We start from the raw sequence: 40,872 nt of genomic DNA on the forward strand, positions 1-40,872 counted from the left end.
GAACTTCTACAACAGTCTCTGTAACATAACGGCGCTTGTTTTCTTGATCAATATAATGAACGTGAACTTGGTACTGTCCAACTGAGTTCTTGTGGTCACTTGCCTTAATCGTTGCTCGATAGGAACCGTCAGCTTGACGAGTGGCCTTATGCCAGATTAAATCATCCTGACCTCCTGCTACACTCCATGATGGAATTAAAACTTCTTTCAAGCCAGTCGGTGATACTACATTACGAACTACTGCATCAAAGGTGCCTGTACTTGAGTTGTTGTTCTCAATCGTTACGGTGCCACTTGGTTTTAAATCCTCTGGTCGTTTTCCAATAAAAACATTTGTCACGGTTCCACCAACACCCGTCATCTGTCCATTGTTCTGAACATAGTAAAGGTGGATATTGTAAAGACCGGTTGAGTTTTTATGGTCCGACGCTTTTACATTGACGGTATAGGTCCCATTTGCTTGACGGTTGGCTGTATACCAAACAAGATCATCTTGACCACCTATTTCTGACCAGATTGGTACAGACACTGTTCGAACTCCATTTGGCGCCTTAACATTTGAGACTACAACATTAAAGCGACCCGTCATTGTATCATTATTGACAATGCTGATCTTACCGCTTAAGGTACCTTCTGTCGGATCAGCTGCAGGTTTTGCATTCGCTGTAAAGCGACCGGTATAGTCTACACTGTGGTCAAAGAAGTGCTTTCCTGGAAGCAATTCCGCCTGAGAAGTGAACTGCCATGCGCCAGCTTTTCCATTGTAACGCAAACTTTTCGCATCATTTACAGATAGTTTCGGAGAAGGATATTGGGCAACCCAGAAATTCTGAAGACCAAAGTGAGCAGTGTTGACAGGACCTTTCTTGCGAAGGTTGTTTTCATCCAACCAGCTGGCACTAGTGTAGAACATCAAGTTGGTGTAGCCATTTTTACGCATTTCATCCACCCAAGCTTGAGTATTGCGGTTGATATTTGACTGCATCTTAGCATCTTCAAAGTCATTGACCATAAGAGTATTCTTTGGAAGATTCAAACGTTGTGCTGCCGCAATATAGAATCGTGCTTCTGCACGCGCCGCTTCTTCAGAAGTATAGCGAGAGAAGTGGTAGGTCGATACTTGCAGACCCGCAGCTTGTGCATTGCGAATTTGGTTCTCCGCATTCGGGTTCTTGTACCAAGTGTCTTCTGTCAATTTGACAACGACACCGCCTACGCCCTTATTAGCTAAGGTACGGTAGTCGCCAATACTAATCTCTCCGTTGTGGCTACTCACATCAACGAATGATTTTGGCTGAACTGCCACATCCGTAGAGCGACTAGCTGGAGCGTTTGAACCCGTATTGAAAAAAGTGGTGCTTCCTGCATCAGACTGAAGAGGAGTTTCTTCTGTCTTCTCAGTAGGCGCTACTTCTGTAGATTTTTCTACAGATGATGTACTACTTTCCGAAACAGTAGTAGTACTCGTAGAAGCCACAGACTGTTCGGTCACATTTGCTGGTGCAACGTAGTTGCTTACGATAGGTGCTGCGGTCTTTTCAGAAACGGCTACTTCTGGTGCTTTTTCAGTTTGCACTTGCTTGCCTTCAGTAATAGCAGTTTCTTTTGAAACCAGCTCATCTGCACTTACTCCTTGAGTAGATGCAGCCATCAATATTGCTGCTCCCGCATAAAAAATAAGATCTTTCTTTTTCATTTAACCTTCTCTTGTATATAAATTTTATACTTTTACCATTTTACCATACGGCATCATTGATGAAAAGTTCTATGATGGCTTTTTTAAAATTAGTTTTATTTTTTTGGAGAATATAAAAGAAGTTCAAACGAACTTCTTTTACTCTCATTTTAAATGGGTTAAGGCTGTCTTTAGGTAGTGACCATCTCGAATTTCCTGGCCAACACGCTTGGCATTGTCCACCAAGTCTTGGTAATCAGTATCTGAAAGATTGTCGATTGTCTCCTTCAAATCATGGAGAGACTCTACTGCAATCCCACAGCCATTCTCTAAGACAAAATGTGAGAGAGCAGATTGTTTCCAAACCACCAGAGGAAAACCTGCTGCTAGGTAAAGAGAAGCTTTATGAGAATTGTTAAAACGCAGATAGTTGCCGTAAGTACCCTGACATGTTTCCGAACTATCCCCATCCCACACTAAGCCAAAACTACCTTCTAGAGCTACCGGTAGATCATCAGGCATAAAGGCACCAAAGTAAGTGATGTTATTCAAAGCACGGCTTTCATCATACCCAACTCCATAGAGATTATAGGCAGGACTCTCTGGCAAACTATACAGATAGCCTGATTTTGTTGGGTTTAAATTCCCAGCAACGATGATTGCTTGTTCTTTTTGAGGAAGAGACTTTTCTTGAAAATTTGGAATCAAATAATCAAAAATCTCTAAACTAACCATTTTATCAACTGGAAATCCTTGATTAGCTAAAACTCCCTTCATGATGTCATTATGAACAATAATCCCATCCACAGACATCATAGCTTTCTTCTCTTGGAAATAGTTTCTCAATTTATGTCTCAATTTCACTTCAGAGCCTGCTGCATGGCGCAAGGTTTCAATATCGTGAATCAAGAGATAGAATTTCGCTCCCCTTTTTTGTGCCTGCTTGATGAGCTGTGCAATCAAAAATGTATGATGGATAATTGGAAACTGAATGACCAATTCATCCCCTAAACCTAGTTGATCAAACACAGATTTAGTTGCACTATATTTGTGTTGTTGGGCCTTAAAGAAATTCATCTGATACCAGTTGTCAACCTTAATCTCTAATCCCTTATACCCTTCTGAAATCAGAATGGCTTCCATGTCATTTCGCGCCTTACTCCCTGCATTCTTTTCATGTTGATTATGAAGAAATGAATCTTTCAGATAATATCTCACTTTTCTCCCCTTCACTAGACCTATCTCTATATGCTTCCAAGTTCTTTCTCAACGACTTCTAGAGCACGCTCAATGACCACGTGCATGTCGTAGTATTTATAGTCTGCTAGGCGGCCACAGAAGATGACCTTGTCATTTTTAGCGGCTTCTTCTTGGTATTTGGCAAACATCGCATTATTCTTTTCATCATTGATTGGATAGTAGGGCTCATCGCCTCGTTTCCAATCAGCTGGGTATTCGCGAGTAATCACCGTCTTCGGTTGAGTTCCATACTCGAAATGCTTGTGCTCGATGATCCGAGTATAAGGAATTTCACGCTCGGTGTAGTTGACCACTGCATTTCCTTGATGGTTTTCCTCATCCAAGACTTCATGTTCGAATCGAAGACTGCGGTATTCCAACTCCCCATGTTTGTAATCAAAGTATTGGTCAATCATTCCTGTGAAGACAATTTTTTCAGCTGATGCTTCTAACTCTTCACGATTAGCAAAAAAATCAACCCCAAGCTGCACTTCTACATCTCCCAACATGTTTTCAATGATGACATTATAGCCACCGATTGGAATCCCTTGGTAACGGTCGTTAAAGTAGTTATTATCAAAGGTCAATCGAACTGGAAGACGTTTGATAATGAAAGGAGGCAAGTCTGTGGCAGAACGTCCCCATTGTTTTTCTGTATAGCCCTTGATCAACTTTTCATAGATATTTGGACCAATCAATTTGATGGCTTGTTCTTCCAAGTTTTTAGGCTCAACATCTTTCATGTCAGCCGTTTGCTCGGCAATCTTGTCCTTCACTTCTTGAGGAGTCTTGGTTCCCCACATAGCGTAGAAGGTATTCATGTTGAAGGGAAGATTGTAGAGGCTCCCCTTGTAGTTAGCCACCGGTGAGTTGATATAGTTGTTAAATTCAGCAAACTGATTCACATAGTCCCAAACTTTTTTGTTTGAAGTATGGAAAATGTGAGCACCATACTTGTGGACGTTGATACCTTCCACATTCTCACAGTAGATATTTCCACCGACGTGATCGCGCTTGTCAATCACTTTTACTTTTTTACCACGTTTTGTAGCTTCGTGTGCAAAAATTGCCCCCGATAAACCAGCACCAACAATCAGATAATCGTACATTTTGAGCTCCTATTTATAATTTAACAATTCGATTGAAATAGGGAATTTTTATTAATATTCCAACTACAATGAAACTGACACTTAATGTGAAGATGAGAAAAAGCAAATTTGCCCCTGCAAAACTAAATCCTACTAATTTCTCCCATACTTTCATAGCATATGTATGTATAATAAAAACACCCATAATTTGATTAGAAAGATAAATTATCCATCTGTTCTTATCTGTATTTAAATCAAATGTGAGTACGGTCAAAAAAATTCCTAAACTTACAATTTTCACAAAAATACTATCATAAAAATATTCAGCATAAAGATTATGGTGAATCCCCTTCGCTAGCACATATAAGATAAAAGGTGAAATAAATAGTAAAACTAAAGTTACTACTTTCATCCAATTCTTAAAGCAATTTCTTAGAGTTGCTAAGTTAAATTGCGCTATAAAACCACCTAAAATATAGTAGAAAAACCAGGTCCATAATCTAAATGTCTGTATAACATAAACTTGCACTGGCTTTTGAAGTAAATAATTTGTCAGCTCAAGTACAAAACCGATAATTACTAAGAGAGATAGAGCCAACAAATACCGATTTTTTGATTTTAGAAATTTTTTCAAAATTGGTAGACACAAGTAAATAAGAATTAAAGCACCAAAAAACCAAAACTGGAAAAAATAACCTCTTTGTAATAAAGAACCCAAAACTTTTTTTATTGGGTTTTGTGAAAAATCCCTCTTATAAATCCAAATGATTAATGTCCATATCGATACTGTTACAAAAATCCATTTTATTTTTTGTAGGATGTATGAATAGCTTATTTCATTTTTTCCCAATAATAAATAACCATTTACCATAAAAAATAGAGGAATTGAATAGGTACCTAAGTAATATAAATATGTTAAATAATTCCAAGGTCCAGTTTCTTTAAATCCTGGCATTGTAGTATGGAGTAATACAACTCCTATACAAGCCATAATTTTAAGGAAATCTAGGTTTATATTCCGTATTTTCTTCATTTCGATTATTTTCCTATTATTTGTTTTATTTCACCCATATTTACTACTCTAAGACATATTACTGTGATAAGATAAATCAATCCGCCAAGCACCGCATAGACTAAAACATTTAAAGTTGGTGTCAAATGTAAAATCGGTTTTAAAAGTAACAATAAAGCATACATAACAGCTGAAGCCAAAAAGATCTTCATCATTGGACCCATAATCGGCACTTCTTTAAGATAAGTTCGTGTGAAGTAGAGTTGAATCCCCCATACCAAGGCTTCTGTCAGTACTGATACAATCGCAGCTCCAATAAATCCCAGTTTTGGTAGGAAAAGTAGGTTCAATCCGACACTGACAATGGCAGGAACAGTGGTCGAAATCATAAATTCTTTATTTTTATTGTGAGGGATCAGAATTTGAATCCCCATGATATTGGTCCATCCGATAAAGAACATTCTAAAAATCATGATGGCAATGGCATAACGCGCATCCTGGAAGTCCTTCCCTAGAAAGAATTGAACAAAGTCATCATTGACGATTAACATACCGGCAATGATGGGAAAAATGACCAAATTATAAATCAAAAAGGACATTTGGTGCATCTTATTAACCGCCTTATGGTCCCCTGAGGATAAGAGGCTCGATACCCGAGGCAACATGACGCTGCCCAGCGAGGTCACTAAGGTCAACAAAATATTGACGAGTTTTAAGGCCTGGTCGTAAATCCCCACATCCTTTGTAGAGGCAAGAGCTCCCAGCATGGTCCGGTCAAGGGTGACATAGAGGGAAATGGCAATCTGCGGTAAAAAGAGCAAAATGACTGGTTTTAAGTGCACCAGTGCATAAGCCATATCAAAATGGGCTTTCCCAATAAATTCACGGGCAGGTAGCCACATACTGAGCTGACCTAAGAGCTCAAAGATAGTGAGCAAGAATACATAGAGATAAAGATCATTGGCAGATTTGACAAACAAGAAGATGGAGATGACTCCAACCAGTTTGACCGTGATATTTCGAACCGTAATCTTGCGAAAATCTTCTAATCCCTGAAAAAGCCAGGAAATGTCGAGTCCCTTTGAAACCAAGCTAAGTCCTAGGATATAAGCGACAGGATTTTTCATGGAAGGTAGGGCCGCACATAAAAGAACATAGAGGGTAAGAGATAAAATCGTTGCCCCCAACTGGAGGGTATAAATCCCCCAGAAATTCTTTTGGATATCTTTCCGGTGCCCCGAAATCTCCTTAGTTCCATAATTTGCCACCCCTAGCGTCGCCAACAGAATAAAATAGGTGACAATGGAGTTGAAATAGCCGTAGGTCCCCAAATCATTTGAATTAAAGACCCGTGTTACATAAGGGGTGGTAATAATCGGCAAGATAATCACCAACAACTGGTAGGAGAGATTATAGGCGTAATTTTTAAGAACTTTCATAAGGATGTAACTTGTCTTAATCTTTCTTTTTAACTGTACTTAACTCAGTTTATTCAATTTTATTATCTGGATTCATAATAAACAATCGACTAATAAACAAAATTAATGGAGAGTAGCGAAGAACCAACATCTGAGGATCGAACATCCCATGGATGATCATAATCCCTAAACAGGCAAGTACGATATCTTTTCGAATGGTTACGAAATATTTCATAACTTTAGTAAGAGTCAACAACATGAAGGCACTGACGATTAAACCATCAATAACCAACAACTGCACAAACGAGCTATCTATGAAATTATAATTACTAGTAAAATTCCCGAAAATATCTAAGAGTGTGAATTTAATATGTTGTCCTAACCAAGATACTCCAAAATTGCGGAAGCCCTCTACACTTAACCGTAGCCGATTATGTGTAAATTGATCTACAAAATGGAATAAATTCCCAGATGAATAAAAACAGAAATATAAGGTAATGATTAAAGCCAAAATAAAACCATATTTTGCTATTGTTTTCATCCAGAAGTGTCCAATAATAAAGTCTTTTTTTATGATTTTCAGACTAAACAACGCATATGTAAGTATTAAAATACTTAAGTAAAATGGACTAGTTGTCGAAGTTTGTTGGTACATATAAATCGTGGCCAAAAGCAAGGAAAGTAATTCCATGTAAGAAATTTTTTTCCCACGAAACATCAGATAACTACACAATGCAAAAAATAATCTTTGTGAAGCAAACGAAACATAATTAAACCCTAGACTAAAACGATAGCCACCATCTGCCCTCATGAACATATTCGAAATCACGCCCATGTTGCTAGCAAAAATCGTCAAAACAAGGACTAGAAATGTGGCAAAAGAGAAAGTTCCTAATAACTTTCTGAAATCTATATCTCTAGCAGAAAAAACAAGTAAAAGAACATTTAAATCAAGTAACCCCTCTCGATTTTTTGCAACTATAAACATAGAAATAATGAACAATACTGCTATTAACAGTTGGTCCCAATGAAATCTAAAGTGATACAAGCTTCTTGGAAGATTCAGCAACTCTTTTATCAAAATCATAGCAATTGTGAAATAGAGGACGATCCTATACAATGATAAAGAGCCCTCTAATCTAATAAAATAAGTAGTTGTGACTAATGACGTGACAACAACCCATATAAATAAGGTGATTAAATAAATTTTTTCTGATATAGTACGATTGTTCATCACAATAGTCATCCAACCCTTTCAATCATCTAATTAAAAATATTTAAAACTTTACAACTCTCTATTATCAAATATCAAAGAATTGAACTTACCCATTTGATTAAAATCTGTATTTCTTTAGAAAAATAAACATCAAAGCATTCAGGTTTCCAGTCTTAAAGTAAATCATACATCCTACCAGAAACAAGAGAGGCGCAAAGATGAGAAAAGTCAAAGAGTACTCTTTAACATAAAGAAAACGAACTCCTAAAAAGGGAATAACATTAGGGATACGAAGCAAGAGAGATGCTAACATCGAAGTGTTAAGCATGTCCATAGATACAACTAATATTAGAACCACTGCCACTAACAGTTTATCGCGTTCTATCTTTGACATTTTTTTCCTTTTCTAATCTCAAGCATCTCATATTTTACTGAAACTTTTTTAATTTTTTAAAACGATAATACAAACCCGGAGTCAATGATAACATCATATAAATTGCCTTGTTTTTCATGTTAATTCGTTTATTTCTCAAGACTCTTCCTAGGTATGGGCGAATTTTTCTTTGAATTCGAGTAATTTCCTCTTTGGAAGAATCCGTAATTAAAATGAAAATGTGGAGACTGCCGATGAATAAACGAGCGATGACAGCATCGTCAAGGTTTATATTATCTGAATAGTCCTTCTTGACAACATCCTCCAAATGGTTCATAGAATGATAAAAATCATAGTGCTTACTATTGAAGTTTGATAAGGTAATACTGTTTGGTCTACGATAATAATGATAGATACCTAAATCAATAACGCAAACCGATTCCACTTCTTTCAAGTAGTCACTGATTACATATAAGTCTTCATAGATTTTTCCTTTTGGATAGGGGTGTTTTTCTACGATATCTTTTGGAAAGAGTTTCGCCCAGGCAGAGACAGTAGCTATTGTACCATAGAGCATCTCTATCAATGTTTCTTCAGAAGAAAGAAGGATAGCTCTCGCTAGCATTTCTTCATTTATTTGGTAATTTTGATATGATTCATGATCGTAAGTGTCCTTTCCCTTGCCTGCGACAATACGAGCGCCTGTACGTTTCTGAAGTTTTATCAAAAGCTCAAGGGCACAAGGTTCAAAATAGTCATCTGGATCCAAAAAAACTATCCACTCCCCTTTAGCTTTAGCTACACCATAATTTCTAGCATCAGACAGACCACCATTTTCTTTATGATAGGCCGATACCCAGGTATACTCTCTTGCATATTGATCGCATAGTATCCCGGAATGATCAGTGGAGCCATCGTTAACTAAGATTACTTCAAAATCTTTATAGGTTTGATTGACCAAGCTTTCCATAGCATAGCGAAGATAGGTCTCCACATTGTAAATGGGTACAATTACCGAAATCATATTTTCTTTTCTTTCTCTTACTCAGTTAGATATTTAAAGCTCAAATGAACTTTTTTCTGGGAAAAGTTGATTCATAGCTTTTATAAAGTCCACCATTACTCTCTCTTCATCTTGAATATTGAAACCATCATTGATACACATAATTCTATATTTTCCGGAATGTAACAGTTTCCAAAAATCAGGACCTGCATGATCTAGAGAAAATAACCCCCCCAATTTAGGATCAGCAACTTCATATTTCCCACTGGCAATCTGCCAGTATTTAAAGAGCCAAATATTGGTATCAGATGGATTTCTAAAACGACTAGCAGATGTTTTCTCCAAGATAGCAGTTTCTTTCTCCCATACCAACTCCATGGTCGACTTTAAGAGGGGATGCGTCAAATGATTTTCCCAAAAACCACAGATAAATTTACTATTTCTATAGAGTAGGCTCTTAACGATATTTTTTAAGCCTTGCTTGAAAGATAAAAATTTGCCATTTTTAAGAATCTCGTTCCTACTAAAATAACTGGTTACAATTTCCATATCGTTCACTTGGAAATGCCCCGTACCGTAACGTTCTGGGACAATCGGTGATAAGGCTGTATTATACTTTGGCAAGCCGTCTTCTGAGAAGAAATCCGTTGGTTCAACTGGAGCTGTGAGATAAACATCATCATTAAAAAACACAAACTGTTCAGAGAGTCCAGGAATTCGATGGATATTGCTCTCGATAGGATTCGCAGAAAAAACAGGTAGATATTCCTTACGGATGATATCTGAATGATCGACTAAAATCAATTTTTCGCTAGTAATATTTAACCAAGACGGTTTTTGTTGGTCAGTAACGAGATAGACCTTATTGACCCAAGGAGCAAACTTTTCTACCCCTCTAAACCAGTATTTAAAGGTTCCCCAATCACGATAAGCCTTGACCGAATTCATACTTTTTTTTGAAGTATCTATTGACTTAGAGTATTCAGCCTTTTTAGCTTGCCAAACAGGATCCCCACCGTCTACCCAAATAACAACAAAATCTATTTTATTCATAATCTTAATTTTCTATATCTTATACAAATCTGAGAAATTCTTGATATAACTCTCCAACGAAAATAACTCTTTTTGACGTTGGACAGAGGTCTTACCAAATCGCTCTCTCTTCTCGCTGTTCTCTGCTAATTCTTGGATAGCCTTAGACAATTCTGCAGGCTGATTCGGTGTAGCAAGAAGACCGTTTTCGCCTTCTTTAACCATTTCACAGACACCACCATGACGGTAACCGACTACTGGTTTGCCACAAGCCATGGCTTCTAGCACGACTGTTGGTAATGGATCTGGATTGGTACTTGGCAAGACAAAGATATCAAACATATTATAGAGTTCTGTCGTCTTGCTATAATAGCCAATTCGTTTGATTTGCCCAGCTACTGGTGAGTCTGAAATAGCTTTTTCCAGCTCATCCACGCGCCACTCTTCCCCCTCAAATGCACTACCTGCTAAAAAGGCTACTGATTTGGGATTGGCTTGTAAGATTGGAGTAACAGCTTCCAGGAAGTCCCCTTGCCCTTTCCAGGCATTCACTCGACCAACCATTCCGATGACCAAAGCATCCTGCACGATCCCAAATTGGTCACGGACAGCACTGGCATCCATCATCTGATAGACAGCATTGTCAACACCATTATAGATGACTTGAACTTGATCATCTTTTACAAAACGAGACTGCTTGACGTGGTTGGCTACAGCATTTGAAACTGTCACAATCGTATCGGCATAGCGCCCCATCAAAAAGTTGATAAAGTCTGAAATGGCTTTTGGTTTGACGATAATTTCATGCACATGCCAAATCAAAGGAAGTTTCAACTTCCGCTTGAGGTAAATTCCTTCAAGAACCGCTGTGGTGTTGTTGTGAACAAGGGTAATCCCATTCTCCTTGGCATATTGAGCAATTTGTTTGGAGTAACGGTTATAAGAGCCAAAGTACTCAAGGATTCCTTTTGGATTAAAATATTTTCGGCGTAATATTGGGTAATCAATGACTTTAACCTTAGCACCGACCTCTTCTAAAGCACCCACTAAGACACCGTCATTAGGTAAGATGACATGAGCTTCAAAAGCATCTTTATCCAATCCTTTAATGAGCTCCATCAACACTTTATCAGCACCGTACATTTCGGCACCAGCATGGAGATATAATATTTTCTGCATTTCTAACCTTTAAATACTTTCTCGTAGTCTGTGACAATCTTTTCCCAAGTAAAGGCTTCCGCAATCCGTTGACTTGATTTTTGATTGAGATCTTCGATTGCTTGAGCGTCCAATTGTTCAGTCTGATCAATAACACTTGCCAATTGTTCTTTCTTCCAATAGAGTGCACCGTCTTCACCGACTTCACGGTTAAAGCCAACATCTAACAAGAGGTTGAGTTTAGTAGACTCAAGAGCCTCAAGAAGGGATGGATTAGTACCACCTACCTCATGACCATGGAAGTAAGCGAAGGCGTTCTCACGAATGTATTTGAGCAATTCTTGATCATAGACCGTCCCGACAAACTTTACTCGAGAATCTTGATCAAATCCTGTATCTTTACGCAACTGCTCATAAAACTTGTTTTGCTCTACATTGGTAATCAAGACAAAATCTTTTTTGGAACTAGACTGCATAAAGCCACGAATCATGGCTTCATAGTTATTTTCAGGTACAAAACGTCCCACGACAAGATAGTAATTTCCTTCGGAGACTTGCTTATCTGCAAACCATGTCCGTACTTTCTCGTCCTCTTTGTTCAGGATAGACTTGCTTGTATCCGTTCCATAGGCGATATAGGTCGTCTTAGGCTGATACTTAGCGTAGTCCTTTTGAATATATGCCTCGATATTCTTGCTATCGCAGATCAAAAGATCGGCGTTTTTAACCATGAGTTGTTCAGAAAACTTCCAGTATTTACGGACTGGAAGACTCCATTTCGCACGAAGCCATTCATGTCCATCCGGATTGACCATCAGAGTCCCTCCGATCGCCTTGATTTTCTTCTTGATACCAGCGATAAAAGGGCCGATCCGACATGCCAAAACATAGAAGATAGGGGCTTGATCCTTGTTTTCTTTTGCGATTTCAATAGCTTTATTGAGAGCTGCAATATCATAAGCAATAGCACGTGCAGGACCGATATTAGGGACATCAATGTTGTAGCAAATTGCGCCGTTATGTTCAAAAGTATCTGCAGTAATCCCTGATTTTGCAGAATTCTCCCGCATACATGCCACATAGTACTGAATCTCTCGATCTTGTTGGCACTCTGTCAGCTTTTCGACAAAAGTTTCAAAACCACCATATTTCGCTGGAATTCCCTTAGAACCAACGATATAAACTGACTGTTTCATTTTTCTCCTTACATGGAAAGGACGAAGCAGGAATTTCCTACTTCGCTCCATCTCGTTTAAATACAACTTTGATCGTTTTCAGCAAGATTTTAATATCTGACCAGATGGTCCAGTCATCGATATAGGACACATCTAAGCGAACCACTTCATCAAAGTCTGTAATTTCGCTACGTCCACTCACTTGCCAAAGCCCTGTAATTCCAGGTTTGAAACTCAAACGACGTTTTTGTTCTGGAGTATACTTCTCATACTCATCCACTGTTGGAGGACGGGTTCCAACTAGGCTCATATCACCTTTTAGGACATTAAAGAATTGTGGCAGCTCATCCAGACTGGTCTTGCGGATAAAGCGACCAATCGGCGTAATCCGAGGATCATTATCCATCTTGAACATACCACCGGTCATGGTGTTTTGATCCATCAATTCTTTTTTCCGTTCTTCTGCATCGACATACATGGAACGGAACTTATAAAACTTGAAATAGCGGCCATTTTTCCCGACCCGCTTTTGGGCGAAAATAGCCGGTCCTCCATCCTTGCGAATCAAGGGCACCAATACAATCGCCACCAAGCCGCATAGGAGCAAGCCCACCAAAGAACCACATATATCAATTACACGTTTCGCGGTCACATGGCTAGGTTTGTAGAAGTTGGTCGAGAAGGTGACAACATTGAGGCCAGCTACTTCGCGAATTCGTTTGTTGCCGGCAAAGTTTAAATCAAAAGCATTGAGGTTGACGGTAACGTCGATCCCCATGGTCTCAAATTGTGAAACATACTCCCCAATTTCATACTCTTCACTTGGAAGATTGAGAAATACTTCATCTACCACTTCATAGGTCGCATAGGCCAACAGGTCTTCCTTTGGAACAACCTGAACAAAGGGGTGTTGAAAGTCTGGCCGGTCTAATACTGTCACCGCGACCACTTCCCCACCGCTATCATTTGACGAAAGAAGTCGATCCAGGACTTTATCCAGACGAGAATTCGCTGTAATCAAGAGAATCTTGTGACTTCCTTTGAGACTGTAATAGAAGCGACGCCAATACCGTTTAATGAAGTAATTCATTAAATAAAGGACAAGAGTCAGAAGAAACAGAAAATAAATCATCCCCCGGCGGGAGAGGGAGAACTTCTCCTCCAAAAAGAAGCTCGAAAAACTGATGGCTAACGCGAAGCACAAGCTGTATTTCAAAGTTTGTAAGAATTCAACTAGATGCCCACGTTTAAAATAATCTTGGTTGTAATCGCTGACGTAGAAGGCTACGAAATGCAATAAATACAGATAGAAAATTGTATTAGAGTGGATTTCTGTCTCTGTCACAAAACTAAACAAATAAGCCACAACTAAGACTGGTAAGCTTTGGACAAAGGCCAAAGCAAATTTGTGAAATCCCCTTCCTTCTGTCATAATATCCCGATCCTATTCTTTATCTTTTTCTCCCGTAATTGCCATAGTTCCCGTAATTACCATAGGAACCATATTTTTCTAATTGAATATCAAATTTATTGAGGACCACTCCTAGGAATGGTGTCCCCGTCTGCTCTAGTTGCTCTTTGGCCTTTTGAACGGCCTTGCGACTAACAGCTCCTGCTGCTGTCACAATCAAGCTACCATCACAGCGTTGAGCAATAATCGCCGCATCAATGACCATCCCAATTGGTGGGGTGTCGACAACGATATAGTCATAGTGATTGCGAAGCGCCTCAATGATGACCTCAAAATTTTTGCTTTGCAAGAGACCCGTTGGATTTGGAGAAACCTGCCCTGACAGGAGCACATCCAGTTTTGGATAATCTGTCGTCGCAATTGCTTGCGAAATCTCACTCTTCCCAGAAAGTACTTCTGTCAAACCAGCAACACGACCTTGGCTCTTGAAGACACCTGTCATGACCGAGTTACGGATATCCGCATCGATCAACAAGGTACGATAGCCCGCACGCGCAAAGGCTGTCGCCAAATTCGTAGAAATGGTTGATTTTCCTTCGTTTGGTTGCACAGATGAGATGGCAACGACCTTAATATTGGTCCCACTCAACTGAATATTGGTACTCAAGGCATTAAAATACTCTTCAGCCTGAGTCATCGCTGCTAATTTGCTTTTTACAATTTCTAAGGTTGCCATGAATTCTCCCTCTTACAGTTTCTTCACACTAGGGATCACACCTAATAGAGTGATGCCCATCACTTCTTCGATATCTTCTGGTTTCTTCACACGGTCATCCAATACCTCTGACAAGATCACCAGGATGGAAATCAAGACACCCCCAAGGACAAAGCCAATGACAACATTTCGCTTAATATTTGGTGAAGAAGGGTTTTGCGGTACGACAGCCTCATCCAAAGTCGTCACGTCAGATACCTTGGTTACAGCGATAATTTTTTCGGCCGCTACATCTTTCAATCCATTCGCGATACGAGCTGCTTCTTGTGGATCTGGGTCTGAGGCTGTGATGGACAAAATCCGAGTATCCGCTGGAACTGCCACTGAGACTTTCTTAGCAAGCTCTGCTGGAGTCATTTCCAACTTCAACTCTTCAATAGCCTGGTTCAAGACATTTTGAGAAAGGATAATCTCGCGATAGTCTTTAACCAAGTAGGATCCCGCTTGAAGATCTTGGTTGGTCAAGGCATTGTTTTCTTGGTTCTGACGGCTGACCACGTAGATACGACTGGTACTTTGGTAGATTTTCTTCGCCACAAATGCGCTGTACCCTAGGGCACCAATCGCAAATAGCAAGGCTGTAATCAGAATTGAGAATTTACGACGCCATAAGGTTTTAAAGAGGGAGACCACATCCAATTCGATCTCTTTGCTCTCTTGGTTTTTCATATTCACTTTCTCCTTTTCAATCCCCGTGATGGAACTTGATTGTTAAAATAATTCGTTATCCAGTAATGCTTGTTGATTTTCAATAAAGAGGGCACGCGCTCGGTTACTTCCGTAACGTTTTTCAATCAACTGATAAGCCTTTTCCATGTATGGAGGGCGCTGATCGACATTGTGCATATCGCTCGCAACAAAATGGACCAAATCCTTGTCCAAGAAATATTGGGCACGATGTTTCATGAACTTGTAGCGATCGCCAAACAATTTAGGCTTGAGCACACTCGAACTATTGATTTGGGTATAGCATCCCATTCGGATCAATTCCCGCACCCGTTTTTCATTCTTTTCCAAACAGTGGTACCGTTCAATATGGGCAACTACCGGAGTCACTCCTAAGCGCAAGACCGCACTTAAGGCTTGATGAATCTCCTTGTAGGGCGTTGCCATACTAAACTCGATCAAGGCAAAGCTGGTTTCAGCAAGCGTTGGAATAGTCCCAGCTTCCAGTTTTTCAAGAATATCTCGCGTATAATAGATTTCTGCTCCAAAATGCAAGGTCATTTCCGGTAGATAGGTCGCCACCATCTCTTTTACTGCTAAGTAGTTTTGATAGATCTTTTCTTCTGGGGTTTCAAACATCCCTTTCCGACGATGGGACGTCGAAACGATGGTTCGGACCCCTTGACGGTAGCTTTCCTCGATGAGGAGTTTGCTATCCTCAATCGTCTTTGGTCCATCATCCACATCAAAGACAATGTGTGAATGAATATCAATCATTGTTTTTTCCTTCCATGGTTTGGTTTATCTTTTCTTTGGCTTGTGCCACGCTATCAGCATTCAACTCCATCATGTAAAGAGCAGATCCTGGCATCGCATATGAAGGCAAGTCATTTCGTCCTTGTCCAGTGACAGCTTGTGAAGTCACCTTGTAGCTTCCACCAGTCTCCAACTGTGTATTGACCAAATTCATAATGGTTGGCAAGGGCATATTGGTTTGCAAGGAATCTTGTAAACCAGAAACGATTTCGTTGTAATTGCTCAATGCTTTGGTCGATGTTAATTTATGGATAATGGCTGCGATGACTTTTTCTTGGTTCTTCCCACGGTCGTTGTCTCCACCTTCGAGAGAGTAGCGTTCACGGACAAAGCCAAGAGCTTGTTCCGAATCCAAGTGGACTTTTCCTACAGGGAAGTGGTAGTTCCCGTGTAGACTTGTAAACTCTTGATCATTTTCTACATCAATCCCTCCGACGAGGTCGACAAGCTTTAAGAAAGAAGTGAAATTCAAGCGGACATAGTAGTCAATCTTGATGTCGTACAGATTTTCTAAGGTATGAATAGACGCATCTACTCCGTAAATCCCAGCGTGGGTCAATTTATCCCCTTGGTTGTTCCCACCATCTGCGATCGGTACATAGGCGTCACGCGGAGTCGTGGTCAGCAAGACTTGCTTGGTCTTTCGATTGACCGTCATGATAATATTGACATCAGATCGAGAAACCGAAGTGACTGGGCCATAGGTGTCAATCCCACTGACATAGATGTTAAAGGTATCCGCATTGGCATCCGCCTTTGCCTTGGTTTCCACTTGGCGACGGATCTTGTAAGAATAGATTTTCTTTAATTTTTTCGCGTAGTCAGCATCCACACTGGCAATGGTATCTTCAAAGGTACTATTCAAAGCAATGGCTTGTGTCTTATCTTCTTGTAGGGCCTGGTAGGCTGCCACGTAAGATTCCACATCTTCGATGGTCAAGTCATGCTGGCGCGTTTTCTTCACTTCCTCTACCAAGGCTAGAAGATCATCTGCATTATTATTCCCCGTAGGCGCTGCTACACTGCTGATTTCTTTGATATCTTGGATTGGACTATCTGCTTTGACATAGACAGCCATTTCAAATTCCGTATAGTTGGCATTTCGGTTCACATTTCCAGCGACATCGACCAATTGCTGGGTAACAAATGTCCCCACGGAGGTCCCTAGCAAGCCTAAAACCAATAAAAATAGCGTCGTCTTTTTAGCCTTGCCTGCAAGGATCAAACCCAAGGTTAAAAAAAGTCCGCCAATTAACAATACCGTCACAAGAATATTCAAATAACGGAAAGCTAGGATATTGTAGCTAAAGACATTATAAAGAAAGAGCCCAGCTACAAGTAGCGTTAAAACCCAGAGACCACTATTTACAATGCGTAGCTGATCCCAACCGCTTGTTCTATTTGAATGTTTGTTTTTTCTACTTCGATTCATTTTATCCCCCATACTATTTTCTTAAATATTATAACATAAAATTGGCCTACAGATCAGAATCTATGCCCATTTCTCCACTATTAATTTTATACTATTCCTAACTTTCTGTACAGTAACATAAGAAAAAATGAGCAAATAAAAAAGGTGAGTTTCCTCACCTTTTTTATAGGTTTATACTTTATCTTTTGAGGTTGAACTTGTATCTGAATCCTTGCTAGTCGAAGAATCACTCTTTGAAGAATTGCTTCCTTTACGAGTTTCAGCTCCATCAGCAGAGTATTCGTTTACAAAGATTTCCTTACGTAGTTCAAGGAAGCTTTCATCACTAAGGATATAACGCCCTTCTTTGGTTTTTGTCAATTCCAAAGTGTACTCACGTGGTTCGATGTACCCAAAATCTTCGTTCAAACGATCAAAGGCATAGTAGAACAAGAAGTTGTTCAATAAAGACAAACGTTTTTCCAGATCTGGATCTGTGTTGTCTTCTAATTTTTTAACATCTTCAATTCCGTTTTCAAACAGACTAGATTTTGCGCGGTTGATCAAGTTAGCCAAGTCACGTGTTGCAATTGCACGAGATTTGAAGGTAACCGTCGCAATATCTCCTTCGTCTTCAACCTTGGTGATTTCATAGTCATCACCGATCGTTGCTAACACTTTGAAACGAGCTTGGTCAAACAATTCCAAGATTTTTTCTGGAGTGAATGTTTCAGTTGTGAGTTCAAGTGTGTAGTTTTCTGCTGGTAAATATTTTGATGCATTTTCATCGACAAATTTTTCGGTGATTTGTTTTTTCCACTTGTCAACTGATGTACCCATCAAAGTTGTGAAACCAGAAGAATGATCTGTAAAGATGGCACGAAGAATAATATCCCCATCTTTTTCAATTTGTTTTTTTGTCTTTTCTTCTTTTGATTCACTAGATTGTTCTACTTTATACTCTTTAGTTTGAGGTTTTTCAACAACTGGTTTTGATGAACAAGCTACTAACATCAATAAACAGGCTGGTAAAACACCATATTTTACAAGCTTTTTCATAAGTTCTCCTTATTTTTTATAGATTATGTTCATTATATCAAAAATTACCCTTTGAGAATTCTCAGATAAGTGTATGTAAACAAATTGTAATATTTCATTACACACTTCACACTAACAAGCCCTCCTTCCCCTAAGAAGGGCTCAATTCGCCTATAACATTGGTGCAAACAACTGCATAATCTCTTTGATCAAATGCTGGTACCAGGTAATCCGGAAAGTGTCTAGCTTGATTTGCTGAGATACAGAGAAAATCTCTCCAAAGTCCGCTCGGATCTTGGTCAATTCTGGACTTCGATACATCCAGACAGCATTCTCATAGTGGTGTACTAGGCTCCGATAGTCAAAGTTGATGGTCCCGACTACTGCGACTTCATCGTCGGCCAATACTTGCTTGCTATGGATAAAGCCTGGAGTGTATTCATAGATTTTCACCCCTGCTTCCATGAGGTCTGGATAAGCCCCTCGTGTAACGATTTGGATCAGTTTTTTATCTGGAATGAAAGGAGTCACGATGCGTACATCGACCCCTCGTAGAGCCGCATTTCGAATATCTTCTGTCAAATCATAATCAATGATTAGATAAGGGGTCGTAATGTAGACATAATCCGTCGCCTGATTGATGATATTCTGATAAACAGACTTACCAACTTGGGACTTGTAGATGGGTTTAGGGCCGCTACCAAAGGGAATATAGAAGCCTTCACCCTCTACCGCTTGGTTTTCCATATGGTATTTATCAAAATCTTCAATTTCCCCCTGGTTGATGTACCAGTTCATGAGAAAGAGCCGCGTCAAGGCCTTAACCGCTCGACCATCTAAGCGCACTGCACTATCCTTCCAATGACCGAAGCGCTCTATCTGATTGATATACTCATCCGCTAGGTTAACCCCACCTGTATAGCCAATCTGACCATCAATGACCAAGATCTTGCGGTGGTCTCGATTGTTATAAGCCACCGTCAATCGTGGCACCACCTTGTTGAACTTATGGGCGTCAATGCCTAATTTTCGCAAGCGTCTGGTGTAGTTCCCCTTCAGGGTCGCCATACAGCCGATATCATCGTAGAGCAATTTCACCTCTACCCCTTCTTTAACCTTTTCAAGTAGGATATCTAGGATACTATTCCACATCAGGCCTTCCTCGATGATGTAGAATTCGAGAAAGATAAATTTCTTAGCTGAGCGCAAATCCTCCAACAATTGCGGGAGCATCTGATCCCCTAGCGGGAAGAAAGTCGAAGCCGTCCCGTTGTACAGGTCTGCATTGTGGTCCATGGATAGAATAGACTTGACCATCCCATAGACGCTCTTACTCTCTTCTTTCAACTGGAGGCGAAGCTCGTGGCTATTATCCTCACGGAAATTCATGGATTCCATATTTTCCAACTGGACCATTTCTTTTTTGGACAGACGCCGCTCCCCAAACATGAGGTAAAGAAGGGAACCAAAAACGGGGATGACGGCAATTAAGAGCCAGGTCACCTTGCTCTCTGGAGGCATATTCCGGTTAACAATCGCCAAAATGGTCGAGATATACAAGAGGACCATGATGGTGACAGACATCCAATTGGGGAACCATTCATTTAGCCAAAAGAAGGCTGCAAAGGACAACCAGAGTTCAAACCCCATAAAGAGGATACTGAACCCATATTTGGACATTAACAATCGAATTTTTCGAAAACTCACCCTCGTTCTCCTTCTTTTCTAATCCCTACTAGTATACCAGTTCTAAGAAGGGAGCGCAAACCCGATAAAATGAAAAAAAAGGCTGGGACAAAAGTCCTAGCCTCTCAATTGTCTTTGGATTATCGAGCAAGACGCAGTGGTTGAGTGGGCTCTACCACGCTGATTTCATCAGCTTTCACAGCCCTACCCAACTATGCGGAGGTGGGACGACGAAATCGAATTCTAACGAATTACCAATTTCTGTCCCACTCTCACTTCTGCTATTTTATTGCTTGGTCAAAACAATCGTATCATCATCATAGAGCTCTTGGTCAAAGTCTTCCAGAGTCAATTGTTGCCCCTCTAGTCGATAGCGGTAGGCATCATCTCCAATGATAATCGACTGGTTGGCAGCATCTAGTTTCACTGGCTTGATTTCTTGTTCTCCGTCAGGCTCCACAGCTGTCCAAGTTCCTGTATTTCCTGTGACAACTAAGGTAATCTGGTCCGCTTCATCTACCCCTTTGTAGGTTCCATCAATATTACCTTGAGTCACTTGAGTGTTTGTAGTATTTAAACTAGATGAATTTGAGCTTCCATCAGAAGAACTTCCTTGTGTATTTGTTGTCTTTGCTTCGGAATCAGTCACCTGAATATTAGACTGTGAAGAAGATGGTGTTTGCTGATTCGAACACGCTCCAAGTAGGAGGACTGTAGCTGTTGCCAATAAAGCAGTCACTTTCTTTGCCATTGATGGTCTCCTTTCGCGCCAACCTTTTAAGGGACTTCCCCGTTTATTTGTGGCTCACCTTTAGTATACGATAGAGTCTGTTTTTGGTCAATCTTTATGATTGAGCGTTGAATACCATCGCCTATAAAGGGTTCTTTCCTTGCTCCAATAGATAAGCGCGAACTTCCGAAATAAAGTAAAGAGAACCGGTGACAAAGAGCACCTCTTGACCATCTTGTCGGCTATAAAAATCTTGCAAATAATTTCTGAAATCTGCTACATAAGGATAACCTAAGCCATCCGCCTCTTGGACCACTTCCCCATAAGCAAAGGTCGTCACCGTCAAGTCCGCCTCCGGCAAGTCGCTTGCAAAGATCTCCAACATCCCTTGGTAATCCTTGCGTTTTAAAGCACCAAAAAGGATCTTCACGCGCTTATCTGAAAAGGTACGGGCATATTCGACCAAGCGATGGATGGCATGGGGGTTATGAGCGCCATCTAGATAGACGCCCTGGTCAAAATTCTCCAGACGTCCCGGCCAGCTAGTCGCTTGCAAAGCCTCCCGAACACCGTTTTCATCGACCGCCAGACCTCTCTGCTCCATGAAGAGGAGAAAGGCTTCAAGAGCCACCGCAGCATTCTCTTCCTGATAAGCTCCATTGAGCCCAATTTTCAGTGAGTCAAACCGATGGTGCGCATCTTGAAAGACGCCCTTTATCAGTTGGAAATCTTCTCCATAGCGAGCCAGTGGACAGCCTATTGCCTGGACCTTTTCTATGCAGACTTGCTCAGCCTCTTTAGCCAGTGGACCGATAACAGCCGGCTTCCCGGCTTTAAAGATTCCAGCTTTTTGCCTAGCAATGGCCTCTAGGCTTCCTCCCAAGGTCTCCTGATGATCCAGCCCTACTGAGGTGATCACTGCTACCTCTCCTGTGATGACATTGGTCGTATCAAGGAGGCCTCCGATCCCAACCTCGATCAAGGCCAGGTCTACTTTTTGTTCATGGAAATACAAAAAGGCCAAGAGGGTGATGATCTCAAAGTAAGAGAGTTGGTCGTGGGTCTCGAGAAGCTGAGACTCCATCGCTTGGATGCTCTGACCCAAGCGAATCAGATCTTGATCCGAAATTGGTTGCCCATTGATACAAATCCGATCATGCATACTAACGATATGTGGAGAAGTAAAGGTCCCTACTTTCAGACCATGCTGTTGGAATAGTTGGCGCATAAACGCAATGGTTGAGCCCTTCCCGTTAGTCCCCGTCACATGGATCATCGGAACAGCTTCATGAGGATCCCCTAAGAGCTTTACAGCCTGTTGCATCCGCCCCAAGCCTGAACGAAAATTGAGTCCAATTCGGCTATTCATCCATTCTTCAATTTGATTCATTTCTTTCTCCTAAAAGAAAAGAGCGATCAAGCCTTCTTGCTGGCTCACGCTCTGCTATTTCTTTGGTTTCTTATTTCACTTCCAATATTTTTAAAAGCTGGGCTAAAAACATCCACTGGATGTTTCAACTCTTTCTAGTTTCTAGGAGTTGAGGTGATACAGTCTCCCAGACTTACTTGCGGTTTTCATTTCCAGCGCAAGGCTAAAAACGTCCCCCGGACTTCCTGCTTTTTCTTGTTTCTTGAAGCAGGGCTAAAAACATCCACTGGATGTTTTTACTCCTCCATAAAGCTGTTGAAGACTTCTTCAATCATGTTCCATTCATCATCTGAATCTTCTGGGATTGGTTGAAGGTCGCCTTCTGTTCCGTCTTCGTTTTCAGTAAATGAGTAAGCTTGGATTTCTACTTCACCGTTTTCATCTTCTTCTGCATTTGCAGGAATCAAAAGAACATAGTTTTTACCAAATTCTTCTTTTCCATCAATGGTCAAAAGGATTTCAAACAAGGTTTCGTTTCCTTGCTCATCTACCAATGTAATCAATTCGCGTTCGTCATGGTTGTGGTCATGATCATGATTGTGTGCCATCTTATTTCCTCTTTTTTCTAAAATTTTCGATCTAAATAATTTTGCAAAATCAACTGGGCAGCCAATTTATCAATTACTTTTTTTCGCTTATTTCGGCTGATATCCGCTTGCTCAATCAGCATCCGCTCTGCGGCAACGGTCGTCAAACGCTCGTCCTGATACTCAACCGGCAAGTTGAACAACTCTTCAAGGCGCTTCCCATAAGCTTGACTTGCTTCCACTCGAGGACCGCTTGTGTTGTTCATGTTTTTCGGCAAACCAACGACAAAACGATCAACCCGGTATTCCTTCACCAGTTCAGAGAGACGGTCTAAGCCAAACTCTCCTTTCTCCTCATCAATCTGAATAATCTCCAGACCTTGAGCAGTAAAACCTAATGGATCACTGATGGCTACTCCGACTGTCTTCGAGCCAACGTCTAGTCCCATAATTCTCATTAGAGATCGATCCCTTGCCCTTTCAAGTAGTAACGAACCAATTCTTCAACAATTTCATCTCGTTCGTACTTACGAATTTGGTTGCGAGCGTTGTTATAACGAGGTACATAAGCAGGATCACCACTGAGTACATAACCTACGATTTGATTGATTGGATTGTAGCCCTTCTCATCCAAAGATAAGTAGACATCCTTTAATGTATCACTAATTTCTTTACGGTTTGAATCGTCAAGATTAAAACGTACTGTTTCGTCTGTAAATCCCACAATACCACCCTCTTTCTTTATATTCATACTATTATACCATAATTTCCATACTTTCTCAAACGAAAAATATTGATTTTACGGGCTTTCTTGGACTTTTTATCACTTATTTTTGAAAGCGATCTACTGCATTTTTCAATGGCTTTATTTGACTTCTTTAAAGCCATTCTTTTCCATATTTTTGATGAAGAGTGTTGGAGAGTAGGTTTTGATCATTTTGCAAATTTCTCCCAAGTCTTCACTGCTTTTAATATCATCGAAGTCTACTTTATCAGGATCAATCTCAATCTCAGAGACCATTGCTTCACCTGTCCAATCTGATGTCACGGTGATTCCATCGTAGTCTCTCAATTCATCAATGCCACCTTCTCCTTCATACCCCTCGATCAAGGCTTGTTTGGCACCTTCTTTATCATCCTCAGCATCGATCAACTTCTTGATTTCATCTTTGAATTCATCCGACACATGAGTCGCTAGTTTGATTGAAACTTTCTTGTATTTTTTTCCTTGGTAGGATACGGTCACTGTGATTTCCTGTTTGGCTACCTCGTCAGCCTCATTGATATCCCTGTCAAGCTTAAAGGTCCGAGTGATAACGCTATCTTTCGATAAGGACTTGCCCCCTTTTGATTGAGAATTCCCACAACCTACCAAGATAAGTAATCCAGCAACGACTAGTAATAGAAATTTTTTCATGTTTTTTCTCCTTATTCTTCTTTTGCTCCATTACGGAGTAGATTATTCATATATTCTGTTGGTGTCAGTTTCAATAAATCTGCAATATTGGCTGATTTGAAGTACTCTAACTCGACCGCTTTTTTAGTATCCAACTGGGTGAAATCATAAGTGATGACCGTTTGGTATTCATTTTCATTTGGCAAAGTCAGTTCAATGGTAAATCCTGGAAGAGTCCGCGCCTGTTGAAGTTTTTCATCCTTACCCATCGACTCTACCATCAATCGTTGGGCCTCTTCAAGACCAACTTCTTGAATAGCATTTTTCAATTCATCACTGACAGGAGTGGTATTGGTCATGACCAATTTTTGAAATTGTTCCCCTTGATAAGTGATGGTCTGCTCCTGGCGAATACCACTTTCATCTTTTGGAAGGACAAAGTGTTTAGTGAAAACTTGCTGTTCTTCCGCCTTCTCTAACAGATTTCGATTTTCTTTATTGAACGATTCAATTTTAGCACTGTTGGATTTTTGGACATTGGAAGAATCAGTTTTCCCATGTTTCTTCTGTCCACAAGCTGTCAGCGTCAGGAGCAAGACACCCAAACAAATAAGCTTCTTTTTCATGTTTTCTCCTTTGATAAGCTTCTATAAAGGGATTTTCCCCACAGAAGTATTGTACCATAGAATCCTCCTCAAAAACATTCTTACAAGCATTTTTTCGTGGATTCTTTGGCCGGATACAAAAGAAAAAGTCGAGATCCTGACATCTCGACTCTTCTCAGTAGCTAAACGATTGGCTTCTTGTTTCTTATAGGGCTGCTCTTAAGCGAGCCTCCGCATTTTCAACATTTCGTACAGAACGTGGTAAAAAGGCCCGAATATCATCTTCCTTATAACCAACTTGAAGCCGCTTGTTATCCACTAGGATAGGACTTTTCAAGATTCGTGGTGTTTCTAAGATGATATCGATGACTTCATTCATGCTGAGGTCTTCAATATCGACACCTAGATTTTTAGCGTATCGATTTTTTGAAGAAACGATACTTGCAATGCCATTTTCTGTTTTGGTCAAAATATCGAGTAATTCTTCTTTTGTAATTCCTTCTTTACCAAGGTTTTGTTCTTTATAGATCAACTGATGAGCATTTAGCCAAGTTTTGGCTTTTTTACAACTCGTGCAACTTGAAACTGTGTAAATTTTAATCATGTATGCACTCCTTTCGCCACACGATAATAACATTGTAGTATATTATACCATAAAAACCATCAGTCTTTCGACCTATTTTGAAAAAAATTACTCTTCAATCTCAATGGCATCATCAAGATCTAGTGTTACTTCTTCAAGAAGTGGGCTTTCAGCTACTTCATCTTGTGAAACTACAGCAGTGCCATCATCGATCAAACCGAAGCGCACTCGCACTTGGTGATCAATCTCATCAAAAATTTCTGGATGGTCTGCCAAGTATTTCTTAGCATTTTCAGAACCTTGGCCAATCTTCTCACCGTTATAAGAATACCAAGCCCCTGCTTTTTGGATCAAATCAAGGTCTGTTGCAATTTTTAGCAATTCGCCTGTACGTGAAATTCCTTCTCCATACATGATTTCAACCATGGCTTCTTTGAACGGTGGAGCCACCTTGTTCTTCACAACCTTGATCTTGGTTTCTTTACCAACGTTGGTATCTTTTTGGTCCCCAGTACCTTTGATTTGAGTATTTCCACGAACATCTAGACGAACAGAAGCGTAGAATTTCAGGGCACGACCACCAGGTGTGGTTTCTGGATTCCCAAACATGACCCCAACTTTTTCACGCAATTGGTTGATAAAGATAGCAATGGTCTTGGTCTTGTTGATTGAAGCTCCAAGCTTACGCATAGCCTGGCTCATCATCCGCGCTTGTAAACCAACGTGGCTGTCACCGATATCTCCATCGATTTCTGCGCGTGGAACCAAGGCAGCAACAGAGTCGATAACGACCAAGTCAACGGCACCAGAGTCGATCAATTTACCAGCAATTTCAAGTCCTTGTTCCCCTGAGTCTGGTTGAGACAAGAGGAGTTCATCAATATTAACCCCAAGAGCTGCTGCATAAGATGGATCCAAAGCGTGCTCGGCATCGATAAAGGCAGCAATGCCTCCTTCTTTCTGTGCTTGCGCTACTGCATGGAGGGCAACGGTTGTTTTACCAGATGATTCTGGACCATAGATTTCGATGATCCGACCTTTTGGATAACCACCAGCACCCAAGGCAATGTCAAGAGCCAAGGAACCAGAGCTCATGACTTGAACTTTTTGCTCTGCGCGTTCGCCCAGACGCATGATGGATCCTTTACCAAAGTCTTTTTCGATCAACTTTAGGGCATCATTGAGCGCTTTTTCACGCTCATCTCCAAATTTCTTAGAGATGTCATCTAATTTTTTCTGTTTTTTCGCCATTCTTTTCTCCTATATTCAAAGCGTAATGCTATACAAGCTTCTTATCATTATAGCAAATTTTCATCTAATAATACAGTCCGGCGTACCAGATTAAAGGCATGGAGGACTGCAACTTTACGAACATCCATACGACTCCGGCCAGCGATATTGACCTTGATCGATTGGACTCCTTTAGGACCTGCAATTCCAATAAAAACGGTCCCTGCTGGGTGATCTTCTAGGCTGTCTGGACCGGCAACACCTGTCAGACTGACTCCATAGTCAGCCCCTGTTAAGAGACGGGCTTGCGCTGCCATCCGCTCAGCTGTATGGGCAGAGACCACTCCATGTTCTTGCAACTCAGCTAGGGGGATTTGGAGCATTTTGCTCTTTTCCTCTATGCTGTAGGTGACGAAACCTCCTGGTAAGACTGCTGAGGCTCCTGAGAAATTAGCCAGAGTCGACTGGAACATCCCGGCCGTCAAGCTCTCTGCTGCGGTCAAAGTCAAGCCTCTCTCGCGTAAGAGTTCAAAAGCAACCTTGGCTAGGGAATTGTCATCACCATAGCCATAGAAGAGCTGGCTCAAGGCTTGACCATCTAAAGTCTCATGACGAAGGATCACTTGCTCCAACTGATCCAATTTCTGATTAGCCTGCTCTTGTGACGCAGCCTTGGTCGACAAGCGCAAGGTGACTTCTCCGGTCTTGGCATAAGGAGCCACCGTCGGGTCAGTCTGGCCATCAATCACATCGGCTAGAACGGTTACCAGCTGGCTTTCCCCGATTCCAAAGAAGCGCAAGACGCGTGAGTAGAGTTTTTCGCCTGTGGCTAGCAGAGGCACTAACTCATCAGTAACCATGGGTTTCAATTCACTAGGGGGGCCAGGCAAGACCACATAGCTAACGCCCTCTACTTCAATCAGCCCTCCCACTGCCAAACCAGTCAGATTTTGGAGCGGTGTTGAGCCTGTCACTATTTGCGCTTGTCTCAGATTGTTGGGAGTTCGGACATGGTCTGGCCGACTGGCAAAGAAGCGGTCCAACTTAGCCATTGCTTCGGAATCAAAGGTCAGGTCTTTACTTAAAAACTGGGCTAGGGTCTGCTTGGTCAGGTCGTCTTCGGTCGGTCCGAGGCCTCCCGTGAGGATGACAAGATCACTTCGATCACGCGCAATCGCAAGAACAGATAAGAGACGATCGGCATTATCTCCAACTGCAGTTTGGAAATAAACGTCGATTCCTAGACCGGCCAACTTTTCTGATAAGAATTGCGCATTGGTATTGACAATCTGTCCTGTGAGAATTTCGGTTCCCACTGCAATGATCTCTGCTTTCATAACGCCTCCACTTATACTATTCGTAATTTTTCTTCATTGTAACACAAAAATAGAAAAATCGTAGAAAAATTTTCTACGATGGATTAGCTATTCGGATTTTTCCAGTCACAATCATTCTCATGATCATTGACTAGGCCTGCTGCTTGTAGAAAGGATAAAACCGCGACTGGTCCGGTGAACTTAAAACCCCGCTTTTTGAGATCCTTGGATAATTTCTCAGATAAAGGCGTCTTAGCTGGTACTTGACTGTAATCTGGGACATCATTTACGATGGTTTCCCCATTGACAAAAGACCAAAGATAGGCATCAAATGATCCAAATTCTTCCTGGACTTGCAAAAAGGCTTGAGCATTGGCCCGTGTCGCAAAGATCTTGGCTCGATTGCGGATAATTGCTGGATTATCTAACAGAGCTTCCAGCTTCTCATCCGTCATCTCCGCGACACTTTGAAGGTGATAGCCATGAAAAGACTCTCGGAAAGCCTGCCGCTTATTGAGTACCGTTTCCCAAGATAATCCAGCCTGATAGGTCTCCATACAGAGCAACTCAAAAAGTTCTTGGTCTTCATGGAGAGGCTGTCCCCATTCCTCATCATGGTAGGCTACATAAAGCGGGTTGTTCATTTTAACCCAGCCACAACGTTTTGGCATCTTATTCTCCTATCTTTGAAACGTAGTCAGGCAAAGGAACAGTAGACTTATCCAATAAATTAATCCAACGATTAATATCTGGTGGCAGAGGGTTAAATCTCTCGTCCGTTTGATACCTTACACCATCATCTGTTTCTATTCCAGTTAATGTTTCAATCTGTTCTCGCAGCTGGTCTACAGACACCCAATTAGTCCAACCTTCAAATAAGCTTTCTGGAGCCATTGTTATCCCATACCATTCTTTAAACCATTCAATATAGTCTGCACCTAACAGGTAGAGTTTCTCGAAAGAACAAGATTCATCATTCACCTTTATACTTTCTACTATATTGTCATGATCTACTATGGCAATACTCGCACCACAAAATTCACAAGGAAGTGAGCCAACTTGACCATAGCGAGAACCGCTATGCAAGAATAATCCTGTTTGGCTCTGTTGACAATTTTTACAAAACAATGGAAAAACGGTGCAGTGTAGCCATAGTGTATCAATCTTCCCATTTTTAAACTTTATCTTGACATGGTTGCTACTGTTCTTTGCTTCAACTAGATTGATTCGGGCAATCCCCATTATTTCACCAACATCTTAAGGGCAGACTTGATATAGTTCTCTGCTGTATCCGTCGTGCCTTCGAAGAATTTCTTGATTTTCTTGAGTTCCGTTGCCTTGTAGCCCAAGGCTAACATGGCTTCCATAGCTTCTTCCAAGGCTTGGTTTTCTTCTGTTACTTTGGATTTGGACTGAGCCGGTGCATCTTCTAGGTCAAGATTGATCTTGCCTTCTAGGTCCAAGACCATCTGTTGGGCTGTTTTCTTGCCAATCTTCGGAAACTTGGTCAAGTAGGTGATGTTCTTGCTTTCGATGGCTTGGACAAGGCCTGCATTGTCATCTGCAGCGATAATAGCTAGAGCTGAGACAGGGCCAATCCCAGAGACTGAGATCAAGTTTAAAAAGAGCTGTTTCTCTTCTTCGGTCGCAAAGCCATAGAGAAGGTGAGCATCTTCACGGACCACTTGGTGCAGATAGACGTGCACCTCGTGATTCATTTTGCCAGAGTAGGCATAGGGATTGGCCACATGCAAAAGGTAGCCGATTCCAGATGTTTCTACCACGATGTATTTGGCAGTGATTTTCGTTAAAATTCCTTTAATGTATTCGTACATAATCTTCCTTTATTGTTTGTTTAATACTTGCCCAATTCCCGTAAACTGGTGTGATTTTCCTGAATGCGTCGGAACATCTTTTCCATATCCGACTTGGTAAAGTTAACCAAGACGGGACGGCCGTGGGGGCAGTTATAAGGGTTGTCACATTGGGACAGTTGGTAGATGAGATCACGTGCGGAGTAATCGTCCAGTGTGTGATTGGCCTTGATGGAGCGTTTGCAAGACATCATGATGGCCAACTCAGCCCGGTATTTCTTGATGGACACTTCCTTAGTCAAAAGGAGCATGTCACACATTTCGTAGATACCCGACTCGATCTCTTCTTCCTTCATCCAGATCGGATGCTCCCGCAAGATCAATTGGTTGGCTCCGTACTCTTCAAGATAAACTCCCACTTCTTCTAGGAGGTGTTTGCGCTGTTGCAAGCGGATCAGATCGTCTGCAGGGAACTCAAAGATATAAGGAACCAGCAGTTGTTGCTGACTGCCGTCTACGTCCCCAATGCTCTCCCGGTATTCTTCGTATTTGACCCGCTCTTGGGCCGCGTGCTGGTCAATGATGTAAAGACCCCCATTGCCTTGGGCAAAGAGATAGGTCCCATGCATCTGACCAAAATATTCCAACTCTGGGAAGGTCGAATGTTCTTCCCCTTCCAACTTGTCATAAGCCTTGTCTAGACTAGCTAGATCCAACTCTGGGTGGTCCAGTTGATCATACTGAGGCGCCTTTCGCTCCGCAAATTTGATGGCTGGTGATTTGGTCTCCTGATCTCCCTCTTCTGAGGCAAAGAGAACCGTTTGCTCTGGGGTCAATTCACCACTTGGCTGGGATTCCCCAACCTCTGGACGGACAAAGAAATCTCCCTTGTCTCGGTCGTAATAGAGGCTATTTTCTTTTAGAGGGAGGCTGGTCTGAACTGGCTTTTCTGTTCGACGAAGCGTCGACTTGGCCAGATTTTCCAGAGCATCTGGAATCAGATCTTGCTCTTTCAAAGCGGAGACAATGGCCTGGGAGATCAAGGCCATTAGTTCTCGTTCTTTAGAAATACGCACCTCTTGCTTGGTCGGGTGGACATTGACATCAGCTAGATAGGGGTCAATCTGGATATTAATCACCGCTATCGGGAAGCGTCCGACCATGAGTTTACTGCCGTAGCCATCCAAGATGGCCCGATTGAGCAAGAAATTCTTGATGTAACGACCATTGATAAAGAGGCTGATGTAGTTGCGATTGGCCCGGGTCAGTTCTGGCAAAGAGACAAAACCGGACACTTCAAAGTCCAAATCACCTGTCTCGATGGCAACCATTTTCTTGGCAGTAGCGAGGCCGTAGACTCCTGCGATGGCCTGGTGGAGATTCCCCGTCCCTGCCGTCCGCGTCATTTCATGGCCGTCATTGATCAAGGTAAAGGCAATCTCTGGATGGGCCAGACTCAGGCGGTTGAGAATGTCGACGATATGGGACAACTCTGCCTGTTGGCTCTTCATATATTTGAGGCGGGCTGGTGTATTGAAAAAGATGTCCTCAACTGTGATTTTTGTCCCAACAGGGCTAGTCGCCGGCTCAAGAGAAGTGATTTCGCCCCCTTTAGCCTCTAGCTTTGTCCCATGACTAGCTCCTTCCTGAGCTGTCAGGATGGTCAGGACACTGACAGAGGCAATAGACGGCAAGGCCTCGCCACGGAAGCCTAGGGTCCGAATGCGAAAGAGGTCGGCTTGACTCTTGATCTTACTAGTGGCATGGCGACGAAGGGCTAATTCCACTTCCTCATGGGCAATCCCTTGTCCATTATCCGTGATTTGAATGCTCTTTAAGCCAGCTTCTTCGATCTCTACGACAATCTGACTAGCTCCCGCATCGATGGAGTTTTCAACCAGTTCCTTGACCACACTAGCAGGGCGCTCAATGACCTCACCGGCAGCGATCTGATTGGCTAGAATTTCTGGTAATTCGATAATCTGTGACATAGCTTCCCCTCTTATGTTTTATACGCGCATAGGTAGAACTATTATACCATATCTACAAGGAAGCCCTCCCTTTATAAAACCTTGTGCTCCAGCTCCATTAAAGATACCGTCTTCTACCAGATAAACAGACAAACTGACCGAATATGCGAAAAGCCTTGTCTTGATGCCTGAAAAAGTGTTTAATAGACTTGTAAGCAAGAAGTCCTGCTAGCGGATCGCTTACTTGACGTCAATATGTTAGAAGGGATTTGTATGAAAGTAACAGTTACCATTGACCCCCATTTTCAAGAAGAAGGCGTAGCCATCACAGCGCCACAACCTAGCGAACGCATCCAGAAAGTCCAACAATTCATTGAGGAATTGGACCAAAAGGAACGCTTGCGAGCGAAAAAGGAGGGCGAAACCTATCTTGTAGAGACTCACTTGTTTCATCGGTTCTATATTGAAAACCGTCAAGTCGTTGGGGAAACAAAGGATGACCACTTCATCCTCACCGGCCCCCTCTACCAACTCTATGAAGACTTGCCCATCTACTTTTTAAAAATTTCCCAATCTGAAATTATCAATACCAAAGAAATCGATCATCTGCATTTTACCAGCAGCGGATCGGTCCAAATCAATCTGAAAAACGGGACCATCACCTATTCGTCTCGTCGCTATTTAAAAGCTATTAAGGAGAAATTATCATGTTAAAGACTCATCTATCGAATGCCTCTAAAGGCATCTTCATCGGCCTTACCCTCTCTATCGTCTTTTCTTTCCTAAACTCACCTTCCACTTACATGCCTCTCAGTCCAAGTTCAGGCGTTGGACAATGGATGCAAGCCCACGACGTGCATGGATCCCTTGTCATGCTCTATTGTATCCTTATATGGGCTGGCATCGGCTTGCTCTTCAGCTTAGGAAAAAACCTGTTCAACAAAGACTGGAGCCTCCTCCGTGCGACCCTCAGCCACTACCTTTTGATGCTCTTTGGTTTTCTACCCTTAGCAACCCTAGGAGGCTGGTTCCCAGTCCAAATCAGCTTCTACATCTCCGTCATTATAGAATTTAGTCTTGTCTACTTGGTTATCTGGGCTGTTTCTTATCGCATTTACAAGAAAAAAGTAGACGAGATCAACCAACAGTTGCAAGGGAAAGCCTGAGGAATATAAAAAAACAGTTCAAAATGAACTGTTTAGATTGAAGATAAAATATCCTGAAAAACTTTCCTTAGGTGAGGACGGACGTCAGCGAACTTCTTCGTAGTTCCATGACTAATTATTGAGCCTAAGGTCTCAATAATTCCGAGTGCCTGAAACAACTATGTTTCAGGCACTTTTCTCACCGCGGAAAGTTTTAATATATTCAGAATTGATTCTAATCATTAAAAATCATTTTTCTTTACAGAATGACTTTATTCTGTTACGAAAAATAGTTTATCTACATTCTCCTATGCTTACTTTACTGGAGGAATTGGTGGCATAAATAAATCTTTCAAATCATCTACGGAGTCTGCTTTCATCCATTCTGGCATTCCTTGTTTCCAGACTAGACTTGAAGGTAACAACTGCCCTGATAGAGCCATTTGCGTCAAAGCATTCTTATCAAAAGGTCCAGATGTTTGTCCATTAACAGCTATGTGATAGGCGGTTGTAGGTAGGGGTGGCGGTGTCATTCCCATCTGTGGCTGCGTATTAGCCATCATATTATTCATCGTTCCGGCAATATTCTGGCCTACAGCACCACCAACCGCCATACCTGCCATCATTGCAGCAGGATTAAAACCTGCATCTCCTCCCAAAGAAACAGTACCTGAACCAGCAGAGCCCATTTGTCCTAATGCTTCAGCGCCAGCAATACCAACCTCTGTTTGTTTCTCAATTTGGAAGGCACCTAAATTTGAAGACTGCGTCTGTTTATGCTGTGCATATTGCCCTTCTTCACGCTGAATACGAATTCGCTCAACATAATCAGTTGTCTCAGCTTCGATTTTAGCCGTTGTGACATCTTTAGTAACGGAAATAAGCTGTCGATAACCTTCACTTGCCTTATCAACTTCTATTGACGCAATATCAACATTTGAAACAGTGACACCAAAAGTAGCTTCCAATCTATCTATGACATCACTTTCAAGAGCATCATTTATTACAGCAATTTTATTCTCAAGTTTAATGACAGGAATGTTATGTTCCGCAGGAGCATTCGCAACAATATTTTTAGTATATCGAGCTACTGCATCCTTAATTTGTTTTTGAAAATCATTAAGATTAAATGTTTGAAGTCGATGGAGCTTGATAAATTCCTTATAATCAGAAATTTTAAAGCTAATTGTTCCTCGAACTGCAACAGGAACACCAAAATCTAAAAACCTTGGATCATAGACATCAAAAAATGGCACTGCAAATTTCACTTGGATAAGTTGCGCAAGATTGATGAAATAAACTTCTGCTTGGAAGGGTGTCCCACCGTCATAAGCCGCACCTACTATGCTTGCTAAAACGGGAAAGTTCGATGTCTTAATAGTCTGGTCATAAGGACCTAAAATATAATCTTGTATCGTCCCGTCTTTTTGCTTATATACAAAGACGGCAACTTCTCCATCTTTAACACGTAACGAGGACCCCCAGCGGATAGCATTTTCTCGATCGCCTGCACCTTGTGGAACACCTCTAGGATGCCATTTCCATATCAAATATGACGGTTCATCACAACGGATTTCATCCATGAAACCGCCTGTTTTATTCATACCAAATACTTTCATACCCTTCTCCTATAACTTTTCAATATTTAAACATGTTGTTTATTTTCTTTTTCTCCAAGGAAGAAGTAGAAACGACCCAATTATTAAAAACATTGCAGGTATTGAAAAAATAAGTACAAGAGCATTCCCTTCACCCAATGCATTTTCCAATAGCTTTGCTATTAAACCTAAAATTACTCCGATAGTAAAAGTTATAAGGAATTGCAATTTTTTGGAATTCTTAACAGTTGCAACCAAAACTTTTTGTTTTTTATGTTTTTGAGTCTGAGTGTACAACTGATGAATATAGTGAAATTCTTGAGTATTCCCAAAGGAAAGTGTTGCCTTCTGATAAGCTTGTTGTAGCTTTGCATCCCAAGCTTCATAATCATAATCATACGAATTCATATTTGAAATCGCTAGAATGACAAATTCGTATATATCTTCTTTTGTATTTGGAATATAGAAATTTCGAATGATACTAATTTTTTGCTCTGCACTTTCAGCCAACTCTAATTTGGTTGCTAATTCATCCACTCTGCTCTTGCTCTTTGATCCTCTTAGCTCATAGCCACAGCTTGGACACGAAGACATAAAGGAGTTTAGCATCTCAGCACAATTTGGACACTTATGGAGCTCTCCATCATAGACTGATTTCCTCTGTTCCGATTCCGTGTGCGCTTCTCCTATTGCTACACCACAACCACTACAAAAATGAGCACCTTCAGCGAGTGCATGTCCACAATTTATGCAAAAACCCATTTCATTTTTTCTCCATTTTCCCATTTAACGCCAAAAAGTGTCGGCGATATGGTTTCATTATACCGCTTTTTCACAGCTCTGTAAATCCATTTTTACCCTTTAACAAAAGCATTCTAAGCGGTTACAAGAATTTATACAAAATAGAGCTTGACCAATTCATCAAGCTCTATTTTTTAGATTCTCTTTTTCATCTCAGCAACTGTCATCATGACTTCCATCGGGGTCATGTTGTAGATATCGAGATTCTTCAACTCTTCTAAGACAGGGTGGGAGGAAGTTGCTTCAAACAAGGACATCTGTTCTCCGACCTGTGGAGAGGATTCTTGTGTTGGGTGTGCCATCGGCACTTCTTGGCTTTGGCCTTCTAGTTGGCTCAAGATAGCATCCGCCCGCTGCAAGAGATCGCTTGGCAGGCCTGCAATCTTGGCCACATGGATCCCATAGGATTTATCCGCTGGTCCCTCTTCAATCCGGTGCAAGAAGGTCACTTGGCCATCCTTCTCCAAGGTTGCGACGTGGACATTGCGCAAGCGAGATAGGGTCTGCTCCAGATCGGTCAACTCATGGTAGTGGGTGGCAAAGAGCGTTTTGGCCCCTGTCCGGTCATGGATGTATTCGATGATGGCTTGAGCCAGAGCCATCCCATCATAGGTCGCCGTCCCCCGTCCCAACTCATCAAACAAGATAAGAGAAGCCGGAGTCGCTTGGCGAATGGCATTGTTGGCCTCCATCATCTCAACCATAAAGGTCGATTGGCCGGACACCAAGTCATCTGCAGCCCCAATCCGGGTATAAATAGCATCAAAGAGAGGGAGGGTCGCCGCCTGAGCCGGTACAAAGGAGCCAAGCTGAGCCATAATGACAATGATGGCCAACTGGCGCATATAGGTGGACTTCCCGCTCATATTGGGCCCCGTAATCAACTGGATATCACAGGTCTCATCCATGGAAATGCTGTTGGGGATGTAGCTTTGAACCCCCATCACCTTCTCAACAACTGGGTGACGCCCCTTCTCAATCCGGATATCACGCGCCTCTTGAAAGACTGGCCGGGTCAGTTGTTGTCTTTCAGCTACACAGGCCAACCCTTGCAAGACGTCCACCGTTGCTAGAGCTTGGGCTAGGGACTGCAGGCGCTGGATGTACTTGCCGACTTCCTCTCTGATCCGTAGGAAAATCGCATACTCTAGGCTAGTCGACTGTTCCCGAGCTTCTAGCATCTCCCCTTCAATCCGAGCCAGTTCCTCTGTCCCAAAGCGCTCAGAATTTTTCAAGGTTGCCTTGCGGAAGAAATGAGCTGGTACACGGGATAATTGGGAATTGGTCACATGGAAATAATAGCCATCTTTTTTATTGTAGTCAATTTTAAGTCCGGTGATGCCACTGGCTTCCCGTTCTTTGGCTTCGATCTCTGCAATCCAGCCGGTCCCTTCCCGGAGGACGACACGGTACTGATCCAGAGTTGGGTCAAAGCCGGTACGGATGATATTGCCTTCTGTCAGAACGATAGGGGCATCCGGGTCAATCGCTGCCTCGATAAGACGGCAAAGCTCTGGCAGCTCATCTAACTGGGCGACGAGGAGGTCTAGCACCGACTCTCCCATCTCGACCAAGAGCGATTTGATCAAGGGTACATGGCGCAGGGTTTCGCCCAACTGCAAGAGGTCCTTGGGAGTGGTCTTACCAAAGGAAACCCGACTGGCCAAACGCTCGATGTCATAGACACCCTTGAGACGATCTGCCAGATCACTTCGCTCAAAGAAATGATCCAAGAAGACTTGGATAATCTCTTGGCGTTCTTCGATCCGATGGCGATCCATCAAAGGCTTCTGGATCCAAGCCCGCAAGAGACGGCCTCCCATAGCTGTCTTGCTTTCATCTAAGAGCCAGTAGAGACTGCCATGTTTTTTGCCAGTCCGAGCATTTTCTGTCAAGTCCAAACTCGCCTTGGTCGCATAATCCATCTGCAAGAAATCACGGACTTCATAGTGATGGGCAGGCTTGATATGGTGGAGTTCCCGCTTCTGGGTTTCCTGGACATATTGGAGCAGGCCTCCTGCCGCTATTCTCTCCAAATGAGTCAATTCAGCCCCTAAAAGTTGGACATCCTCCGCCACTTCTGAAATAGGGGAGAGCAAGAGGTTCATTTGGCCAAGAAGGACTCTTTCTTCCATTTCTGACAAGGAGTAGGTCAGGACAATCTCCCGCGCCCGTAGGTTGCGGATCTCCCCACAGACCATGGCAAAATCATTCAGACTAGTGACCTGAAACTCCCCGGTCACTAGGTCCATATAGGCAAGGCCATAGTCCGTCTCATCATGAGAAAAGGCTACCAGGAAGTTGTTGGCGCTGTCTGGCTTGGTCGAATCGACAACGGTCCCCGGAGTAATGACTTGGACCACTTCCCGTTTGACCACACCGACGGCTTGCTTGGGATCTTCCATCTGCTCTGCAATAGCCACCTTATAGCCTTTTTCGATCAAGACATCGATGTACTGCTGGGCCGAATGATAGGGAACTCCAGCCATGGGAATCGGATTTTCTGCATTTTTATTCCGAGAGGTCAAAGAAATCTCTAAAATCTGTGCTGCATTGACGGCATCTTCATAAAAGAGCTCGTAAAAATCCCCCATCCGAAAGAGCAAAAAAGCATCCGGATAGTCTTTTTTGATATCTAGGTATTGCTGCATGCCAGGTGATATTTTTTCTGCTGCCATATCGTTCCTTTTCTATATCATTGTATTCATTCTGAGTGCTTACTCCAACTCTAAACTGACATAAAAGGAGGGCCGATCCCTTTCTGGACTGGTCCCTCGCCCTTGACTAGTGACTAGAATGTTGGAGAATGGTCTGCTGGACTGTTTGTGCTACTTCTTGATCCTTGCAAACAATTAAGAGGGTATTGGCCCCTGCGACGGTGCCAAGGATTTGATCATCCAAGATCTCATCGACTGCGTTGGCTAAAATAGCCGCTTCTCCCAGCTCCGTCCGAACAACCAGTGTGAACTCCGCTCTCGAGACCACTTGTGCATATTGAGCAATCAGTCTAAAAATATCTGTTCGATTCGGTTCGTCTGCTAATTTATAATAGAGGCCACCCTTTTCTTTTACCTTGATCAGGCCGATTTCTCGTAGGTCTCTGGATAAGGTTGTCTGGGTCACTCCCGCCCCTCTTTGATCTAGGCGGTCTTGAATGTCTTTTTGCGTCGATAACTTCTCATGTTGAATAATTTCTCGAATCAAAAGCTGACGTTCATCTTTTTTCATTTTTGCTCCACTTTTGAATAATTATACTTTGATTATACCAAAAAGTTTGAAGAAAGGCCGAATTTTGTGATAGAATAGTAACAAAAGACCAAAGGAGCTACTATGAATCATAAAGAACTTATTGCAAGTGAATTGGCAAAAGTCATTGAAGGCTTAGACCAAGAAACTATCTTAAATTTACTAGAGCAACCAAAATCTTCAGACCTCGGAGATATCGCCTTTCCTGCCTTTTCTTTGGCTAAAATCGAACGCAAAGCTCCTCAAGCGATTGCTGCTGATATTGCGGAAAAAATCGATGCCTCTCACTTTGAAAAAGTCGTTGCAACTGGTCCTTACGTAAACTTCTTCTTAGATAAATCACAAATCTCTGATCAAGTCATCAAAGCGGTTATCCAAGCAGGTGCAGACTACGGTCAGCAAGATGAAGGACATGGAGGAAATATTACCATCGACCTTTCTAGTCCAAATATTGCAAAACCTTTCTCAGTTGGTCATTTGCGCTCAACCGTTATCGGAGATGCTCTTTCAAATATCTTCCGCAAAATGGGCTACAACACCATTAAAATCAACCACTTGGGAGACTGGGGTAAACAATTTGGTCTCTTGATGGTCGCTTATAAAAAATGGGGTAGCAAGGAAGCTGTCGAAGCCAATCCAATCGATGAATTGTTGAAACTCTATGTCCGCATCAATGCCGAAATTGAAAACGATCCTGCTTTGGATGAGGAAGGACGTCTCTGGTTCAAGAAATTGGAAGATGGAGATCCAGAAGCAACTGAATTGTGGCAATGGTTCCGTGACGAGAGCTTGGTAGAATTCAACCGTATCTACAAACTCCTCGGTGTTGAATTTGACAGCTTAAACGGAGAAGCTTTCTACAATGACAAGATGGATGAAGCTGTCCAAATCCTTGAAGAAAAAGGCTTATTGAAAGAGTCTAAGGGAGCTAGCATCGTTGAGTTGGATGATGTCAACCTTCCACCAGCTATGATTAAGAAATCAGACGGTGCCACTCTTTACATCACGCGTGATATCGCAACCGCTATCTACCGTGCACGGACTTACAACTTTGTGAAAAACATCTATGCTGTCGGTCAAGAACAATCCAACCACTTCCGTCAGTTGAAAGCTGTTTTGAAGAAAATGGGATTTGACTGGAGCGACGATATGATCCACGTTGACTTTGGTTTGGTCACAAAGAATCGCCAAAAATTGTCAACTCGTAAAGGAAATATCATCCTGCTCGAACCAACCCTTCAAGAAGCGATCTCTCGTGCCAAAGCGCAGATCGAAGAAAAGAACCCTGAACTTGAAAACAAGGAAGAAGTGGCACATGCAGTCGGTGTTGGTGCCGTTAAGTTCTACGACTTGAAGACAGACCGTCGCAACGGGTATGACTTTGACCTTGAAGCCATGGTATCCTTCGAAGGAGAAACTGGACCGTACGTTCAATACGCATACGCACGTATCCAATCCATCCTTCGCAAAGCCAACTTCACACCATCTGCAGATGCAACATACAGCTTGAGCGATCCTGAAAGCTGGGAAATCATCAAACTTCTCCAAGACTTTGCTCGTGTCGTGAAACGTGCTGCTGAAAACTATGATCCATCCTTGATTGCAAAATATGCCATCAACTTGGCTCAAGCCTTCAACAAGTACTATGCTCACACTCGTATCTTGGATGAAAGCCCAGAACGCGATAGCCGCCTTGCTCTTAGCTACTCAACAGCAGTAGTCTTGAAAGAAGCGCTTCGTCTATTGGGTGTCGAAGCACCTGAGAAAATGTAATATCTTCCTTACTTTTTGATAGGAAACCATCTCTTTTAGGAGTGAGAGGAATCGCTAAATAAATCTTATTTAGTTCCATCTCACTCCTTTTCTTATGTTAAACACACCTATATTTTTAGGGATTATCGCTTCCCTTTATCCATTATCTTACCCTCTGGAGAACCCCATGAATCAAACTGTTTATATTCTTATTTTAGTTAGTCTGCTTATTCTCTTTTTAATCAATAAATACGAGAGAGAAAAACTGCAAAAGATTTTACAAGAGCAACTCTTAAAAGATGAAGCCTTCAAAGCAAGCATCAAGGAACAAATCCAAACGACGGAAAACATCAACGATGTCATCCACGCCATCAATAAGGACTATCGCCTCGGCCTCTTGCTCTCAAAAGAAATCACAGATCAATTAAAATAAGCCCTAAAAGAGGAGTCATACAAAATATGACCCCACTCTCTTCAACCGCAACAAATAAGAGAGTGGGACAGAAATCGGTAATTCGTTAGAATTCGATTTCGTCGT

Annotated in this window: 40 protein-coding genes; 4 read left to right on the forward strand and 36 right to left on the reverse strand. The window is 41.9% G+C overall.

All coding sequences use genetic code 11. The features are described 5' to 3' along the window. From ADF75_RS08925 to mutL, 32 genes are all read right to left on the reverse strand, one after another. The coding region (locus tag ADF75_RS08925) for a GBS Bsp-like repeat-containing protein (RefSeq protein ID WP_048789875.1) at positions 1–1,696 on the reverse strand (1,696 nt) is incomplete at its 3' end. 144 nt (positions 1,697–1,840) lie between these two features. Further along, positions 1,841–2,893, reverse strand: coding sequence for a galactofuranosyltransferase (locus ADF75_RS08930; RefSeq protein ID WP_048789876.1), 1,053 nt, complete (start codon positions 2,891–2,893; stop codon positions 1,841–1,843). Between the two features lie 26 nt (positions 2,894–2,919). Further along, the gene (gene glf, locus ADF75_RS08935; protein WP_048789877.1) at positions 2,920–4,023 is read right to left on the reverse strand and encodes a UDP-galactopyranose mutase; all 1,104 of its coding nucleotides are present in this window, start codon (positions 4,021–4,023) and stop codon (positions 2,920–2,922) included. A gap of 13 nt (positions 4,024–4,036) precedes the next feature. Beyond that, positions 4,037–5,035 (reverse strand): acyltransferase, encoded by a 999-nt coding sequence (locus ADF75_RS08940; RefSeq protein WP_048789878.1) that lies wholly within the window; start codon positions 5,033–5,035, stop codon positions 4,037–4,039. Between the two features lie 5 nt (positions 5,036–5,040). Then, positions 5,041–6,453 carry a flippase gene (locus tag ADF75_RS08945; protein ID WP_048789879.1) on the reverse strand — a complete coding sequence of 471 codons (1,413 nt, stop codon included), beginning with the start codon at positions 6,451–6,453 and terminating at the stop codon, positions 5,041–5,043. 49 nt (positions 6,454–6,502) lie between these two features. Then, positions 6,503–7,678 (reverse strand): polymerase, encoded by a 1,176-nt coding sequence (locus ADF75_RS08950; RefSeq protein WP_192831478.1) that lies wholly within the window; start codon positions 7,676–7,678, stop codon positions 6,503–6,505. Positions 7,679–7,766: 88 nt separating this feature from the next. Beyond that, positions 7,767–8,042, reverse strand: coding sequence for a hypothetical protein (locus ADF75_RS08955; RefSeq protein ID WP_152902324.1), 276 nt, complete (start codon positions 8,040–8,042; stop codon positions 7,767–7,769). Between the two features lie 34 nt (positions 8,043–8,076). Continuing rightward, positions 8,077–9,045, reverse strand: a complete 969-nt coding sequence (locus ADF75_RS08960; protein WP_048789880.1) for a glycosyltransferase family 2 protein — start codon at positions 9,043–9,045, stop codon at positions 8,077–8,079. Between the two features lie 33 nt (positions 9,046–9,078). Continuing rightward, the gene (locus ADF75_RS08965; RefSeq protein ID WP_048789881.1) at positions 9,079–10,077 is read right to left on the reverse strand and encodes a Stealth CR1 domain-containing protein; all 999 of its coding nucleotides are present in this window, start codon (positions 10,075–10,077) and stop codon (positions 9,079–9,081) included. A 12-nt stretch (positions 10,078–10,089) separates the two neighbouring features. Beyond that, positions 10,090–11,235, reverse strand: a complete 1,146-nt coding sequence (locus ADF75_RS08970; RefSeq protein ID WP_048789882.1) for a glycosyltransferase family 4 protein — start codon at positions 11,233–11,235, stop codon at positions 10,090–10,092. 2 nt (positions 11,236–11,237) lie between these two features. Next, a complete protein-coding gene (gene cps2T / locus ADF75_RS08975) occupies positions 11,238–12,410 on the reverse strand; it encodes a beta 1-4 rhamnosyltransferase Cps2T (RefSeq protein ID WP_048789883.1) in 1,173 nt (390 codons plus the stop codon). A gap of 37 nt (positions 12,411–12,447) precedes the next feature. Further along, the gene (locus ADF75_RS08980) at positions 12,448–13,821 is read right to left on the reverse strand and encodes a sugar transferase (protein ID WP_048690217.1); all 1,374 of its coding nucleotides are present in this window, start codon (positions 13,819–13,821) and stop codon (positions 12,448–12,450) included. 19 nt (positions 13,822–13,840) lie between these two features. Further along, positions 13,841–14,536, reverse strand: a complete 696-nt coding sequence (locus ADF75_RS08985) for a tyrosine-protein kinase (protein WP_048789884.1) — start codon at positions 14,534–14,536, stop codon at positions 13,841–13,843. A 12-nt stretch (positions 14,537–14,548) separates the two neighbouring features. Then, positions 14,549–15,244: a Wzz/FepE/Etk N-terminal domain-containing protein gene (locus ADF75_RS08990; protein WP_048789885.1), complete on the reverse strand. Its 696-nt coding sequence runs from the start codon at positions 15,242–15,244 to the stop codon at positions 14,549–14,551. A gap of 42 nt (positions 15,245–15,286) precedes the next feature. Continuing rightward, positions 15,287–16,018, reverse strand: a complete 732-nt coding sequence (gene cps4B / locus ADF75_RS08995; RefSeq protein WP_048690223.1) for a capsular polysaccharide biosynthesis protein Cps4B — start codon at positions 16,016–16,018, stop codon at positions 15,287–15,289. Further along, entirely contained in the window at positions 16,011–17,501 is a 1,491-nt protein-coding gene (locus ADF75_RS09000; protein ID WP_125329282.1) for an LCP family protein, read from the reverse strand. The genes cps4B and ADF75_RS09000 overlap by 8 nt, the downstream gene beginning before the upstream one ends. Before the next feature lie 159 nt (positions 17,502–17,660). Beyond that, positions 17,661–18,527: a hypothetical protein gene (locus ADF75_RS09005; RefSeq protein ID WP_048789886.1), complete on the reverse strand. Its 867-nt coding sequence runs from the start codon at positions 18,525–18,527 to the stop codon at positions 17,661–17,663. Between the two features lie 150 nt (positions 18,528–18,677). Then, positions 18,678–20,213, reverse strand: coding sequence for a cardiolipin synthase (cls, locus tag ADF75_RS09010; protein ID WP_048789887.1), 1,536 nt, complete (start codon positions 20,211–20,213; stop codon positions 18,678–18,680). 265 nt (positions 20,214–20,478) lie between these two features. Further along, complete coding sequence (locus ADF75_RS09015; RefSeq protein ID WP_048789888.1) at positions 20,479–20,943, reverse strand: SP_0198 family lipoprotein; 465 nt, start codon at positions 20,941–20,943, stop codon at positions 20,479–20,481. Between the two features lie 121 nt (positions 20,944–21,064). Further along, the gene (locus tag ADF75_RS09020; protein WP_048789889.1) at positions 21,065–22,312 is read right to left on the reverse strand and encodes a bifunctional folylpolyglutamate synthase/dihydrofolate synthase; all 1,248 of its coding nucleotides are present in this window, start codon (positions 22,310–22,312) and stop codon (positions 21,065–21,067) included. Between the two features lie 275 nt (positions 22,313–22,587). Continuing rightward, entirely contained in the window at positions 22,588–22,899 is a 312-nt protein-coding gene (locus ADF75_RS09025; RefSeq protein ID WP_006595405.1) for a DUF1292 domain-containing protein, read from the reverse strand. Between the two features lie 17 nt (positions 22,900–22,916). Further along, positions 22,917–23,336, reverse strand: a complete 420-nt coding sequence (gene ruvX, locus ADF75_RS09030; protein WP_006595404.1) for a Holliday junction resolvase RuvX — start codon at positions 23,334–23,336, stop codon at positions 22,917–22,919. Continuing rightward, entirely contained in the window at positions 23,336–23,602 is a 267-nt protein-coding gene (locus tag ADF75_RS09035; RefSeq protein WP_006597020.1) for an IreB family regulatory phosphoprotein, read from the reverse strand. The genes ruvX and ADF75_RS09035 overlap by 1 nt, the downstream gene beginning before the upstream one ends. 141 nt (positions 23,603–23,743) lie before the next feature. Continuing rightward, positions 23,744–24,295 (reverse strand): hypothetical protein, encoded by a 552-nt coding sequence (locus ADF75_RS09040; protein ID WP_006595402.1) that lies wholly within the window; start codon positions 24,293–24,295, stop codon positions 23,744–23,746. Between the two features lie 11 nt (positions 24,296–24,306). Further along, positions 24,307–24,900, reverse strand: coding sequence for an SP0191 family lipoprotein (locus tag ADF75_RS09045; RefSeq protein ID WP_006595401.1), 594 nt, complete (start codon positions 24,898–24,900; stop codon positions 24,307–24,309). Between the two features lie 184 nt (positions 24,901–25,084). Further along, the gene (gene spx / locus ADF75_RS09055; protein ID WP_006595399.1) at positions 25,085–25,483 is read right to left on the reverse strand and encodes a transcriptional regulator Spx; all 399 of its coding nucleotides are present in this window, start codon (positions 25,481–25,483) and stop codon (positions 25,085–25,087) included. A gap of 87 nt (positions 25,484–25,570) precedes the next feature. Further along, complete coding sequence (recA, locus tag ADF75_RS09060; protein ID WP_048789891.1) at positions 25,571–26,713, reverse strand: recombinase RecA; 1,143 nt, start codon at positions 26,711–26,713, stop codon at positions 25,571–25,573. 47 nt (positions 26,714–26,760) lie between these two features. Continuing rightward, positions 26,761–28,029 (reverse strand): competence/damage-inducible protein A, encoded by a 1,269-nt coding sequence (locus ADF75_RS09065; RefSeq protein WP_048789892.1) that lies wholly within the window; start codon positions 28,027–28,029, stop codon positions 26,761–26,763. A gap of 83 nt (positions 28,030–28,112) precedes the next feature. Continuing rightward, the gene (locus ADF75_RS09070; RefSeq protein WP_048789893.1) at positions 28,113–28,679 is read right to left on the reverse strand and encodes a DNA-3-methyladenine glycosylase I; all 567 of its coding nucleotides are present in this window, start codon (positions 28,677–28,679) and stop codon (positions 28,113–28,115) included. A gap of 1 nt (position 28,680) precedes the next feature. After that, the gene (locus ADF75_RS09075) at positions 28,681–29,250 is read right to left on the reverse strand and encodes a hypothetical protein (protein WP_048789894.1); all 570 of its coding nucleotides are present in this window, start codon (positions 29,248–29,250) and stop codon (positions 28,681–28,683) included. Continuing rightward, positions 29,250–29,843, reverse strand: coding sequence for a Holliday junction branch migration protein RuvA (ruvA, locus tag ADF75_RS09080; RefSeq protein ID WP_048789895.1), 594 nt, complete (start codon positions 29,841–29,843; stop codon positions 29,250–29,252). Before ruvA ends, ADF75_RS09075 begins: the two co-directional genes overlap by 1 nt. A gap of 20 nt (positions 29,844–29,863) precedes the next feature. Continuing rightward, positions 29,864–31,813: a DNA mismatch repair endonuclease MutL gene (gene mutL, locus ADF75_RS09085; protein WP_048789896.1), complete on the reverse strand. Its 1,950-nt coding sequence runs from the start codon at positions 31,811–31,813 to the stop codon at positions 29,864–29,866. A 252-nt stretch (positions 31,814–32,065) separates the two neighbouring features. On the opposite strand from mutL, the gene ADF75_RS09090 reads away from it, so the two are divergent. Then, complete coding sequence (locus ADF75_RS09090; RefSeq protein ID WP_048789897.1) at positions 32,066–32,506, forward strand: LytTR family DNA-binding domain-containing protein; 441 nt, start codon at positions 32,066–32,068, stop codon at positions 32,504–32,506. Next, complete coding sequence (locus ADF75_RS09095; protein ID WP_048789898.1) at positions 32,500–32,958, forward strand: DUF3021 domain-containing protein; 459 nt, start codon at positions 32,500–32,502, stop codon at positions 32,956–32,958. The genes ADF75_RS09090 and ADF75_RS09095 overlap by 7 nt, the downstream gene beginning before the upstream one ends. A gap of 293 nt (positions 32,959–33,251) precedes the next feature. On the opposite strand, the gene ADF75_RS09100 is transcribed toward ADF75_RS09095, so the two are convergent. From ADF75_RS09100 to argR, 4 genes are all read right to left on the reverse strand, one after another. Next, on the reverse strand, positions 33,252–34,556 hold the full coding sequence (locus ADF75_RS09100) for an SPFH domain-containing protein (RefSeq protein ID WP_048789899.1): 1,305 nt from the start codon (positions 34,554–34,556) through the stop codon (positions 33,252–33,254). Positions 34,557–34,595: 39 nt separating this feature from the next. Further along, positions 34,596–35,321, reverse strand: a complete 726-nt coding sequence (locus tag ADF75_RS09105) for a zinc ribbon domain-containing protein (RefSeq protein ID WP_239665214.1) — start codon at positions 35,319–35,321, stop codon at positions 34,596–34,598. 149 nt (positions 35,322–35,470) lie between these two features. Next, positions 35,471–38,014, reverse strand: a complete 2,544-nt coding sequence (gene mutS / locus ADF75_RS09110; RefSeq protein WP_048789901.1) for a DNA mismatch repair protein MutS — start codon at positions 38,012–38,014, stop codon at positions 35,471–35,473. Positions 38,015–38,120: 106 nt separating this feature from the next. Then, on the reverse strand, positions 38,121–38,564 hold the full coding sequence (gene argR, locus ADF75_RS09115) for an arginine repressor (RefSeq protein WP_048789902.1): 444 nt from the start codon (positions 38,562–38,564) through the stop codon (positions 38,121–38,123). Positions 38,565–38,666: 102 nt separating this feature from the next. Between argR and argS the strand changes: the two genes are divergently transcribed. Together argS and ADF75_RS09125 are read left to right on the forward strand one after the other, a co-directional pair. Further along, positions 38,667–40,355, forward strand: coding sequence for an arginine--tRNA ligase (argS, locus tag ADF75_RS09120; RefSeq protein WP_006595387.1), 1,689 nt, complete (start codon positions 38,667–38,669; stop codon positions 40,353–40,355). 166 nt (positions 40,356–40,521) lie between these two features. Next, positions 40,522–40,767 (forward strand): hypothetical protein, encoded by a 246-nt coding sequence (locus ADF75_RS09125; protein ID WP_006596982.1) that lies wholly within the window; start codon positions 40,522–40,524, stop codon positions 40,765–40,767. Positions 40,768–40,872: the final 105 nt, after the last annotated feature.

Source organism: Streptococcus sp. 1171_SSPC, from assembly GCF_001069335.1.
In the GTDB taxonomy this organism is placed as follows: domain Bacteria; phylum Bacillota; class Bacilli; order Lactobacillales; family Streptococcaceae; genus Streptococcus; species Streptococcus xiaochunlingii.

Excerpts from the sequence above, each read along its gene's own strand:
- glf (WP_048789877.1), bottom strand. The coding sequence starts at position 4,023 with ATGTACGATTATCTGATTGTTGGTGCTGGTTTATCGGGGGCAATTTTT.
- ADF75_RS08940 (WP_048789878.1), bottom strand. The coding sequence starts at position 5,035 with ATGAAGAAAATACGGAATATAAACCTAGATTTCCTTAAAATTATGGCT.
- ADF75_RS08945 (WP_048789879.1), bottom strand. The coding sequence starts at position 6,453 with ATGAAAGTTCTTAAAAATTACGCCTATAATCTCTCCTACCAGTTGTTG.
- ADF75_RS08950 (WP_192831478.1), bottom strand. The coding sequence starts at position 7,678 with ATGACTATTGTGATGAACAATCGTACTATATCAGAAAAAATTTATTTA.
- ADF75_RS08955 (WP_152902324.1), bottom strand. The coding sequence starts at position 8,042 with ATGTCAAAGATAGAACGCGATAAACTGTTAGTGGCAGTGGTTCTAATA.
- ADF75_RS08960 (WP_048789880.1), bottom strand. The coding sequence starts at position 9,045 with ATGATTTCGGTAATTGTACCCATTTACAATGTGGAGACCTATCTTCGC.
- ADF75_RS08965 (WP_048789881.1), bottom strand. The coding sequence starts at position 10,077 with ATGAATAAAATAGATTTTGTTGTTATTTGGGTAGACGGTGGGGATCCT.
- ADF75_RS08970 (WP_048789882.1), bottom strand. The coding sequence starts at position 11,235 with ATGCAGAAAATATTATATCTCCATGCTGGTGCCGAAATGTACGGTGCT.
- cps2T (WP_048789883.1), bottom strand. The coding sequence starts at position 12,410 with ATGAAACAGTCAGTTTATATCGTTGGTTCTAAGGGAATTCCAGCGAAA.
- ADF75_RS08980 (WP_048690217.1), bottom strand. The coding sequence starts at position 13,821 with ATGACAGAAGGAAGGGGATTTCACAAATTTGCTTTGGCCTTTGTCCAA.
- ADF75_RS08985 (WP_048789884.1), bottom strand. The coding sequence starts at position 14,536 with ATGGCAACCTTAGAAATTGTAAAAAGCAAATTAGCAGCGATGACTCAG.
- ADF75_RS08990 (WP_048789885.1), bottom strand. The coding sequence starts at position 15,244 with ATGAAAAACCAAGAGAGCAAAGAGATCGAATTGGATGTGGTCTCCCTC.
- cps4B (WP_048690223.1), bottom strand. The coding sequence starts at position 16,018 with ATGATTGATATTCATTCACACATTGTCTTTGATGTGGATGATGGACCA.
- ADF75_RS09000 (WP_125329282.1), bottom strand. The coding sequence starts at position 17,501 with ATGGGGGATAAAATGAATCGAAGTAGAAAAAACAAACATTCAAATAGA.
- ADF75_RS09005 (WP_048789886.1), bottom strand. The coding sequence starts at position 18,527 with ATGAAAAAGCTTGTAAAATATGGTGTTTTACCAGCCTGTTTATTGATG.
- ADF75_RS09015 (WP_048789888.1), bottom strand. The coding sequence starts at position 20,943 with ATGGCAAAGAAAGTGACTGCTTTATTGGCAACAGCTACAGTCCTCCTA.
- ADF75_RS09020 (WP_048789889.1), bottom strand. The coding sequence starts at position 22,312 with ATGAATCAAATTGAAGAATGGATGAATAGCCGAATTGGACTCAATTTT.
- ADF75_RS09025 (WP_006595405.1), bottom strand. The coding sequence starts at position 22,899 with ATGGCACACAATCATGATCATGACCACAACCATGACGAACGCGAATTG.
- ruvX (WP_006595404.1), bottom strand. The coding sequence starts at position 23,336 with ATGAGAATTATGGGACTAGACGTTGGCTCGAAGACAGTCGGAGTAGCC.
- ADF75_RS09040 (WP_006595402.1), bottom strand. The coding sequence starts at position 24,295 with ATGAAAAAATTTCTATTACTAGTCGTTGCTGGATTACTTATCTTGGTA.
- ADF75_RS09045 (WP_006595401.1), bottom strand. The coding sequence starts at position 24,900 with ATGAAAAAGAAGCTTATTTGTTTGGGTGTCTTGCTCCTGACGCTGACA.
- spx (WP_006595399.1), bottom strand. The coding sequence starts at position 25,483 with ATGATTAAAATTTACACAGTTTCAAGTTGCACGAGTTGTAAAAAAGCC.
- recA (WP_048789891.1), bottom strand. The coding sequence starts at position 26,713 with ATGGCGAAAAAACAGAAAAAATTAGATGACATCTCTAAGAAATTTGGA.
- ADF75_RS09065 (WP_048789892.1), bottom strand. The coding sequence starts at position 28,029 with ATGAAAGCAGAGATCATTGCAGTGGGAACCGAAATTCTCACAGGACAG.
- ADF75_RS09070 (WP_048789893.1), bottom strand. The coding sequence starts at position 28,679 with ATGCCAAAACGTTGTGGCTGGGTTAAAATGAACAACCCGCTTTATGTA.
- ADF75_RS09075 (WP_048789894.1), bottom strand. The coding sequence starts at position 29,250 with ATGGGGATTGCCCGAATCAATCTAGTTGAAGCAAAGAACAGTAGCAAC.
- ruvA (WP_048789895.1), bottom strand. The coding sequence starts at position 29,843 with ATGTACGAATACATTAAAGGAATTTTAACGAAAATCACTGCCAAATAC.
- mutL (WP_048789896.1), bottom strand. The coding sequence starts at position 31,813 with ATGTCACAGATTATCGAATTACCAGAAATTCTAGCCAATCAGATCGCT.
- ADF75_RS09090 (WP_048789897.1), top strand. The coding sequence starts at position 32,066 with ATGAAAGTAACAGTTACCATTGACCCCCATTTTCAAGAAGAAGGCGTA.
- ADF75_RS09095 (WP_048789898.1), top strand. The coding sequence starts at position 32,500 with ATGTTAAAGACTCATCTATCGAATGCCTCTAAAGGCATCTTCATCGGC.
- ADF75_RS09100 (WP_048789899.1), bottom strand. The coding sequence starts at position 34,556 with ATGAAAGTATTTGGTATGAATAAAACAGGCGGTTTCATGGATGAAATC.
- ADF75_RS09105 (WP_239665214.1), bottom strand. The coding sequence starts at position 35,321 with ATGGGAAAATGGAGAAAAAATGAAATGGGTTTTTGCATAAATTGTGGA.
- mutS (WP_048789901.1), bottom strand. The coding sequence starts at position 38,014 with ATGGCAGCAGAAAAAATATCACCTGGCATGCAGCAATACCTAGATATC.
- argR (WP_048789902.1), bottom strand. The coding sequence starts at position 38,564 with ATGAAAAAAGATGAACGTCAGCTTTTGATTCGAGAAATTATTCAACAT.
- argS (WP_006595387.1), top strand. The coding sequence starts at position 38,667 with ATGAATCATAAAGAACTTATTGCAAGTGAATTGGCAAAAGTCATTGAA.
- ADF75_RS09125 (WP_006596982.1), top strand. The coding sequence starts at position 40,522 with ATGAATCAAACTGTTTATATTCTTATTTTAGTTAGTCTGCTTATTCTC.